Source organism: [Zimmermannella] bifida NBRC 103089, assembly GCF_001570925.1.
Lineage (GTDB): Bacteria > Actinomycetota > Actinomycetes > Actinomycetales > Microbacteriaceae > Gulosibacter > Gulosibacter bifidus.
In genome coordinates this window covers 1-57671 of the sequence record NZ_BCSP01000001.1, presented here as the reverse complement: position 1 = coordinate 57671, position 57671 = coordinate 1, and the positions used below count along the sequence as shown (strand labels likewise).

Here is a 57671-nt window from a genome sequence, read left to right as displayed (position 1 = left end):
CCCCGTAGGCGGGAGCCTGGCCAGGTGCGCCATAGGCGGGAGCCTGAGCTGGTGCACCGTAATTGCCGGCCTGGTTGTAGTTGCCTTGGCCGTATGGCTGCTGACCGTACGCTGGCTGTCCGAAGCCGCCCTGCTGTGCGTACTGGCCACCCATTCCAGGACGTGCCGAACCGGCCGCCGAAGATCCGCCAGGCTGCATGCCGTTAGGAAGGCCCATCCACTGGGCGCTGCCGAGACCGATAATGCCGCACCATACCGGTGCCAAGAAGAAGTACAGGATGCCCCATGCAGATTCCTTACCGAATCCTTCGCTGATGCGCGCTGCAGCCATGGCCATCAGCACCAAGACCGCAATACCACCGACGAACGGCACGAATGTAAGCAATGCGAGCGCACCAGCGAAACCACCGGCCTCGAGGAATGTCCACGAGTTGTAAATCGGCACCCATGCCTTCCAAGGTTCGATGTTCATCTTCTCAAAGACCTTGCCGAGCAGGTACGCGACAACCGCGTACATGATCAGACCGAAAACCACTGCGAAGAGAACGATGCCGGCAGACAGGCCGAGGAACAGTCCTACGCCGTCGTCATAGGTGGGGCCGAAATTCATGAGTGCTTGCTCCAAGATTGTTAGCTTTCAACCACGGCAAAGAACAAACGCCATAGTTGCTTAGTTCCAGATTACGGTGATTCATCATTCGCGCCTATTGAACAACCGAATGTTCACCTAAGCGGAGCCGGAATATCCACCAACAGCATGATGTTGTAGCGATCGGAAAAGTATTGAACGTCAAGCGCCGGCGACAAGCAGCGCCTGCCCGGCGGCATCAATCTCCACGGCAAACGAATCGGCCACCAGGTTAAACACATCGGTGAGTGTCTGTGGCTCGGGATGCGCGGCCAGACGTTCCGCTAGCAGACGCACAAACCGGCCTTTGGCCGCCTTGTTGAAGTGATTCAGCGATCGCAGGGTGCCATCGGGCAAGCGTTCACAGACATTCATCCATACCGCCTGCTCACGCGCCGGGAGTGGCCCGAGGCCGACATAGCCTTTGGATCGCAGATCAATGATCGGGCCGTCATGGGATGCCAATGCTTCGGAGATTGGGCTCTGCCAGCGTCGTTTAAGCGCGGTCCCGCCAACGTTCGAGTTATATGAGCAGCGATAGGCGGGGATGCAGTCCCCCGCGTAGACGAGTCCGTAGGCTGCTGAGTGAATGGCCACGTGAGTTTCCATCCACCAGCGTTGATCGTCGCTGAGCGACTGAACATCAATGGCGTCGAAGAGTACGCCGGTGTAGCGCTCAATGGCTGGCCGAAGCGGAGCATTGGCGAGGTTTCGATTTCGCGCGAGCTCCGTTGCGGCTTGTTTCGCGCTAATCTTGAGCGCCTTTGCGGCTGCTTCGGGATCGCTGTTCGTTGCCTGATGGATGAGGTCGGTTACGACCCCGTGCCGGACGGGCTCGAGTTCCGGCCAAGACAATGTGCTGGAAATACGGCTGTTGCCGCCATCCGTTTTGGTTTCGGACGGCGGCAACAGTACTAAGAGTCGCGAGGTCACGCTTCGATAGTGGCCTCACCGGCGACGACAGTCACGAGATCCTCGGACACTGACAGGAATCCGTCAGATGCGTCAGCCGTGATGACTTCACCATCGGCAGTCGTTACCCGAACTTCACCGTGTGCGAGCGAAGCGAGCATAGGCGTGTGACCCGGACGGATACCAATGGAACCTTCCGAAGTCTTTGCCACTACCTGCTTCGCCTGCCCGCTCCACACTGCGGCATCTGCCGAGGCGACGGTGACGTTGAGCAATTGGGTGTTGCTGCCAGCAGCCATGAGCTATGCCATGTCCTTCTGGATCTTTGCCCACTTCTCTTCAACGTCGTTGATGCCACCAACGTTGAAGAATGCCTGCTCGGCTACGTGGTCGAATTCACCCTTAACGATCGCGTCGAACGACTCGATGGTTTCCTTGATCGGAACCGTCGAACCTTCAACACCGGTGAACTGCTTACCGGTGTAGGTGTTCTGCGAAAGGAACTGCTGGATACGACGTGCACGCGAAACGGTGATCTTGTCTTCTTCCGAAAGCTCGTCAACACCGAGGATCGCGATGATCTCCTGGAGCTCCTTGTTCTTCTGAAGGATCTGCTTCACGCTCGTTGCCACGCGGTAGTGGTCTTCACCAACGTACTGCGGGTCAAGGATGCGGCTGGTCGAGGTCAGCGGGTCAACGGCCGGGTAGAGACCACGCGATGCGATCGAACGCGAGAGCTCAGTGGTGGCGTCGAGGTGCGCGAACGTCGTTGCCGGGGCCGGGTCGGTGTAGTCGTCAGCAGGAACGTAAATTGCCTGCAGCGAGGTAATCGAGTGGCCACGGGTCGAAGTAATGCGTTCCTGCAGCAGACCCATCTCGTCAGCCAGGTTTGGCTGGTAACCAACGGCCGAAGGCATACGACCGAGAAGGGTCGAAACCTCAGAACCTGCCTGGGTGAAACGGAAGATGTTGTCAATGAACAGCAGCACGTCCTGCTTCTGCACATCACGGAAGTACTCCGCCATGGTCAGACCAGTCAGGGCGATGCGCAGACGGGTTCCCGGTGGCTCGTCCATCTGGCCGAAGACAAGTGCGGTCTTGTCCAGAACACCGGCGTCGTTCATTTCCCAGATCAGGTCGTTACCTTCACGGGTACGCTCACCAACACCAGCGAATACCGATACACCACCGTGGTCCTGTGCCACACGGGTGATCATTTCCTGGATCAGAACGGTCTTACCAACACCGGCACCACCGAACAGACCAATCTTTCCACCCTGTACGTACGGGGTGAGGAGGTCGATGACCTTAATACCGGTCTCGAACATTTCGGTCTTCGACTCAAGCTGGTCGAATGCCGGTGGTTCGCGGTGGATTGGCCAGCGCTCGGTGATCTCGTAAGGCTCGTCGATCATCGAACCGTTGAGTACGTCACCGGTTACGTTGAAGACCTTGCCCTTGGTTACGTCACCAACTGGAACCGTAATCGGCTCACCGGTGTCCGTAACTTCCTGGCCACGGACGAGACCGTCAGTTGGCTTCATCGCGATTGCGCGAACCAGGTCGTCACCGAGGTGCTGTGCAACTTCAAGCGTCAGCTCGAAGCTCTGCTCACCCATGTTGACCTGAGTCTTGAGGGCGTTGTAGATGCCGGGCATGGCGTCGTGCGGGAACTCGATGTCAACTACCGGTCCCGTTACACGCGCGATGCGACCAACACCGGCCGGCTTGGCAGCCGACTGCTGTTCGAACGTCGCGTTCGTCGTCATTTGAGATGTCCTTCTCTTCGTGTTCAGCGCGGGTTAAGAAGCGAGCGCGTCCGCGCCGCTCACGATTTCACTAATCTGCTGGGTGATTTCAGCCTGACGCGCGTTGTTCGCCAGGCGGGTGTAGTCACGTGCCAGCTCTTGGGCATTGTCCGAAGCAGCCTTCATGGCGCGCTGACGAGCAGCGTGCTCACTTGCCGCAGAGTGGAGCATCGCGTTGTAGAGACGTGACTCGATGTAGACCGGCAGCAGTGCGTCAAGCACCGATGCTGCGTCTGGTTCGAAATCGTAAAGCGGGAAGAGTTCTCCCGGTTCCGTTTCGGTTACGCCCTCAACAACTTCAAGTGGCAGCAGGCGAACCGCGGTGGGTTCCTGCGACACCATGTTGTTGAAGTGGTTGTAAATGAAGTGGATCTCTTCGACGCCGCCATCCTCGTAGTCCTGCGCAAAGCGGCTAACGAGTTCTTCGCCCAGCTCCTTCGCGGTCTGGAACTTCGGCTGGTCGGTGTTTCCGGTCCATTCACGATCGAATTCACGGCTACGGAAGGTGAAGTATCCGACGGCCTTGCGACCGACGAGGTAGTACACGACTTCCTTGCCCTGCTCGTGCAGGAGCGTTGTCAGCTCTTCCGATTGCTTCAGCACACCGCTCGAGAAGCCACCGTTCAGACCGCGGTCACTGGTAAATACCACGACTGCAGCCCGGCGGACGTTCTCTGGTTCGGTGAGCAGCAGGTGATCGACATCAGCGTGGGTAGCTGCTGCCGATACTGCCTGCGTGATCGCCTTCGCATAGGGGCTCGAAGCCTCCATGCGACGGCGTGCCTTCGTAATCCGAGAGGTGGCAATCAGCTCCATGGCACTGGTCACCTTCTGCATCGTCTGGGCAGACTTAATCTTTGCCCGATACTCGCGAAGCTGTGCTCCCATGGTTCTCCTGTACCTCTAAATCGTTCTCTGGATCAGCGCTTAGCGCTTGCCGACAACGATTTGTTCTTGCTTGACGTCTGCAGCGTCGGCAGCGTCGAACTCTTCGTGGCCCGGTGCGTTCAGCGACTTGCCGTCGCCAGCCTTGAAGCCCTTGGTGAATTCGTCAATTGCCGAGTCCATTGCCGAGACGGTCTCGTCCTCGAGCTTGCCCGAGGTGCGCAGACGGTCAAGAACATCGGTGTTGCGCTTGAGGTAGTCCAGCAGTTCCTGCTCGAAACGGAGGACGTCCTCAACTGCAATCTTGTCGAGCTTGCCGTTGGTACCGGCCCAGATCGAAACGACCTGTTCTTCGGTTGCGTACGGCGAGTACTGCGGCTGGCGCAGCAGCTCGGTGAGGCGTGCACCACGGTCAAGCTGACGCTTGGTGACCTCGTCAAGGTCGGATGCGAACATCGAGAATGCAGCGAGCTCGCGGTACTGTGCCAGGTCGAGCTTGAGGGTACCCGAGACCTTCTTGATGTGCTTGCGCTGAGCAGCACCACCAACACGCGAAACCGAGATACCCACGTCTACTGCAGGACGCTGGTTTGCGTTGAAGAGGTCGGACTGGAGGAAGATCTGACCGTCCGTGATCGAGATCACGTTGGTCGGGATGTAGGCCGAAACGTCGTTTGCCTTGGTCTCGATAATCGGCAGACCGGTCATCGAGCCCGAGCCCATTGCCTCCGAAAGTTTGGCGCAACGCTCAAGCAGACGCGAGTGCAGGTAGAAGACGTCACCTGGGTAGGCTTCACGTCCCGGCGGGCGACGCAGGAGCAGCGAAACGGCACGGTAAGCCTCAGCCTGCTTCGACAGGTCATCGAAGATGATGAGGACGTGCTTGCCGTTGTACATCCAGTGCTGACCGATGGCCGAACCGGTGTACGGAGCGAGGTACTTGTAACCTGCTGGGTCCGATGCTGGAGCCGCAACGATGGTGGTGTATTCAAGGGCGCCGGCTTCTTCAAGCGCACCGCGAACGGCTGCGATGGTCGAGCCCTTCTGACCGATGGCTACGTAGATGCAGCGAACCTGCTTGCTTGGGTCACCGGTTTCCCAGTTTGCCTTCTGGTTGATGATCGCGTCGATGGCGATGGCCGTCTTACCAGTCTGGCGGTCACCAATGATCAGCTGACGCTGGCCACGGCCGACCGGAATCATGGCGTCAATCGACTTGATACCGGTTTCCATCGGCTCGAATACCGACTGACGGTCCATAACGCCAGGAGCCTGAAGCTCGAGGGCACGACGGCCTTCGATGCCTTCAATTTCGCCACGGCCGTCGATTGGCTTACCGAGTGGGTCGACAACGCGACCGAGGTAGCCTTCACCAACTGGAACCGAGAGCACCTCACCGGTGCGCTCAACCTTCATACCTTCAACGATTCCGGTGAAGGGGCCGAGGATGATGGCGCCGATCTGGTCTTCTTCAAGGTTCTGTGCGAGACCGAGCGTGCCGTCTTCGAAGCGGATGAGCTCGTTCGCCATGGTCGAGGGCAGGCCCTCGATGCGGGCAATACCGTCGGCAGCCGAAATAACGGTGCCGACCTCAGTGGCGTCGGTGCCCTGCGGGCGGTAGGACTTCGCAAAGTCGCTCAGCGCGTCGCGGACCTCAGCCGGATTAATCGTAAGTTCAGACATGTTCTTCCCTTGTCGTTGGGGACGTAGCCCCGAGTTCATGTGCGCTGCTAAGCGAGCTGCATGCGAAGGTTGTTGAGGCGTGCTGCGGCGGTGTCATCGATGACTTCGTCAGCGACTTCCACACGCATACCACCGATCACCGCGGGGTCGACGACCTGGCTGACCGTGATGTCACGGTCAAAACGAGTGGCGAGCGCCGCTCGTACTCGGTCAATCTGTTCCGCTGGCATTTCGCGAGCAACGGTGACAACCGCTACCTGACGATTTGCCTGATCTGCGACGATCTCGCGTGCCCAGATGACCTGACGGCGAATACGACGGCCGTCCGATACCTGAAGCAGCGAGCGCAAAATGTCGAGGGTCTCGTTGCGCAGTCGACCGGCGAACAGGCGCGATACCAGCGCCTGCTTTGCGTCGACGGTGCCAAGACGCGAACCAACGGAGAGTTCAAGCTCCGGGTTGCTCGAGATGGCCTCGAGGAAGGTTCCGAGCTCCTTACCGAGCTGTTCGAACTCACCAGTGCTCTGAGCAACGGCACGAATGGCCGACTCTTGCATTGCCGAGATGAATCGTTCGGTTGACTCCCACTTTTGTGCGCTTGCGGTAGTGAGGATGCGGAGCGCGGCGCTTCCCGCGCTCGCACCAAACACTCGCTCGATCAGCGCACGCTTGGAATCTTCACTCGCGCCACGATCTGACAGAGCCGAAGCAAGCTGCTTGTTCGCTGCAATAGCAGCGGTCATGGCAAACAGCTTGCTCGCCGACTCGACGTCACCCGACGTGAGGGAATCGATTTCACGCTTGATTGCGCTGAGCGCTTGCTTGGTTGCGTTGCGCATTAGCGGTTCGTCCCTGCCTTCTGGTCAAGCTCATTGAGGAAGCGGTCGATGTAGGCGTTCGAACGCTGATCGTCCGAGAGGTTCTCTCCGACAACGCCCGATGCCAGGTCGATTGCGATGCTTCCGACTTCCTGTCGGAGCGACACGATTGCCGACTGGCGATCAGCTTCAATCTGATCCTTAGCCGACTTGGTCATGCGATCGAGCTCGACCTGAGTCTCCTGCTTCTTCTCTGCCTTGATTGCGTCACCCTCAGCACGGGCCTTCTCACGAATCTCCGCAGCTTCGGTACGAGCGTCTGCGAGCAGCTTCTCGTACTCGTCCTTACGAGCGTCTGCTTCAGCCTGGACTGCAGCAGCCTTTTCAATGCCACCTTCAATCTTGGCGGCACGCTCTTCGAGAACCGAGTTCAGCTTGGGAAGCGCGAACTTCCAGAAGAACAGCAGGAGCACCACGAGCGCGACCAGCGACCATACGATGTCGTACACCGCAGGCACCAGAAGGCTGGGGTTCCAGCCAAAGGTGTTGCTGTCTTGACCCGCGGCCATCGCCGCGGGTGCAATGTTCATGATGCTCATTCGGGAAATGCCTTAGTTTGCTGGGAAGATGAACGGCGTTGCGATCGCGATGAACGCAATAACCTCGGTGAATGCGATGCCGAGGAACATGGTGGTCTGGAGACGACCGGCCATTTCAGGCTGACGAGCCATGGCTTCTACGGTCTTACCAGCAACAGTTCCTACACCAATAGCGGTGCCGATTGCAGCGAGGCCGTAACCTACGGTTGCGATGTTGCCCGTGATCTCGGCGAGCGTGGTGGTGTCCACAGGGGTTTCCTTCCGGTTGGGGTTTGAAGTCGGTTGACTTCAGGTGTTATTGCGGTCGAATTGGGTTTTCGAGATTCGTTCGTTTCGAGCTAGTGCTCTTCAACGACCGAAGACTGGATGTAGATGGTGCTGAGCAGGGCGAACACGTATGCCTGCAGAACAGCAACCAGCAGCTCAATGGCGGTCATGAACAGACCACCGGCGAAGGTCAGCACGCCGATAACGCTGAAGGCGTTGAAGAGGCCTACCAGGAACCACGTTGCAGAGAACGCGAGGACCAGCAGCAGGTGGCCAACCATCATGTTGAGGAAGAGTCGAAGTGCGAGCGAGATTGGGCGAACGATGAAGGTGTTCACGAACTCGATCGGCACGAGAAGGAAGTACAGCGGCCATGGAACACCAGCAGGTGCAACGGCTGCGCGAATGTACTTGAAGCCGCCAACTTCACGGAAGCCCGCGTAGATGAACGCGACGTAGGTTGCCAGGCCGAAGACCAGCGGCATTCCGATGAGACCGTTCGACGAAACGTTCAGACCCGGGGTGATACCCGCAAGGTTCATGAACAGTACACCGAAGAAGACGGTGCAGATGTACGGCAGGTACTTCTTACCGATGCGCTCACCGAGCTGCTCATAGACGATCTGGTCACGAACGAACGTGATGCCGAGCTCGACGAGCGACTGCAGCTTGCCCGGAACGATGCGTGGCTTACGAAGCGCCAGCCAGAAGATGAACATCAGCACGAGAACCGCGATGATGCGGATCATCATGAGACGGTTGATCTCAAACGGGGTTCCGTCGAACAACAACGCCGGTGGGAAGAACTCCTCATCCACGTTAGGTGCATGGAAACCGCCATCAGCAGAAGCGATTGCGATTCCGTTTACTGCGTTGAAAGCCGTGGCAAACAGAGGAGTCTCCTGTCTTGAGTCACATCGTGATTATTGCGATGCGAGGCATTAGCCGGTGTAGCGGATGCGGACATGCAGAATCGTGTTTCTGCACGCGACAACTCCACCACTGTACCAATAATTTGCAGCGTGATTTACCGTTTTGTGATCGAGTTTCGACTACTGGTCGTATTCCGCGGATTTTCCGGCTGACCCCGGCATTTCCACATCCGACACGTAACCGTGTCGCGAACGCAGCACAACAACGACGTCAATGGCCAGCTGGCCGATCATGGCCGCAACCATCGTGCCCCACAGCATCCATGGATGCGTGAAGTCGAGTTGCTTGACGAGGGCAAGGACCGCAAGAAACGCGATGAGCTTGAGGATCCAGGCACCAAGAATGACGGCCATGAACATGCCCGAGTCCATGCGTGCTGCAAAGATGATCGACAGCGCCGTGACACCTGCGAACATCAAGGCAACTGCCGCAGCGATGACTGCCGAAGCCACGCCTGGCCAGCCCGCTACGAACCAGCCAATAATGCTGCCAATAATGGCGAGCGCTACGACCAGAATGATCGAGTAACGCAGCACGGTGCGCATGATCGGAACGCTGCTGGGTTCTTGAGTTGACGTGGCCATAGTTCCCTTTGTTTGTGTCGGTACCATCACGGCGGTAGCTGCCTGCAGGTCATTCTGCAGCAGAAATTTTCGCTATTGAGCGTAATCGGTTTCCGTTGCGGGCTCGTCTTCGCCGTCATGACCTTCGGCTGAGGCATCAGGCTGTGCTGCCGTATCGGCCGCGCCCACGCCATTTTCGCTGTGCGACTCCCCTGCCTCACCCTTGACGGCAACAGCCGCGTCGGCGTCACCGCCAGCTTGGCGCATGGCCACGGATCGCGGAAGTGCCGCACGCACGCGGTCAGCCTCATCCGTGCCCAAACGGTCGAGCGGGTCGAAGCTGTCGTCATCGTCGCCGTAGGCCGAGAGCTGCGCCTGCTTTTCAAGACGCTTGCGTCGAGTCAGTGGCGCCACCGTGAACGCGGTGCAGACAACCATGCCGACAACCACCACGACAAGCGCAAGCCAGGTGGGCTGGGCGAGGAAAGCCAGCAGTGCGCCTCCCCCAATCACACTTGCCCAAGCATAGAAAATCAGCACGGCGCGACGCTGCGTGTGGCCCATGTCGAGCAGACGGTGGTGCAAGTGCTTCCGGTCTGCCGAGAATGGCGATTTGCCGGCGCTCAAGCGGCGCACCACGGCAAGTGTGAAATCAAGCAGCGGTACGACGAGCACGGCGAACGGCAACAGTAACGGCAAGAATGCGGGAGCAAGTGCATCCCGACCGACGAGCGACGGGTCGACCTCACCCGTAACCGCAATCGTCGACGTTGCCATCAACAGGCCAACGAGGAGCGCTCCGCCGTCGCCCATGAACATCTTCGACGGGTTCCAGTTCCATGGCAGGAATCCCAGACACATACCCACAACGAGTGCCGATAGCAGTGCCGCAAGCGTGAATCGACTCGATGACAGCGAGTCGGTCAGCAGGTAGCTATAGAGCAAGAAGACACCGTTCGCGATAATCGCGACTCCGGCAACCAGGCCGTCGAGGCCGTCAATGAAGTTCACGGCGTTCATTACCGCGACCACCGCCAGCACGGTTACCGCGACCGAAACCCACTGGGACGGCACCGTGATACCGCCGATCGGTAGCGTCGTAATCGCAACACCCGAGAGCGCCAGGATGAGTCCGCAGACCATTTGCGCGGCGAGCTTGATCGTCCAGTCGAGATCAACAAAGTCGTCAATAACGCCAACGATGACAATGAGTGTGGCCGCACCGGCGATACCCAGCACTCGCAACTGGTTGGCGTAAACCAACTCGAACCACGAAATCTGCGAGGCCAGCAACAGCACCGCCATGAAGGCGAGGTACATTGCCGTTCCGCCCAGGCGCGGCTTCGGCGTTTGGTGAACGTCACGCTCGCGAATTTCTGGGTGCCACTTGTGCTTCATCGCAAGGCGATACACCGCCCAGTTCGCAAAGAAGGAAATCAGCGCCGCAAGGATCGCGACGAGCGCATAGAACCGCACTTAGGCGCCGGCCTCTGTCGTCGACTGCGGTGTCGAGTCGGGTGCTGAATCAGCTGCCGAGAGTGCAGTTTCGTCGGGGGCGTCACCCTCAAGGGCCTCGCCCAAGATCGCGGCAATGGCGGCACGCGAAAGCGCACCCTGGCGAACGATGCGCGCCTTGCCGTTGTTACCTGCAGTGAGTGCCGTCGCATCCACGATGGTCGAGGCCTCTCCCCCAACTTCGCCGGCGTCGAGCACCAGCGCCACGCGGTCACCAAGCTGCGTTTGGGCTCCGGATGCGGTGTTCGGCGCGGGTTCACCGTGGCAGTTTGCGCTCGAGACAGCTAGTGGCCCGGTCTCACGAAGCAGCTCACGCGCAACGTCGTGGTCGGGTACCCGCAGCGCCACCGTGCCCTGCGTATCACCAAGATCCCACTGCAAGCTCGGCTGCGCGGGCAGAATGACCGTTAGCGCTCCCGGCGCGTGCTCGGCGAGGAGATCTCGAATGACCTGCGGGATTTCACTTGCGAGCGCATCAAAGGTGGCGACATCGGCGACGAGCACCGGTGGCGGAGATTGCCGGGTACGTCCCTTGGCTTCGAGCAACCGCGAAACCGCCGCGGCGCTAAACGCATTCGCGGCAACACCGTAGACCGTGTCGGTCGGGATGACGATAACTTCGTCACGGGCAAGCGCCGCACGCGCTTCGCGCATCCCTTTAAGGAGTTCCTGCGCGACACTGAGATCGTATTGGTCAGCCATATCGCAGTCAGTCTAACCCTGCCAGGCGACCGTCAGCCGCGGCCGGTCCGTGAGATCCGAAATCGTGGTAGCCCGTTTGAGTCCTGCGCCACTGAAGCATGCTCGAATCGCCTCACCCTGGTCTTCGGTGTGCTCCACCACGACGAATCCGTCCGAACGAAGCTGGGCAGCGGCAACTGCCGCAATTCGGCGAATCTCGTCGAGGCCATCTGCACCCGAGTACAGCGCCATCTCGGGGTCAAAACAACGGACTTCAGGGTCCTGTGGAATCGCAGTACTTGGCACATACGGCGGATTCGAACAGATCGCAGCGAGTGGCCCTTCCGGTACCTGCTGCACCCAGTCTCCGAACCGAGTGTCGACGTTCGGCGCCAGCTCGCGCACATTCCGACGCAACCAGGGCCAAGCCAGCGGCGAAGCTTCTAACGCCACAACCTCCACGTTCGGGCAAGCCCGCGCAATACCGATCGCGACCGTGCCGGAGCCGGCACCGATGTCGATGACGGTACCCGTTGCATCCGCCAACTCACCTGTCGCGAATGCCACAAGCAGTTCGGTTTCTGGGCGCGGCACGAATACCCCGGGACCGACCGCAAGCTCGAAATCCATGAACGGCGCAGTACCAGTGATGTGTTGCAGCGGTTCGCGTCGGGCACGTCGCGCTGTGGCAAGGCGGATGCGGCGGCAATCGTCCGCGGCAATGCTGCGGCCAAGCAGTTGGTCAAGTTGCAGATCACCAAGCGAACGGCCGCTCACGGCAGCGATGAGCAGTTCGGCTTCGCGCTCCGCATTCACGATGCCTGAGGGAGCCAAGACGCCAGCAACCTCACGGCAGAGGTCACGAAACATCGCTGGGTCGGAGTCGTGGTGCAACATCATGATGGCAATATCGTCCCACGCGAATCGTGATTGCTACGAATGGCACTGACTCGGCCGCACGCTGCAGCAGTACCACCTCGCCAGGAGCGCCCCGTGCGCACAAGTTACGTCGTGTGACGGATGCCAAGCGAATCCCCAACGAACACTGGTTGTATGAACAACTACTCAATGTGAAGGATTTCTCATGGCCAACTTGTACAGCGACATCACCGAAGTTATTGGCGGTACTCCCCTGGTGCGGTTGAACCGCATTAACGACAGCGATGCGAACGTCTATGCGAAGCTCGAATTCACCAACCCGACCTCGAGCGTCAAGGACCGCTTGGCGTGGGGCATCGTACGCGCGGCAGAGCGTAACGGCTCGCTACAGCCGGGCGGCACCATCATCGAAGCGACCTCTGGCAACACCGGTATTGGGCTTGCCGCTATCGGCGCGGCCCGCGGCTACAGGGTGATCATCGCGATGCCCGAAACCATGTCGCTTGAGCGCCGCATGATGATGAAGGTCTTTGGTGCCGAGCTCGTCCTGACTCCAGGGACCGCGGGCATGCGCGGTGCCGTCGAGAAGGCGCAGGAGATTCTCGAAGCGACTCCCGGCGCGATTCTCGCGAACCAGTTCACGGCGGCTGCCAATGTCGAGATTCACCGTGAAACCACGGCCGAGGAAATTTGGCGCGACACCGACGGCAGCGTTGATGTCGTGGTCGCCGGTGTCGGCACTGGTGGCACGATCTCGGGTGTCGGTCAGGTACTCAAGGAACGCAAGCCCGGCGTGCGCATCGTCGCAGTTGAGCCGATTGACTCGCCGCTGCTTTCGGAAGGCCACGCTGGCCCCCACAAGATTCAGGGCATTGGCGCGAACTTCATTCCCGAAACCCTCGACCGCGAAGTCATCGACCAGGTTATTCCGGCCGCATTCCCCGATGCGGTTTCGACGGCCCTTGAACTCGCTCGCAGCGAAGGCATCTTTGCGGGAATGTCGTCGGGTGCCAGTGTTTGGGCGGCGCTGCAGCTCGCGAAGCAGCCCGAAAATGCCGGCAAGAACATCGTTGTTGTCATCGCCGATACAGGCGAACGCTACCTCTCGAGCGCATTGGTCGACGACTTGCGCGACAATTAAGAACTGTGACCCAATTCCAGTTCCGTAACCGAGTCAACGCATTCTTCAAATCCGTACGCGAAGACATCGCGGCAGTGCAGCGTAACGACCCTGCCGCGACGTCCAAGCTCACGGTGCTGGTGAACTATTCCGGGCTGCATGCAATCTGGATGCACCGGGTTGCGAATCGACTCTGGCGCACGGGATGGGGACAGTTCCCCGCGCGGGTCCTATCGCAAATTGCGCGTGCACTCACGGGCGTCGAGATTCACCCCGGTGCCACGATCGGGCGTCGCTTCGTTATCGATCACGGGATGGGTGTCGTCATCGGCGAAACCGCGATCGTGGGCGATGACGTGATGATGTATCACGGTGTCACTCTCGGTGGGATCTCAACGAAGCGTGTGAAGCGTCACCCGACCATCGGCGACCGCGTCATGATCGGTGCTGGTGCGAAGCTCCTTGGCCCGATCGAGATTGGTTCGGATAGCAAGGTGGGTGCGAATGCCGTGGTGACGAAATCGGCTCCAGCAGGCGCCATCCTCGTCGGTATCCCGGCCCGAAACCGCGCGGAATCCGCATCCGATGAAACTGCATCCGCCGAATCTGCTTTGACTGAGACCGAACCAGCCGACTCGGCAACCGCCGGTGCCACGGGGACTGCTGACAGCACATCCGCCTAGCCTTCATGCCGTCTCTTGATCACGGCGGCTCGGAGGCCACAGCTGACCTGCCATCAGCCCCGTAATCGCTATGACAATCACCAAGCAGGGCGGCCCCGGAAATATCCCAGGGCCGCCCTGCTGTTGGTATGACGGTGCTACTTCTCGCCGAGCTGCGCCAGGCGCGCTTCTTCGTCGGCGACAATGGCCGATTCGATAACCGGGCCGAGGGCGCCACCGAGTACGTGGTCAAGGTTGTAGGCCTTGTACCCGGTGCGATGGTCGGCAATCCGGTTCTCGGGGAAGTTGTACGTGCGGATGCGCTCCGAACGGTCCATCGAGCGGATTTGCGACGAACGCACATCGGCTTCAGCTGCGGCACGCTCTTCCTGCTGACGCGCGAGCAGGCGAGCCTGCAGCACGCGCATAGCGGCCGCGCGGTTCTGAATCTGCGATTTCTCGTTCTGCATCGACACCACGATGCCGGTCGGCACGTGCGTGATGCGAACTGCCGAGTCGGTCGTGTTCACCGACTGGCCACCGGGACCCGACGAGCGATACACGTCGATCTTCAAATCGTTCTGGTCGATCTGCACTTCCTCAGGCTCGTCAACTTCTGGGAAGACGAGCACACCGGTGGTCGAGGTGTGGATACGGCCCTGCGATTCGGTGGCGGGCACACGCTGTACGCGGTGAACGCCACCCTCGTACTTGAGGGATGCCCAAACACCTTCGGCGGGGTCGTTCGCGTTCGACTTGATAGCAACCTGCACGTCCTTGTAACCACCAAGGTCGCTGGTGGTGGCGTCGAGCATCTCGACCTTCCAACCACGCGATTCGGCGTAGTGGCTGTACATGCGCAGCAGGTCGGCCGCGAAAAGTGCCGATTCCTCGCCACCTTCACCACCCTTGATCTCCATAATCACGTCGCGACCATCATCCGGGTCGCGCGGGATGAGCAGACGACGCAGCTTTTCGGTCTGCTCGGCAACGCGGCTGCGCGTCTCGTCGGCTTCGTCGGCAAACATGTCATCTTCTTTGGCCAGCTCTTCAGCGGCCTCGAGGTCGCTTTCCAGCTGTTCGAGACGGTCATCCGCCGCAATGATCTGCGAGAGCTCGGCGTAGCGGCGATTGACCTTCTTTGCGCGCGCCGGGTTGGCGTGCAGCTCAGGATCAGCGAGCTGCTCCTGCAGGTCAGCGTGCTCCGCACGGAGCGAGTTCAGTGAGTCGGAGAATTCTGCGCGACTGCTCATCGAGTCGCCTCCGTCGAAATGCCACGGACCTTCACCGAAGCGACGAATGCATCGTTGCTATCGGTCGAGTCCAAACGTTCCAGCACGGCCTGCAGCGAGAGCTGTGCGTTCTCACCGAGCTCGCGGCGAACCATCCACGTGGCAGCAAGTTCTGCTTCGCTGAGCAGTTCTTCTTCGTGCAGCGTCGACGACTGCTGGATGTCGATTGCCGGGAAGATGCGCTTATCGGCGATCTTGCGCGAAAGTCGCAGTTCCATATTCGCGGTGCCCGCGAACTCTTCGAGGATGACTTCGTCGGTACGCGAACCGGTCTCAACCATCGCGGTTGCGAGGATCGTCAGCGAACCGCCGTTCTCGACATTGCGAGCAGCACCAAAGAAACGCTTCGGCGGGTACAACGCGGATGCATCCACACCACCATCGATGATGCGACCGGTCGTCGGTGCGCTCACGTTGTAGGCGCGGCCGAGCTGCGTGATCGAGTCGAGCAGCACGACAACGTCAAGGCCGAGCTCCACGAGACGCTTGGCGCGCTCAATGGCGAGTTCGGCAATCGTGGTGTGGTTTTCGGCAGGCATGTCGAACGTGGCCGAAATGACCTCGCCGTGGATCGTGCGCTCAAGGCGGGTGACCTCTTCGGGACGCTCGTCCACGAGTACCAGCATGAGGTGCGTGTCCGGGTTGTTCTCGGTGATCGCGCCGGCAATCCGCTCGAGCAGGATCGACTTACCTGACTTTGGCGGTGCAATGATCAGACCGCGGGTGCCCTTACCAATCGGGGCAAAGAGGTCGATCATGCGCTGCGCGGCGTGACCGCCAGCGGTTTCGAGGGTGATGCGCTCGTTCGGGTACAGCGCAGTGAGCTTGTCGAACTCGGCACGTTCGCGGGTAGGCTCTGGCGCTTCACCGTTGACCGTGTCGATGCGCACGAGTGCGTTGTACTTCTGGCGGCCCGACTGGTATTCCCCCTCGCGCGGCTGGCGAATGGCACCAACGATGGCGTCACCCTTGCGCAGGTTGTACTTCTTGACCTGTCCGAGCGAGACGTACACGTCGTTTGGTCCGGCAAGGTAGCCGCTGGTGCGAACGAACGCGTAGTTGTCGAGGACGTCGAGGATACCCGCGATCGGCAGCAGTACGTCGTCCGGTGCGATCTCTGGATCTACATCATCGCGGCGCTTGCGGTCACGGTCGCGACGGCGATCGTTCGCCGCCTTCGACTGGTCGCTCTGCGACTTCTGGCCGTTGTTGCTGTCGTCGTTCGACTTGTTACGGTTACGGTTGCGGTTGCGCTTGCGCCCGCTACCCGACTCGTTCTGCTGGCCGGCGTCGTTGTTGTCGTCGTCCGAAGACTCGTCGTCACGCGCTGGCGGCAGCACGATGTCGTCAAGCGTCTTTGGCGTTGATTCGTTCGACGAACCAGCCTGCTTGTTCTGTTCCGCGTGAGCAGCGTCGTCGCCCTTGTTGGCAGCGGAGTTCTTCGAACGGCTGTTGCCACCGCGACGTCCGCGAGTTTCGGTACCGGATGCATCCGACTCAGTAGCCGTACGCGTTTCGTCAGCGTTGCTGGTCTCGCTAGCAGGTGCATCAGCAGTCTCAGTTACATCTGCCGAACGTTTGCGGCTGTTGCGACGTCCCGACGACTGGCGCGGCGCCGCCGACTCGGTGGTGTCAGCGGTTGCTGCCTGGGCTGCGCCCTCGGTTGCCCCACCATCAGCAGCCGGTGCATCCTTTGGCGATTCCTTCGCTGCGTCAGCGCCGGCCTTGTCTCCGCGTGCCGCAGCAACAGCTTCGACGAGCTGCGACTTGCGCATGCGGGCAGCACCCTTAACGCCAAGCTGGCTGGCGAGTGCCTGCAGATCAGCGACGCGCATCTGTGCGAGTGGGCGATCAGTCGTCGCCTGGTTACCACCGGTTTCGGTGAGTTCTGCCTTCGCGTCAACCGCGTCCGAGGCAGGGTTCTGGTTCGAATCAGTCATTCGATTAGGTCCTCAAATTATGTGGAATACGAACACGCAAGATGCGTTTCGCAGAAGACGAACTGCTTCAACCACGTTGAAACACAGTTCGGAGTAAATCGTTGCTCGGCGCCAGCGTGACCGCTACGCCCGCGGAGATTCCACGGTTTCAGCAACGGTTTCAACTGTAGCACCCTGAACATCAACGGCAGTCATGAGTGCTTGCCAAGTTGCGTTTTGGGTCTTTGCCAGCTCGGCCGCACGCAGGCGCGCGCCAGGGTCCTGGCAGAGCACGAGCACGCTAGGGCCCGCGCCCGACACCACAGCTGCAAACCCAGCGTCACGAAGCACTCGCACGAGTTCGGCGGTTTGCGGCATTGCCGATGCTCGGTACGTCTGGTGCAGACGGTCTTCGGTGGCATCGAACAGTACATCTGGGCTTTGCGTCAGGGCAGCAATGAGCAGCGCCGATCGCGACAGGTTAAAGATCGCGTCAGCGTGCGGAACCTGTTCTGGCTGCAGCGAACGAGCAACTTCGGTCGACATGCGTTCTTCGGGTACGAGCACGAGCACGGACACGCCGCGGTCGACCATGAGCTGCTTCGATCGCGGCTGGTTCTCGGCGTCCATCCACGCAATCGTGAGTCCACCAAACAGGCAGGGTGCCACGTTGTCGGGGTGGCCTTCGAGGTCGGTTGCCAGTGCGAGCAATTCGTCGCTCGTCACGGTGCGTTCAGGCGCGACCAGGCCGGCTGCGGCAACAACGCCCGCCACGATAGCGGCACCGGACGATCCCATGCCGCGACCGTGCGGAATGATGTTGTCCGCGTGCATGCGAATTCCCGGCATGGCGTAGCCGAGCTGCTCGAGGCTGTACTTCAACGCACGAATTACGAGGTGCTCTTCGGTCTGCGGTACCGAATCGGCACCCACACCGGTGATGTCGAACTCGAGCTTGCCAGCTTCGAGCGTTTCGAACTCCAGCTCATCGTGAATCGCCAGCGCGATACCGAGCGTGTCAAAACCTGGACCGAGGTTTGCGCTCGTGGCCGGAACGCGCACGCGGACACGCTTACCAACAGGAAGTTGCTTCATTAGTTGGATCCTTCTACGCGCAGCACACCCTGAACTTCGTGGATGGCGCTGCTGGATTCGAGTGCGGCAACCAGCGCTTGCAATGCGCCTTCGGTTGCTCGGTGGGTCACGATGACCAGCGATGCGCGGTCACCGTCGTTGGTCTGTTCGAGCGTCGCTATCGATACCGCATGCTCGGCAAACGTGGTGGCAATCTTCGCCAGGGCGCCCGGCTCATCGGTCACTGCCAGCGCAATCTGGAAACGGGTGTCAACTTCGCTAATCGGGCGGTGCGGCAGGTTTGCGTCCATCGACTCACCAAGGCCAGGGCCACCCAGCACGTGTCGGCGAGCTGCCGTCACAAGGTCGCCGAGCACCGCGGATGCGGTCTCAACACCACCGGCACCCGCACCATAGAACATCAGCGACCCGGCCGCTGCCGACTCAACAAACACGGCGTTGTTACCGCCGTGCACACTCGCCAGTGGGTGCGACTCCGGCACGAGCGCCGGGTAGACGCGAGCCGAAACTGATTCGGTACCGGATGCCTCCACGGCACGTTCGCAGATCGCGAGCAGTTTGACGACGAAACCGGCCCGCTTGGCGTCGTTGATCTGGTCGATGCTGACGCCGGTAATGCCCTCGCAGTACACGTCTTCGAGCTTCACATTGGTGTGGAACGCAATCGACGCGAGAATCGCCGCCTTGTGCTGCGCATCGAAACCTTCGATATCTGCCGTCGGGTCGGCTTCGGCATAGCCGAGTTCGGTCGCAATCCGCAGCGACTCCTCGAAGCTGTCACCCTTGGTGTGCATGCGGTCGAGGATGTAGTTCGTGGTGCCGTTCACAATGCCGAGCACCCGCTCGATGCGGTCGCCCGCAAGGTTCTCGCGAAGTGGGCGCAGAATTGGAATCGCACCGGCCACAGCGGCCTCGTAGTGCAGCTGGGCACCGACGCGCTCGGCCAGGGCAAACAGCTCTGGGCCGTGGTTTGCCAGCAGTGCCTTGTTGGCGGTAACGACATCGGCACCCGATTCCAGTGCCTGCGTGATCAGGGTTCGAGCCGGCTCAATGCCGCCCATGAGTTCGATCACGAAGTCGGCCTGCAGAATCAGCGTCTCGGCGTCGTCGGTGAACAGTTCTGCGGGCAGGTCGGTGTCGCGCTTGCGCTTCGGGTCGCGCACAGCGATACCCACAAGCTCCAGGCGTGCGCCGGCACGCTGGGCGAACGTGTCGGCTTGTTCAAGCAGCAGGCGGGCAACTTGGCTTCCGACAGAGCCGGCGCCAAGCAGCGCTACTCGTACGATCCGGGGCTCATTCATGAGTCTCGTCCTTCCGATGGGGTCCATGCTGCGTCGTACGACAACAGATCTTCGATTTCAACGCGGCGCACAAGCAACCGTGATGTGCCGTCGGATACGGCAACCATCGCGGGGCGCGGCGTGTAGTTATAGTTGCTCGACATCGAGAAGCAGTACGCGCCGGTCACCGGCACCGCCACGATGTCGCCTGGGGCAACGTCTTGGGGCAAGTAGTCGTGGTGAATCACGACATCGCCAGATTCGCAGTGGCTGCCAACCACCCGCACGAGCTGAGCCGGTGCATCCGGTGCCCGATTGGCCATGCGAACCGTGTACTCGGCGCCATAAATTGCCGGCCGCAGATTGTCGCCCATACCGCCATCGACCGAGACATAGCAGCGCGGGGCAACTTCGCCCGATGCGGCCGTGACCTGCACCGTTTTGGTGGTGCCAACGCGGTACAGCGTCGTACCCGAAGGCGCAATGACTGAGCGACCCGGTTCAAAGACGAACCGCGGCAGGTCGCTGTTCGTCTCGGCGCATACGCGTGCGACTTCGTTTGCAATACCGCGGGCCAACTCGGCCAACGAGGGTGCTTCGTCGCTGGGCACATAGGCAACGCCGAAGCCACCACCGAGATTGACTTCGGGCACCGGACCGTGAGCGAGCAGCTCGGCGCGGAACTCCATGAGCTTGGCGGCGGCGGCACCGAATCCGGCGGGTTCGAAAATGCCAGATCCGATGTGCGAGTGCAGCCCGGTGAACTCGAGCGATGACGCCCGGCGGATCGCGGCGATTGCTTCACGCGCCGCATCAAAGGTCAGGCCGAACTTCTGGTCTTCGTGGCTCGTCGCCAAGAAATCATGGGTCGATGCGTGAATACCGCTGTTGATACGAACGAGTACCGGCTGCACCTTGCCAAGTTCGGTGGCGATCGCTTCGAGTCGCGCCACTTCTTGCAGCGAGTCAATAATGATCGTGCCCACGCCAACTTCAACGGCGCGGCGCAGCGTTGCGTCGGTCTTGTTGTTGCCGTGCATGCCGATGGATGCGGGTGTTACGCCGGCGGCGAGGCCCACTTCGAGTTCGCCAAGGCTCGCGACGTCCAGCCCGAGCCCAGCCCCGACCATCCACTTCGCGACCTCGACGGTAAGCAGCGCCTTCGAGGCATAGTGCAACTCGATTTCCGCACCGATGTCGGCGAACGCCTGGTGAAATACCGAATGAATCTCGGATGCGCGTGCTCGCGCATCCGTTTCATCAATCACGTAGCAGGGCGACCCATATTGCTCGATGAGCTCGGTGGCGGTGACCCCACCGATGGTGAGCTCGCCACTGTCGTTGCGGGTGCTCGTTCGCGACCACACCGACGCGTCGAGCACGTTGAGGTCTGGCGAAGGAACCTGCAACCACTCAGGAGCCAATGGACTGGCGGTGGATCCGCGCACAACTGACTGATCGGACTGCTCGTTTGGAAGAGTGTGCATCCTGGTCATCCTAGCGTTCGAGACGAGTGAACTTGCGGGCAACAGCCCGCGGTGGTGTTAGCAGCGGCCCATTTCGGAAAATGCGGTCCCGTCAAAGGCGACCGGCCCCCGACTGCGGAAGTCAATCGCAAGCTCACCGTCTTGGGTCACCACCGAGGTCACTTCGAGTTCTTTCGGGAGGTATTCCGCGAGGCAGAACTGGAACGTGAACCGGCTCGCATCCAGGTCGAGTTGCTTGGCAGCACTACCGGAACCGATCTCGACCGACTCCCCCACAATCTGCATTTCGCCGTTGCCGCGCGATTGCATTGACGCCGTAATGTCGAGGTCAAGTGTTTTGCCGAACGCGTCAAACTGTGTCGAATAGCTCACGCCGCGGTCCGAAACATTGACGTCATTGATGTCGAGTCCGGATTGTTCCGCCACCTGCGCAAGCAAATGGTTGAGTTCGGTCTCGCTAATATTCAGTGTGCCGTGAACGGCATCTGCCCCGCTCGAATCTCGGAACTGCACCCCATCGGCGTGGAGCTTGATGTGCCCGCTGACACCGTTTACCGAGAGCGATTCGGTTTCGATGTCGAGTCCCGACAGCTTGCCACCCAAAATCTCACAGGCCACACACAACCCGGTCGGTGCCGCATGTACTTGCGCGTCGACGACTTCGGGCAGGGATTTCTCGACCTGATCTTTCGCAATATTGCTCACCGCGATTCGCGCGATGATCTCGACACTGGCGAGCAGCACCAGCACAACGACGGCAGCGACAATCCAAACGGTCGAGGTGCGTCGCGAGTTCCTGGTCATCGGCGTGAGTCACCTGTTTCGTATCGGTACGGATGCGGTCTGGCGTGGTTTGACCGGCATGTGCGCGGTTACCGTCGCCATCGTCTCAGACAGGTTTGCGGGGTGGGCACTTGAACTGGGGTTGGAATCCCGTGCCGGCGAGTTCCCCAGCGGAGATCTGGCACGGCTGCGAGCGGAGGCCTCGTACGCCAGCTAGTCGAACGCGCACGAGACCCGCCGGGTCGTTGATTACATCCGTTCCGGCGCGTGGACGCCGAGCATTTCCAAACCGCTGCGCAGAACCTGTGATGCTGCCGCGTTCAGCATGAGACGGCTCGAATGTACTGCCTCGGGCTGAGCGTCTCCCTGAGGAATGACGCGCGTACGGTCGTACCAGCGGTTGTAGCTTGCGGCGAGGTCTTCGAGGTAGCGGGCCACACGGTGCGGGCTGCGTTCGCTCGCGGCCAGCTCAACGATGCGTGGAAATTCGCGCAACTGACCGAGCAGGTCGTTTTCCGATTCGTGATCGAGCGTTGCCGGGTCGAAGTCCGCGGTGGTGATTCCCGCAGCTTCAGCGTTTCGTGCAACGGCGCAGGTTCGTGCGTGGGCGTACTGCACGTAGTAGACCGGGTTGTCGTTCGAACGGCTCACGAGCAGGTCGAGGTCGATGTCGATGGTCGAGTTCGTCGAGCTGCGTACGAGTGCGTAACGAGCCGCATCCACGCCGACTGCGTCAACCAGGTCATCGAGCGTGACGATATTGCCGGCACGCTTCGACATACGGACCGGTTCGCCGTCCTTGACGAGGTTAACCATCTGGCCAATGAGGATCTGCATGTTTTCGCCGGGTACGTCGCCGAAGGCTTCGGCCATCGCCATCATGCGGCCGACGTAGCCGTGGTGGTCGGCGCCGAGCATGTAGATGCATTCGGTGAAGCCGCGGTCGCGCTTGTTCAGGTAGTAACCGATGTCACCTGCGAAATAGGTTGGCTCACCGTTCGAGCGGATAATGACGCGATCTTTGTCGTCGCCAAATTCGGTCGAACGCAGCCAGAGCGCGCCATCTTCTTCAAAGGTGCGGCCAAGCTCGCCCAGTCGAGCCACCGCCTTGGTGACCGAGCCGTCTTCGTGAACGGAGTCTTCGTGAAAGAACACGTCGAACGGCACACGGAACTCTTCGAGCTTGTGCTTAATCTCGCCGAACATGCGGTCAACGCCGTGCTTGCGGAAGCATTCCTGCTGGGCAGCACGATCGGTCGCCGCGGCAAGGTCGTCGGCATGTTCGGCCGCGACGGCGGCAGCGATCTCGTGAATGTACGCGCCACCATAGCCGTCTTCTGGTGCGGGCTCCCCCAGGTGCGCTGCCAGCAGCGACTTCGCGAAGCGGTCAATCTGGGCACCGTGATCGTTGAAGTAGTACTCACGGGTCACATCCGCACCCGCCGCGATCAAAACGCGGGCGAGCGAGTCACCAACGGCTGCCCAGCGAGCACCACCAAGGTGGATGGGGCCGGTTGGGTTTGCCGAGACAAACTCAAGGTTGATGTTGTGTCCGGCCAGCAGCTCGGTGGTGCCGAACACGCCGTTAGCCTCGACGATCGTGCGCGCGAGCTCACCCGCAGCAGCTTCGTCGAGCGTAATGTTGATAAAGCCAGGACCTGCGACGTCGACCTTCTTTACCGTGGGCTCAGCTTCGAGCAGTTCGGCGATCTCCTGCGCGAGTTCGCGCGGGTTGGTACCCACGCGCTTAGCGAATCGCATCGCGACGTTCGAAGCCCAGTCACCGTGGTCGCGGTTTCGTGGGCGTTCCAGCTTGAGGTCATCGTCGCTTGGAATGAGGTCGTGTCCGTCGCGACGGTCGAGAGCAGTGCGCGTTGCCGCGGCCAGTGCAAGAGTGAGGTCGTTGTCAGTCATCAGGTCTCTATCGTATGCGAGTTCAACCGGCCGCGAGTACTGGTACGCTTAAGCGTTGTTTGCCTCCGTAGCTCAGTGGATAGAGCGCCGGTTTCCGGTACCGTAGGTCGCAGGTTCGACTCCTGTCGGGGGCACGAAATTTCGCCGGTCGGCGAATGCAGTTTGGTCGGCGAATATGGTGGGGATGCGCTCAGCTAGCGCGTCCCCACCTTGCGTTTCGAGACACTGTTTACTTGACGACCTGAAAACGCGAAGTGGCCGAGGCATCAACCGGTTGTATCCGGATGCACTCGGCCACGTTCGTGGTGTTCTGTTGCGTTACTGCTGGTGGTCGCGTTCGTGTGCCTGGAAGACGTCAGATAGACGATCGAGAAAGGTGTCTACGTCTTCTTGGTCGTAGCCCTCGCGGAACTTCGTAGGGGTGAACCGGGCTGAATCAACTTTTTGAGCTGTCAGCAGGGGTTCGGTCGGGATGTTGCCCTGTTCATACTTGCGCAGCGTGTCGACTGCGCGGTCGATGAACGTATCGACTTCTTGTTGGTCGTACCCAACGTTGTATTTCGTTGCACGGAACTGTTCGTTCAGCACGTCATCGCTTCGCATACAGATCCTCCAATCCTGTACTTCGAGATGTTGGATCAATAGTGGAACGGCTGGCTCGCAGCACGAATGCTGGTGGCCAACTTGGAATGGCGCTTGATGTTCCATATGCGATGTTACGCACTTGCCCGAGAAATGTCGCCTATCCGGCCACAGTCAACCGGTTTGTCACCGGCTGTTTACCCGCAGGCCGCCGTGTCGAGAATTCTTGCTGCGGTCGCCGCAGGAATTCCCGAGCAACGGTTTTTGCTCGATCACGTCGCCCTTCGAGCTGGCACACATCATTCGCGGTGATGGCTGCTGTTCCATCGCGAGGACGAATCCGACGCGACGGGGCGCGCAGTACAGCTTTGCCGCATCCAAATGACCTAGTTTCGTCAGTAAGGCGCACTTTGATTGCGCGTTGAAAGGGGTAGGGATGCGTTCATCATCACGGCTGCGACGCCACGAGTCGACACTTCAGCGAGCGACGCGCACGCTGCGGATTGGCACCGGTGCGTTCGCCTTCGCCGCGGCGATTGCCACCGGTCCGCTGCTTGCTGCGCCAGCCATGGCCGAGGAACCGCTCGAGCTTGATGGTGTCGTCACCGATACGACGAACACGCTCGGCGGTCGCGACTACGAGACCGTTCAATCCGCATCCGCCGACCTGAACAACAAGACCGGTGTGACGCTCTACCTCGTGGTCGTCGACACCTTTGAGAACCCGAACGATGGCTTCGAGTGGGCCAATGCCACGGTCGCCAAGAGCCAGCTTGGCCCGAAGGACGTCGTGCTGTACATCGGCAAGGATGTTCAGAACTACGGACTGAGCGCCGACAAATCACTGGATTTATCCTCCGAAGACTTGCGCAACATTGAGAACGGCGCCATGTCGGACATCTCGAGCGGACGCTACGCCGAGGCTGCAGAACAGGTCGCGACCGATCTCGACCGCGCCCTTCGCGCCGAAGAGCTTCGCGCCGAAGAAGCAGGCACCATGACCACGATCCTGGGCGTTGGTGCTGCCGGTACCGCAGCCGTTGGCGGCACCATGTACTACGCCGGCAAGCGTCGAAAGAAAAAGAAGCACGAGGCCGAAGTGGCCCGTCGCGCCGAAGCCTTTGCCAAGCGAAGCGAAACCGCTGGCGTCGAGCTTGTGCGCATGGACAACCTCATTCGCTCAGCCGACGAAGAGCTGCAATTTGCCCAGGCACAGTTCGGCGCTCAAGCGACTGCCGAGTACGCCAAGGCAGTATCGACGGCCAAGTCCTCAGCTCAAGAAGCGTTCGCGCTGCAGGCCAAACTGTTTGACCACATCCCCGATACCGAAGAAGAGCAGGATGCCTGGCTCGACAAGATCGAGTCGCTTACGCAATCCACGGGCAAGGCGCTCAGCGAGCAGCAAGACCGGTTCGCCAAGCTGCGCGCTCGACAGGAGCAGGTACCGCAGCTCGTAGCAGCGCTTGAGGCTGCCGAGCCTGCAGCGACAACGCGGCTTGCGGGAATCGTCGAATGGGTCGCCACCCTGCCCGGCAAACTCGAAGACGCCGCAATCGCACCGATTCGCGCCGATGCCGAGCAGGCTGGCCGACTCCTCGCCTTGGCGCGCGTCGAGACGGATAACGCCAAGAACGGCTGGGCTGCCAATGACCACGGTGCGGCCGTTATTGACGTTGCCGATGCCGAAGGTGCCCTCGCGCAGGCCGACTCGCTCATGGACGCCCTCGAAGCTGCAGAACAGCGCATCCTCGACGCCCCGGCAGTGATTTCCAGCCAGGCGAAGGATGCAGAACAGCTGCTACTGCAGATCAAGCAGTTGCACCGTGCGGCGCCGGCAGTGATCGACGTGAACGAACAAGAGATCGTCGCCCGGGCCCGCACCCAGCTCGATGAAATCGCCGCGCTTAACGGCAGTTTCCGCGACCCGTTGCACACCACTTCGGTCGTTACCACGCTGCGCGACAACTTGCAGAACATCTTCACCGAGTCGCTCGGCGAGAAAGAACAGATCGAGCAGGCGCAGCGTGTGCTCACCGAAACGATGTCGGATGCGCGGGCAGAGATCGCTGTCGCCGAGCGCAAGATCAATACGCATCGCGGTGAGCTCAGCGCGGCACCGCGCGCCCGACTCGCCCAGGCGATCGATCAACTCAGCCGAGCCGAGGCGCTGACCACGGAAGATCCGGTCCAGGCACTACAGCATGCCAAGGATGCGAAGCGTCAGGCGCTGACGGCGGCCAAGGATGCGGATGATGAGATGTCCCGCTATTCGCAGAACCCGACGTGGGTAGCAGCGAATTTCGGTACCGGTAACCAGCGTTACTGGCCAGACTATGGCAATCACCGACGTGGCTACCGAAGTGGTGGCGGCGATGACCTCGCTGGCGCAATCATCGGCGGCATTATCGGTGGCCTGCTCAGCGGCGGTGGCTCGTCGCACCGCTCGTCTTCGGGCGGCTCTGGTGGCGGTGGCTTCGGCGGCAGCAGCAGCGGAGGCGGCGGATGGTCGTCCGGCGGCGGCTTCCGCTAGCAGCCGCACCGCAGCGATAACCGCCGCTTGCGCGCCCGGTTTCGGTACCGCATCCCCAACACTCAGTTCACTATTCAGATCATCCGATTACCGTCGAAATTGGCGATTCTCGGATCCCACCACCCCTCAACAAAGGAGAACCCGATGGCACAGAAGCAGTCCATCTTTGGCCGCATCACCCAGCTGGTCCGCGCAAACATCAACGCACTCATCGACCAGGCTGAAGACCCACAGCTGATGATCGACCAGCTCATCCGTGACTACTCGGCGAACATCAACGAAGCCGAAGCCGCAGTCGCACAGACAATCGGCAACCTGCGCATGATGGAAGACGACGCACGCCAGGACGAGCAGGACGCACGCGAGTGGGGCCAGAAGGCCGTTGCTGCTTCGGCAAAGGCTGAAGAGTTCCGCGCTGCCGGCGACGTCGCCTCGGCAGACAAGTTCGACAACCTCGCCAAGATCGCCATCGGCCGTCAACTGGACGAAGAGCACAACGTCAGCGCTGCTCGCCCGCAGATCGAGGCGCAGAACAAGGTTGTTGAGCAGCTCACCAACGGCCTCAACGGCATGCGTGGCAAGCTCGACGAGCTCATCCGCAAGCGCGACGAGCTCGCTGCTCGCGCCAAGACTGCCGAAGCTCAGTCGCGCGTTCACGATGCGCTCAAGTCGATCGACGTACTCGACCCAACCAGCGACCTCGGTCGCTTCGAAGAAAAGGTTCGTCGCGAGGAGGCCCGTGTTCGTGGCCAGCAGGAACTACAGGCATCGAGCCTCGACCGCCAGTTTGAGCAGCTCGAAGACGTAGGCAAGATGACCGAAGTTGAGGCACGCCTGGCTGCGCTCAAGGCCGGCAACAACCCTTCGGCAATCACCCAGTAACTCGATTGCGAATGCCAAGGCTGCTGCGCCGCGTCCTGCTTGACTCTCCCGTCTCGCGGGCCGGTTGCACCTTTGCTACGACAGTGGCGCTCTGCTACGGAGCGCCACTGTCGATCGGCAAGATTCACCGGGTCGACGGTATGTGGGTACTGCGAGGGCTGCCGAAATGGGCGTTCTCACGCGGCGGTACCTGCGTCGGCCGGGTGTACCTCACCTCGAACAATGTGAGCGGAGCCGTCCTGCGCCACGAATTGGTGCATGTGCGCCAATGGGAGCGCTACGGCATGCTCTTCCCGCTGCTCTACACGCTCGCGGGTAGGGATGCGCACACAAACCGTTTCGAAATCGAAGCCGGTCTCGAAGATGGCGGCTACGTCCGCCGCATGACCAAGCCTGGCTCGAAGTCGGGCGCGACTCCCCCGGCGGCAACTGATGGCGCCGGGCAGCCACAGCAGGCTGCGCCGCAGCTTTCCCGGCCGCGCACCCCGCTACGGCCACCGCACTGGGGCTAACTAGCCCGCGTTGTGCATCCGCCAATCTTCATGCGCCAATCTTCATATGCGCCAGGATGCACGTGCGGTCCCGCTACGACGCGTCGCCCAGGTGCCAACCCGGTGCAGTTCGCTGCACCCAGTCGAAGTGCTGCTCAAGCTCGTTGGCGAATTGCAGGAGGGTGAGCTCATCGCCGGGCCGGCCAATGCCCTGCACACCCATCGGTAGCGCACCACCACCAACGGGCATCGTGATTGCGGGCAGGCCCGCGGCGTTCACATAGCTCGTATAGGGCGTGTACTGGCACTGCTGCACGAAATTGTGTTCGCCATCGGTCTGGTCGTACCAGCCCAGTTCGCGCGGCGTCATTGCCAGGGTCGGCGTCAACACCAGGTCAAACGGTGCGTACTCGGCGATGATGTGGCGTTCAAACGCCGCCAAGTGGTTCAAGCCGCGCGCATGTTCGGCCACTGGCAGTTCTCGGCCCGATCGAACGAGCCATGCCGTTAGTGGTTCGACGTGCTCGAGGTGGTCTTCGGTGAGCGGCAGTGACGCCGCGCTACCCCGCCAAACGGCGCGAAACGCATCCACGTAGCCCGGGAACGCTGTCGGCGTGAAAGCCTCGACATGATGCCCCAACGCGGTCGCTGCCGATACTGCCCGTTCGAGCACCGCAAGTGCCTCAGGATCGCAGGCACATTCATAGGCTTCGGCCCACGGCGTCCAGGTGTTAACCGCGATTCGCAGGCGACGGGGTGGTGCACCGTTTGCTTGCAGCACGCCAAGATAGCTTGCGGGGGTTTCGGTTCGGGATGCGGGACGGCTCGCGTAACGGTAGGCGACATTCCCGTTGCCGTCGCGGGCAATCATGGCGTCCAACAAGAGTGCGGCGTCCGCCACCGTGCGCGCGAGCGGGCCGGCAACGACCAGGCCACCCGCGAATTCGTAGCCGCTGCCATCGGGCACTCGACCACGCGAAGGTTTGAGCCCTACGAGTCCGCACGCCGCGGCCGGAATGCGCACCGAACCGCCGCCATCGCTACCAGGCGCAACCGGCAGCATTCCCGCCGCAACTGCCACGGCGGCACCGCCGCTTGAGCCGCCCGGCCCGTAACAGAACTGCTCGCGCGGGTCGCTATTGCCAGTGCGCCGATCAGTCCAAGGGTTTCGTGCGACTCCACCTGCAAGCAGGTTCTCGGTGTAGCTCGGAAAGCCAAACTCCGGGGCATTGGTCTTACCCAGCGAGTTCGCGCCGTTGTCGTCGAGCGCGACGACAAGTCCCTCAGAAACGTCCGGCACGAATCCGGCCATGGCGCGGGAACCGTAGCTGGTGGGCACGCCCGCTCGGTTCACCAGGTCTTTGTCACCGATCGGCAAACCGGCCAGAACAGTAGTGTCGATGCCCGCGTCGTCACCGGCATCCGATGAGCGGGCCGCCTCACGGTCCATCGAGGTGGCCCGCTCAAGTGCCCGATCGCCATCGACCGTGACGAATGCTCGCAACACCGGGTTTGCCCGCTCGATGCGGTCGAGGTAGTGCTGGGTGAGCTCGGTTCGACTCACGTCCCGATTGCGCAGTTTCGAAACAAGATCTGTAGCGGTGCATTCGTGCAGTTCGACCATAGTGCCAATGCTAGGCCGACCGCCAGACAGCACGGTGACAAGTCACATCGCGACTACGGTGCGTCGACGCGCCAATCTATCGGGTCGCCACCCTGCTGCTGCAACAGGGCATTCGCGCGCGAGAACGGTGCCGAGCCAAAGAACCCACGACTTGCCGACAGCGGCGACGGATGCGCGGATTCGATAGCGGGCACATCACCGAGAAACTTGCGTGTTGATCGTGCATCGTTGCCCCAGAGAATCGCGACAAGCGGGCCACCGCGAGCCGCTAAAGCCCGTAGCGCGCATTCGGTCACCGCTTCCCATCCCTGCCTGCGGTGGGATGCGGGAGCACCGGGCCGAACGGTCAGCACGCGGTTAAGCAGCAACACGCCTTGGCTGCTCCAGCGGCTCAAATCGCCATGGGCAGCTGGTGGAATGCCCAGGTCATCCTGAAGCTCGCGGTAGATATTCGTGAGCGAGCGCGGCAGCGGACGCACCGTCCGTTCGACAGCAAACGACAGACCGATCGGGTGACCGGCGGTTGGGTACGGGTCCTGCCCCACGATGACGACCCGCACATCGGCAAGCGGCTGTGAAAATGCACGCAGGATGCGGTCGGCTGCCGGCAGGTAGGTGTGTCCGGCGGCAATTTCCGCGCGCAGGAAGTCCCCGGCACGGTGAAGTTCGGCATCCGCCGGGGCTAATGCCGCCGCCCAGTCCGCGGCGATTACGCCCCGCTCGGCGAGCGCGGCGAAGCCTTCAGCACGATCGGTCTGGCCCAGCAACGGATTCACTCGGCGCCGCGGGTGCCAACGGTCACGATGCCATTCGCATCCGCCGCGATTTCCCACATGCTGCCGGTACCACCGACCAGACGAATAGCGCCCGACTCAATTACCAAACTCATGCCCGCATCCAGCGCAATAACACGGTCGAGCAAGCCTGCCTCACATGCGGCAATACCGATGCCCAGGCGGCCAAGTTGCGCAGCACCGGGCAGCACCGTGATGTCGATGAGTCCGAGTCCAGTTGCCAATTGGACTTCCGACGCCACATCGGTTGAGAGGCGCGGCGCCACGGCCACGCCACCGATCTCGAACCCGTCAATAATCGCGAGTTCGGCAGCGATCGCCGCACCCGCGCCGATCCCCCAGAACGAGGTGCCGCGGTGCACCATGCCGCGAAGATCCGCGAGCACTGGTTCGAGTGCAGCCAGCGACGCGGCAGCGTCGCCGTCGGTCACCACCAGCGCGTCCAGTGGCAGCAGCTGCTCGGTGGCAACAACGCCGTCGAGTTCGATGAGTTCACAATTTCCGTCACCGAACGCCGCACGAAGCTCTGCAATCACGAGCGCCGATTCGACACCGCGAGCCAGGATCCCAATCCGCGGCAGGCGATCATCACCAGCCAGAACTTGCCCCAGGTCACGAAGCAGTCGGGATGCGATGGGTTTTGCGGATTCGGTATCGATACCACCAGAGAGCACTACGGTCATGTCGCCAATTTTCGCACGCGCATCCCGTCGGCACCCGAACGTTGGCGCAATATCCGCACCGGTCAAGTCGAAATATGACACCGCGAATTGTTCAAGCTCGGATGGTTCGGCATGATCGGAGCAAGACCACCCGCCGGTGGCGACGACGCGAAACCGTTCACGCCGACGTCACCACCAATCAGGAGGATGCGCATGACTCGCTCAACCGAACCTCAGCACTTCGAAACCCGCCAGATCCACGCCGGTGCGGCTACTGATCCGACGAACTCGGTTGCAACGCCGATTTACCAGACCACGGCATACACCTTTAACGATGCTGACCACGCCGCAAACCTCTTTGCGCTCACCGAGTCGGGCAACATCTACACGCGCATCATGAACCCCACGACCGACGTGTTCGAGCAGCGCATCGCTGATCTCGAAGGCGGCGTTGGCGCACTCGCGGTTGCCAGTGGCCAGTCGGCTGAACTCCTAGCGATCCTGAACCTCGCCGGCGCCGGTGACCACATCGTGGCTTCGTCGGCAATCTATGGCGGCACCTACAACCTGCTGCGCTACACGCTTGCGCGCACCGGTATCGAAACCACGTTCATCCGCGACCAGAACGACCCCGAAGAGTGGCGCAACGCGATTCGCCCAAACACCAAGGCGCTCTACGCCGAAACCATCGGTAACCCGTCGATCAGCGTGCTTGACATCTCCACGGTGGCCGACATCGCTCACACCGCCGGTGTGCCGCTGATCGTCGACAACACGGTGGCAACGCCGTACCTGGTGCGTCCGTTCGAGCACGGTGCAGACATCATCGTGCACTCCGCCACGAAGTACCTCGGCGGCCACGGCGCGGTCATCGCCGGCGCCATTGTTGACGGTGGCACCTTCGAATGGAGCAAGTACCCCGAGCGTTTCCCCGGTTTCACCGAGCCAGACCCCAGCTACAACAACATCCAGTACACGGATGCGGTCGGCGACAAGTTGGCGTTCATCATCAAGGCACGCGTGCAGTTGCTTCGCGACCTCGGCACCGCACTGGCACCAGCTTCGTCGTGGCAACTGCTACAGGGCATCGAGACGTTGAGCCTGCGCATGGACCGACACGTACAGAACACGCAGACCATTGCCGAGTGGCTCGAATCCCACCCGGATGTGGTGAGTGTGAACTACCCGGGCCTCGAGTCGAGCCCGTACCACGAACACGCTCGCAAGTACGCGCCGCTTGGTGCCAGCGGTCTGCTGAGCTTCGAGCTTCGCGGTGGGCGCGATGTTGGCCGCAGCTTCGTCGAGAGCGTCGGCCTGTTCAAGCACGTCGTGAACATTGGTGACGTGCGCTCGATCGCGACGCACCCCGCATCCACGACTCACGCCCAGCTGTCGCCAGAGCAGCAGCTGGATGCGGGTGTGACGCCCGGTCTGGTTCGTCTGTCGGTGGGTCTCGAGCACGTTGATGACCTCATCGCTGACATTGAGCAGGCGATCGCTACGGCAGTCACGCACGCGGAGTAACCGCAGCAGGTAGCTGCTCCCCTGCCGCCGTTGCCCGGCCCGGCTTAGCGCCTGGCAAGGCAACCCATCCAAACCACCCGCATCCGTAACCGGAAACCCGCATCCCGCAATCCGCAACCCGCATCCCGCAATCCGCGCCCGCAACCCGCGCGCAACCCGCATCCCGCAATCCGCGCCCGCAACCCGGATCCGCACAAGTCGGCCGCAACGGCACCCATCAGCTGCTGTTGCGGCCGACTTTGCACAGTACGCGGAGCGTTAACTGGGCAAAATCGGCCCGAAATCATTGTTGAGGATGCGCGCAAGCTGACTCGCGGACATGCGCAGGTAGTGCGCCCGACCAACCGCAGACATTTTCCCGACACCCCGACTAAACTCTTGGCAATGCACTGGTCTGATGATGATTTCCGAGTCAACGCCCGCGTACCGCAAGCGGGCGCGGCACATCCCCTGCGCGAAACACTCAGCCCACCCGCATCCGGTGCCTGGCGCGAAGGCGACCCGGTAGCCAATCGCCAGTTTGTCGACCTCGGCATCTTCGAATTCGAACACGGCGGTCAGGTACCGCTGCGCATGGCGTACGAGCACTGGGGTACGCTCAACGACGACGCGAGCAACGCCATTCTGGTGTTCCACGCGCTCACCGGCGACGCCCACGTCATCGGCTCCACCGGGCCCGGCCAGGCAACTGCCGGTTGGTGGCAGGGCATGATCGGCCCGGGCAAGCCCCTCGATACCGACAAGTACTACGTCATTTGTGCCAATACGCTCGGCAGCTGCCAGGGGACCACCGGACCTTCATCGATCGGCCCCGATGGCAGCGAATGGGGCGCCGGATTCCCAAAGACGACCATTCGTGACCAAGCGCGTGCGACCAGCATCCTGGCAACGGCGCTCGGCATCGACCGGTTCGCTGCGGTCATCGGTGGCTCACTCGGCGGGATGCAGGCACTCGAGTTCGCGTGCATGTTCCCCGAGCAATTGCAGCGCCTGATGATTCTGGCCGCACCACCGGCGATCGACGCCGCGAATATTGCGATCAATACGCTGCAAGCCGATGCGATTCGACTTGATCCGGCCTGGCGGGCCGGTAACTACTACGACGCCGGTGCCGGTGGCGGCCCGAGCCGTGGTCTTGCCCTCGCTCGCCGCATGGCAATGCTGACGTATCGCGGCAGCGCCGAACTTGACGACCGGTTTGGCCGCTCCTGGCAGTCGGCCATGTCGCCCACGCGCGACGGTGGTCGCTACTCGGTGCAGTCGTACTTGGATTTCCACGGCAACCGATTCACTCGTCGGTTTGATGCGAATAGCTACATCACCCTGGTTGGGGCAATGAATAGCCACGACGTTGGCCGTAACCGCGGTGGCGTCGAAGCAGCCCTGGCAACGATGACCGTGCCGACGCTGGTGCTCGGGGTCACTACCGACAGCTATTTCACGATCGCCACCCAGCACCGCATCGCCGCTGCGCTGCCGAACTCGCTTACGGGTTCCCGGTCCTTCGAGCTCGACTCCCCGTTCGGTCACGACGGTTTCTTGATCGAACTTCCGCGGGTCGGCGAGCAGATTCAGCGACTGCTCAATACCGCCGTCTAATACGGTCACGGATGCGCCGCGTCGCTCGTCGGGCATCCGTTCGGCCACTGCTTAGCAGCGCGTTACGGCAAGCACCTGCCCCTGCGCGAGCTACGCCTCTTGCTTACTTGCCAAGGTGCTCGAAGCGGTGTGCGTTCTCGACGTGAGCAGCATCCGAACACTGAGCACCAGCATCCATACCAGCAGGGCGTTTCGGGCGAACAACAACACCGCGCCGAACAGCTCGGCATGGACGACCCAGCCGTAGGCCCACGGGTAGATCCACTGCGTCAGTCCGGCCACGATGAGCCCGAGTCGGGCAATGCGTGCAAATTCGCGACCGTTCCACACCAGTCCGAGCACGATGATCGCCGCCAACCAGGCAATGAACTGGGGTGAGCCGACCTTGTTCGCGATGATGAAGCTCAGCACGATGCTCAGTGATAGTGCGGGCAGCATGCGAGCCATAGTGGCTCCGCGGTGGATGCGGATAGCGGTGACGAGAATGAGACCGATCAGCAAGACAAACATCATTGGGGTGAGCAGCGCGCCAACCGCGTCGACCCCCGGACCCAGAATTTCTTGCGTCAGAATCTCAGTTGAATAGCGAACTTCGTACCCGCCAATGCCGAGGGAATGCCCCAGCAAGAAGACACTCGAGGCCACAGATTCCAACTGCAGGCCGCGTTCATTCTGACCGGTCACGAAGCTCAGGGCGTTTTGTACGCCGGGGACGCCAGCGACAGCGGCCACCGGAAGCAGCACCAACAGGCATGCCACGATGCCGCCCGCGATGACGCGCAGGCGAGCCTTTGTCGTGGTAAACACGGCTGCCACCAGCGCTGCTGGCCAGACCTTCATCCACGCACCGATGGTCAGCCAGAAGCTGCTGGTGGCGACGCTGCGCCGCAACCGCAACAGCGCCACCATGGCGATCGGTACGGTAATGGCGTCGATTCGGCCCAGCGCGATCGGGCCCAAGAGCCAGAGGAAGACCGTCCACCACCAGGCCGCGCGGCGATACAGCTCGGTAAACCGACCGCGACGGGTAATGAGCCACCAAAGAGCCAGCGCGTTCAGCGCAAACACTTCGACCATCCAGCCGATGACAAAGAACTCGCTTCCGCCGAGCAGATGCGCCACCCACATGGGTAGCAGTGCAGCGACGGGGTACACGAACGGCTGCGTAATGCCCGGGGCGTTGCCAGCGAGCGCGTCGTCCAACCAGCCGCGATACACGACGGTGACGTCGGCATAGGGCATGTGGTTGTGAAGCGCCGAAAGCGCACCAAACGCAATATGTGCTCCGATGAACAGTCCCCAAAGCATCCGCAATTCGAATTGCGGGGTCCAACGTTCGGGGCGTTGCCCGGTGCGGAGCAGGGTGAGCAGTTGGTTCATTGCGTGCAGCACTTCATCGGTCGGGTTGGTTTCAGTCAGGTTGGTTTCAGTCAGGTTGGTTTCGGGCAGGGCGGATGCGGATCAGCTGCGGCAAGTCCCGGTGGATTCGAACACTTCGCTCACGGTTCATCGCCGCGCTGCGATAGCTTGCACAGGCGCATATGCCGTTCGTAGTGCCATTCCCCGTTACTTCCCCGCGGTCCGTTACTTCCCCGGGGTCCGTTACTTCCCCGCGGTAAGGGAAGCTCGCAGCGGCACAAACCGCCGCCGCCTAACGGGAAGCAATAGCCGGAAGGCCATCACCAGCAGCGTTAGCAGCAGGAGGTTGCGCACGCCGAGTACCAGCGCACCGGCGTCGTGAGCCGACATGACGAATTGGTACATGAATGGATAGATCAATTGCGTCAGCGCCGCGACTACCCAGCCCACGATAGCGGGGAGTCGGTAGCGACGGCCATCCCAGATCATTCCCAACACGATCGGGGCAGCGAGCCATCCGTAGAACTGCGGCGACCCAACTTTGTTTGCCGCGATGAATGTTGCCACGAGTCCCAGCGTGAGCGCTGGCAGTACGCGGGCGAATTGGCCACCGTTGCGAAGGCTCCAGACTGCCATCGCCACAAACCCGAGCATCAGGATGAACATGAGCGGGGTCAGGACGCCTGCGACGGCCGCGGTACCTGGACCCGTGATCTCCACCGTGATGATCTCGCTATTGAAGAAGATCTGATAGCCCGGAACATCGATCGATCCGAGCCACACGAACCAGCCCGCCGCAACCGATTCGACCTGAAGACCGCGACCGGTCTGCCCCGAAACAAACGAGGTGAGGTTACTGAACGCATCCGTGCCACCGACCAGCAGCGCCGTGACGATGACGAGGGCGGTCACAACGGCGCCGGCCAAGATAGCGCGCAGGCGATGTCGGTGCGCGGTTACCAGCGCGACAAACGCGGCGGCCGGCCAGACTTTGATCCACGCACCGATGGTGAGCAAGGCACCAGAGGTCGCGACCTTTCGGCGGGCAAACAGGAGTGCGGCAATCACGATCGGGATAGTGATCGCATCGATTCGGCCGAGGGCTGCTGGACCCAGGAGCGCCACAGCGATCACCCACCACCAGGCCGCCCGCAACCGCAATCGAGCGTTGAACGCGTTGGCATCGTGGGCTGCCAGCAAGTAGAGCGGCAAGCAATTGGCCAGAAAGACCACGACAATCCAGCCGACGGCGTACAGGTGTTCCCCACCGATGACGCTCGCCAGCCACATGGGCACGATCGCCAGCACCGGATAGACCAGCGGTGCGTGGATGCCCGGGATCTCTCCGCTGGCGGCTGCGTCGTCCAGCCAGCCTCGATACACGGTTGTCACGTCGTTGAATGGAATGGACTCGTGCCAGCTCGCGAACCAAAGCATGTAGGCGTGAACGCCTGCCATGGCGAGGAATATCGCCAGCGTTTCGAGCCCGCTGATGCCCTGCGGACGCCGCTTCGTCGAACGCTCCGCAGCGTCGACACCGGCTGCGCCATCGGCCGCAGGCTTCATCGATCTGTCGAAGCGTTCGTTCATCGTGCTCATGGTGTTGGAGTGTGCTATCGGGCTACTTCGCCAGTACGGCGGCAACCACACCGGGCAAGGCTTGTGCAACATCAGATGCGAGCACCGGGCCGCCGAGCGGCCCGTGGTCAAGCATCGTTGACGGTGCGTGGACGTTGTTTGGCGCGACCGCTACGCCGGCATTGTGCTGCGACGCAAGCCAACCGGCCCGAGCATGCAACCACGCGGCTGCGGCAGTTGTACGCGACAGCTGCGTCGCATCCATGTCGATGCCGTGCCCGATCTGGGACGCAATGAGCGTGCCGAGCACACCCGCAAGTACGTCGCCGGTGCCGGCCGTTGCCAGCCACGAGTTCGGTGTGCGCACGGTCGCGCGGTACTCACCCTGGGCGATATACGTGTGGCGACCCTTCAAGAGCACCGTGCAGCCGAGCAGTTCGGATGCTGCCTGTGCAGCTCCACCGCGGCTACTAGCGATGTCGTCTTCGGACCAGTTCGCCAGGCCAAGCCGTTTGAGGAGTACCGAAAGCTCGCGTGCGTGCGGGGTAATCACCAGACCCGGCATACCGGGTTCGATGAGGCAGAGGGCGCCAGCATCCACAACCGCCGGAATACCCGCGTCGACACTGTCTTGCAGCAGCATGCTGCGTTCGTCTTCGCGCGCATCCGGGATTCCGGATCCGATCACCAAGCAGTGATACGTGCCCGAACCGTGGACAACTTCGGGGCGCACCGCCAGCACGCCCTGTGCGACAGCATTTGGCCCGAGGTACCGAACCATGCCTGCGCCGGTGCGGCACGCCGCCTGAGCAGTCAGCACGGCCGCGCCGGGATACGTGTGCGATCCGGTGGCAAGCAGCACCACCCCACGGCGGTACTTGTTGTCGGTCTCAACCGGTGCCTGCACAACAGCGCGCACTTGCGAGGCGTGAACGGTTGACCAGAGGTCTGCATGCGATTGCTCGAGGATCATCGCGCCCTAATCTACCTGCGGGCAGTGGCGTCCCGCACCTCCCCTACGAGAACTTCAATAATGTCCTCCAGAAAGAGCACTCCGGTCGTCGCACCGTTCTTGGCGACAACGCGGGCCAGGTGCTTACCGGTGCGACGCATCGTGGCGAGCGCATCCTCGAGTTCTGTGCCCTCGTACAGCGACGTTAGTGGCCGCACCGCATCGCTCGAGAGCGGCGCTTCGAATCGCTCCGCCGGAATCGCCAGCAGGTCCTTGAGGTGCACGTACCCGACGGGGGTCCCGGCATCGTCCGCGATGATGTACCGCGAGAATCCGAATTCGGCGACGGCACGTTGAATGTCGTGGGCGCTAGTGGACGCGGGCAGCAGCTGCACTTGATCAGCAGGAACGGCGACTTCGCCCACGCGCTTATTCGTGAACTCGAAGGTATTGGCGAGGGTTCCGGCCTCGTCGGCGAGGATGCCCTCGCGTGTGGATTGCTCCACGATGCCGGCGACTTCGTCAAACGTAAACGCACTATTCGCTTCGGACTTTGGTGTCACGCCAAACACCCGCAGGATGCCATTGGCGATGCCGTTCAGGGCCCAGATCACCGGGGTAAACAGTCGCGAAATCAGCACGAGCGGTGGCGCCAAGATCAGTACCGCGCGATCCGGAATCGAGAAGGCGAGGTTCTTTGGCACCATCTCGCCAAGCACAACGTGCAGGTAAGTGACGAGCGTCAGCGTAATGATGAAGCTCGTCACGCCAACGGTTTCGGCAGACAACCCGGTGAGGTTGAACGGGATCTCAAGCAGGTGGTGAATCGCCGGCTCTGACACGTTCAAGATCAGCAACGAACAGATCGTGATGCCGAGCTGGCAGGTCGCGAGCATGAGCGAGGCGTTTTCCATGGCGTACAGCGATGTCTGCGCCGCTTTGGAGCCGCGCTCGGCCCGGGGCTCGATCTGTGACCGACGAGCCGAGATCACGGCGAACTCCGCCGCCACAAAAAATGCGTTTCCAGCAAGCAGAACGACGAGCCAGATGATTCCCATGATGTCGTTCATCGGTCGGCTCCGTCGTCGTTGAGTTCGCGTCGGCTCAGTTCCTCGCGGCTGACGTAGTCGCTACCGGGTACGAACTGGATGCGGTCGATGCGTCGGCCTTCAAGCCGCTCGACGCGCAGCACGCCCTCGGGAATGGTGACGGTGTCGCCAACTTGTGCGAGTCGGCCGAGTGCGAAGAGCACGAACCCGCCGAGCGTTTCGTACGGACCGTCCTCATCCAGACAAATATTCAATCGCTCGCGAAGTTCATCGGGCCGCAGGAGCCCGTCGATGCTGATGCGGTCACGCATCCGAATGACTTCGACTGGAGCGCGATCGTGTTCGTCGACGAGGTCGCCGACGATCTCTTCAACGATGTCCTCAAGCGTCACGATGCCCGCAGTGCCACCGTATTCATCGAGCACAACCGCCATCTGGTATCCCTCGCCGCGCACCTGCCCGAGCAGCGCATCCAACCCTATCGTTTCTGGCACGAACGACACGTCTTCTTTAATCGCACCAACCGGTACCGCACCACGCCGCTCACGAGGTACAGCAACGGCGTACTTGACGTGTGCAATCCCGATGATGTCGTCAATGTCTTCGTCGACGACCGGAAAGCGCGAGAAACCGGTGCGGTGCGCGAGCCCAATACATTCTTCGACGGATGCGTCGGCCGCGATCACCTGTACCCGCGGTCGCGGGGTCATCACGTCTTCGGCCGAAAGCTCGCTGAAGCGCAGCGTTCGGTTAAGCAGCACCGCACGATCGGTGTCCAGCAAGCCGACCATCGCACTGCGACGAACCAAGCTCGCAAGTTCTTCGGCCGTGCGGGCGCCGGAGATTTCTTCTTTCGGCTCGACGCCGAACGTGCGAATCAGCGCATTCGCGGAGCCATTCAACGCATTCACCGCCGGGCGAAATACGGCCGTAAACACATTCTGAAACGGCACGACCGGTTTACCCGTGACGCGCGGCAGTGACAGTGCCAGGTTCTTTGGCACGAGCTCACCAACGAGCATCGATAGCACCGTCGCAATCGTCATGGCGATAACCGTGCCGGTCGCTTTCACCCAGTCTTCGGGCAGCCCCATGGACGTAAACGCCCCACCGAGCAGGTTGCTCAACGCTGGTTCCATGGTGAAACCGGTGAGCAGCGTGGTCAGGGTAATACCGAGCTGTGCGCTCGACAGGTGGGTTGAGGTGTGCCGGAGCGCGCTAATGATTGGAGCCAGGCCACGCTCACCTGCCGCTTGGCGCTTTTCCAGATCGTTTCGATCGAGGTTGACCAGTGCGAATTCTGCGGCGACGAACAGTCCCGTGCCGAAGCACAATAGGACGCCGACGCCGAACAATATCCAATCCATAGTTGTCTCAGATCCTAGCGGAACTGGGGTTCCGGCTAACCGTGATTGCGGTGGGTGGACGCTTCGGTTACGCGCCTGGCGTACCTTTACGAGGATTCACGCCATTTCAAGGCAAGAAGACAAACGACGGCTAGGCTTGTCCGTCGAGAAAGTAACGACATGCGGTGTATGCGCATGACGTGACTGGCAATGAAGCAAGGTCTCGAACAGTAGGCGGCGGAAGGCGGCGATTGGCGCGTGGCGACCAACAACCTCGAGGGGACTCCTAGGCAGGGAGTAACCGACTTTGGTGCAAATGACTGGCTCGTAGAGGAGATGTTCGCGAAGTTCCGCGAGGATCGCACGAGCGTCGACAAGGCCTGGTGGCCGACCCTCGAACGCTACGCGGCGTCGCTTGATCGCACGCCAAAGCCCAGCGACACTGCAGGCGCGTCGCAGCCAAGTGCATCCGCCGCGAACACGACTCAGCCCGCCGGAGCCCAGGGCAACGCCGCCCACGGCACCGAGACGTCGACGTCGAAGCCCGCGCGCACGACCGCCCGCCCGGCACGCGAACGCCCCATCCCAGCTGAGGCCCCATCGAATCCGAAACCGGCCGAGCCAGAGCAAGAAGCGCGGGTAACGCCACTTGCGGGTATCTCCAAAGCGATCGCAAAGAACATGGATACCTCGCTCGAGATTCCAACCGCGACGAGCTATCGCGATGTGCCGGCAAAACTCCTGATCGATAACCGCATCGTGATCAACAACCACCTTCGTCGCACCCGCGGTGGCAAGGTGTCGTTTACGCACCTGGTCGGCTACGCCCTCGTGCAGGCACTGGCGAAGCAACCAGACCTCAACGTGTATTACGACGTCGTGGATGGCCGTGCCTCGCGAGTCTCCCCCGCGCACGTCAACCTCGGAATCGCGATTGATGCCGTGTCTGATGACGGAACCCGCAGCCTGATCGTGCCGAGCATCAAGCAAGCCGAGCGGATGAACTTCCGCGAGTTCCACGCCGCGTTCGAATCGCTAATTGACAAGGCCCGCGACGGCAAGCTCACTGCTGCTGACCACGCCGGTACCACGATCACCATCACCAACCCGGGTGTCATCGGCACGGTGCACTCGGCACCGCGCCTGCTTCGCGGTCAGGGCTCGATCATTGGCGTCGGTGCCCTCGACTACCCCGCCGCGTTCCAGGGCATGGCTCAAGAGAACATCGACACGATGGCGATTTCGAAGCGCCTCATGCTGTCGTCCACCTACGACCACCGCGTCATCCAGGGTGCCGCGTCGGGCGAGTTCCTCGCGAGTGTGGCCGAACTGCTGATGGGCGGCGAGAACTTCTACGAACGCATCTTCTCGTCGCTGCGCATCCCCTACCGCCCGATTATCTGGTCGAAGGACCACTTCGTCGACCCTGCCGACGCAATTAACAAGACCGCGCGCGTGCAGAGCGTCATCAACATGTACCGCGTGCGCGGTCACCTGATGGCGGACACCGATCCGCTCGAGTACGTTCAGCGCACGCACCCCGACCTCGAGATCGAGTCGCACGGCCTCACATTCTGGGACCTCGAGCGACTGTTTGTGACCGAGAACTTCAGTTCGAAGCGCCTAATGAAACTGCGCGATGTGCTCGGTATTCTGCGCGACACGTACTGCCGCACGATCGGCATCGAGTACATGTTCATTCCCGAACCCGAACTGCGCACGTGGTTCCAGCGGGAACTCGAACACCCGTATACGCCACCGACGCACGACCAGCAGCTGCGCATCCTGAAGAAGCTGAACCAGGCAGAAGCGTTCGAAACGTTCCTGCAGACGAAGTACGTCGGCCAAAAGCGCTTCTCACTTGAGGGCTCTGAGTCGCTGATCCCACTGCTCGATCAGATCGCGCAAGATGCGATTGACGCGGATATTCGTGAGCTCGCCATCGGTATGGCACACCGCGGTCGGCTGAATGTGCTCACCAATATCGCGGGTAAGACGTACCGCCAGGTGTTCCGCGAGTTCGAGGGCGCCCAGGCAGGCAAGGTTGTTGGCTCGGGTGACGTGAAGTACCACCTCGGTATTGAAGGCACCTACACCGGCATGGATGGCCGGGAACTGCCCATCTACTTGGCTGCGAACCCATCGCACCTCGAAGCCGTGAACGGTGTGCTTGAAGGCATCGTGCGCGGCAAGCAAGACCGTCTCGGCCCCGGCAACTTCGACGTGCTCCCCGTGCTCGTTCACGGTGACGCCGCGATGAGCGGTCAGGGTGTCGTCTACGAGACCATGCAGATGTCGCAATTGCGCGGCTACCGCACCGGCGGCACGATCCACGTCGTCATCAATAACCAGGTTGGTTTCACCACCACGCCGCAGGATGCCCGCTCCTCGATGTACGCGACCGACGTCGCGAAGGCGATTCAGGCTCCGGTATTCCACGTGAACGGTGACGACCCTGAGGCAGTCGCGCACGTCGCGTCGCTCGCATTGAAGTTCCGCCAGAAGTTCAACCGCGATGTCGTTATCGACCTCATCTCGTACCGCCGCCGCGGTCACAATGAGGGCGATGACCCATCGATGACGCAGCCCATCATGTACGACCTCATCGAGGCCAAGCGCTCGGTGCGAAAGATCTACGCCGACAACCTCATGGGTCGTGGCGACATCACGACCGAAGAGTTCGAAGCCCACCAGGTGGAGTTCCGTGCCGAGCTCGAGCGTGCGTTCGCCGAAACACACGATTCGCACACGGCACCGATTTCGGCCAAGGAACTGTCAACGGTCGGTGCGAACGAAGAGCTGCACACGTCGGAGCCCGCATCCACCGGTGTCGACCAGTCCGTGCTTGACACGATCGGTCAGGCGCACCAGAACATGCCCGAGGGCTTTACGGTGCACCCGAAGCTCAAGCGTGTGCTGGATGCGCGTGCCCGCATGTCGGCGGAAGGTAACGTCGACTGGGCCTACGCTGAGCTGCTGGCCTTGGGGTCGCTGCTACTCGAGGGAACACCCGTTCGCATGTCGGGTCAAGACTCGCGCCGTGGCACGTTCACGCAGCGTCACGCGCTCTTCCACGATCGCAAGACCGACCAAAACTGGTTGCCGCTCCAAAACCTGTCGGAGAACCAGGCTCAGTTCTCGATCTACGACTCGCTGCTCTCGGAGTTCGCGGTGCTCGGTTTTGAATACGGCTACTCGGTAGAACGTCCTGACGCGCTCGTGCTCTGGGAAGCTCAGTTCGGTGACTTCGTCAACGGCGCGCAGACGATTGTGGATGAATTCATTGCTGCCGGTGAGCAAAAGTGGGCGCAACACTCGAGCGTAGTGCTGTTGTTGCCACACGGTTACGAGGGGCAGGGTCCCGACCACTCGTCGGCACGTATCGAGCGGTTCCTCACGCTCGCGGCCCAGCACAACATGACCGTGGCACAGCCCTCAACCCCGGCTAGCTATTTCCACTTGCTGCGTCGTCAGGCCTATGCTCGCCCACGCAAACCACTGATTGTGTTCACACCGAAGTCGATGCTGCGACTTCGCCAGGCCACCAGCAGCCTGGATGTGTTTACGAACGGTGTCTTCGACCCGGTACTCGACGATGCCAACGTCACCGACCCGGCAGCCATTCGTCGCGTCGTGATCCACTCCGGCAAGCTCCACTACGAGCTGCGTCAGCGCCTCGAGAAGGATCCGGCGCCGGTGGCGCTCGTGCGCCTCGAGCAGTACTACCCGCTGCCGAAGGAAGCCCTGATCAACACCATCAACCGGTACCCGAATGCCGATGTCGTTTGGGCGCAGGAAGAACCTGCCAACCAGGGTGCGTGGCCGTTCCTGTACACCAACCTGGCACCGGCACTCGACCGCGAGCTGATTCCGGTAACCCGACCCCGCGCATCCGCCCCGTCAGTGGGCACCATGCGAATGCACAAGGAGCAGCAGGATGAGCTCATTCGCGAGGCGCTCGGCCTCGACTAGGGCCGCAGCAACCCGTTAACAAACCGGGCGCACCCACGTCTTGGGTGCGCCCGGTTTGTTGCGTTCGCAGCGCCCGTGCTGCGAGGTCCGCGCTGCTCGGCTCACGCCTGTTGCCGGTTAGCTCCTGTCGTCGGCTAGTCTTTGTTGCCGGGAGCGGCGTTGCCGCAATGCGCGCGCAAGAACGATGCGACCTTGTCGCGCAGGTCTGCCGGTGCCGGTTCGTCGGCGCAGCAGCGCTTGACGGTCTGCGTGATCACCAGCTCCATCCGTGCCTCCTCATCGCAATCGGGGCAATCTTGCAGATGGGTGTTGATCTCGGAGCGATCCTTGTCACACAGTTCGCGGCGAAGGAAATCCGCCAGCTGTTCGCGGGCCTGTTCGCAGCCACAGTCATGACTCGTCATTTGGCAGTTCCCTTCGTTGTTTTCGCGGTGGTGACAACATCATTCGTCGTGCCAATGCCGTATTCCCGCGCGTACTCACGCAATTGTTCTCGCAGGATGCCCCGGCCTCGGTGCAGTCGCGACATCACGGTGCCAGTCGGTGTGCCCATGATTTCCGCAATCTCGCGGTAGCTGAATCCCTGCACATCGGCGAGCAAGACCGCCTGTCGATAGTCATCTGGCAGCGCCGCCAGCGCGTCCTTAACTACATCCGCCGGCAGGTTCTCAACGGCTTCGAGTTCTGCTGAACGCGAGTGGTTCTGAGCGGTGTACGACTCGGCGCCGCCGACCTGCCAATCCTCGAGTTCTTCGAGCGGGTTTTCGTATGGCCGCCGCTGCTGTTTGCGGTACTCGGTGATGTAGAGGTTCGTTTGGATGCGGTACAGCCACGCCCGCAGGTTGGTGCCCTGTTTGAACGAAGCGAACGCCGTCAGCGCTTTGGCGTAGGTTTCTTGCACCAAGTCCTCGGCGTCACTCCGATTGCGCGTCAATCGCATGGCATGGCCGTAAAGCTCGTCCAAGAACGGCATGGCCTGCTGCGCGAATGCGAGATTGAGCGCCGTTCGGTCTGCCACCGACTGCTCCAGTTCCGGCGCAGGCTGTGCTGGCCCAGATTGTGTGTGCACGGCCTGGGCATCAGCGTCGGATGCGGGTCTCGCGTCCGGTGCGGTCGTTGCCGTCATGAAGCTCCAGGTTCTTGGTTTGGGGTATTGCCGAATGGGTATTTAATGCGGCTCGATCTGTTCAGTCTACGAACTCGGCCTGCGACACCGGCCTGCAGAGTCGTTTGCCGCTGGGATTCGGGCGTGCTTCCCTACTCCCCAGCATCAAGGCCGACTACTGTTACAACTGATGCAGATCTTCAATTATTCCGGCGACGATTTTGACCTGTACGGCCAGTTCGGTGGCGACACGGACACCGCGACCGGCCCGTGGAGCGCACCGCAGACGGGCGGCCCCATTGACGCGACCGTGCGCATCCCCGGCTCAAAGTCGCTGACCAACCGCGAGCTCATCCTGGCAGCGCTCGCTGCAGAGCCAACGGTGTTGCGCGGTGCGCTGCTCGCCCGCGACACCCGATTGATGATCAGCGCCCTCGAAAAGCTGGGCGTCGACATTGAGGTCAACCACGATCGCCATGGCACTCCCACCATCACCGTGACTCCCCCAGACGAATTCTCGGGTGCCGTAGATATTGACTGCGGTCTGGCCGGCACCGTCATGCGGTTTGTGCCGACGGTCGCAGCCCTCGCGCTCGGCCCGGTGACGTTCGACGGCGACGAGGGCGCGCGCCTGCGCCCAATGGGCGGCACCCTGCAGGCGCTGCGTGCATTGGGCGTGCAGGTTCGCGACGACGGTCGCGGCCGCCTGCCATTCTCGATTTTCGGCACCGGCAGCATTACCGGCGGCGACATCGAGATCGATGCGAGCGCATCCAGTCAGTTTGTCTCGGGCCTGCTGCTCTCGGCACCTCGCTTCGACGAGGGGCTCACGCTGCGTCACACCGGCGCAGGGCTGCCGTCGCTCCCCCATATCGAGATGACGCTGGCAACGTTGCGCGCACGAGGTGTTGACGCCCGCACCATTGACGAACGCACCTGGCGGGTCGAGCCCGGCCCGATTCGCGGTGGCGATATTGTCATCGAGCCCGACCTCTCAAACGCGGCACCGTTCTTGATCGCGGCGGTGGTCTGCGGCGGAACCGTACGCATCCCCGATTGGCCGACGACGACCACGCAGGTCGGCGACCACCTGCGCGAGCTGCTCGCACCGTTCGGAGCCGAGTGCACGCTCGACGATCGTGCCCTCACCTGCACGGTGGCAAACGGCATCGCCCAAGGCGCCGAGATTTCTGGAGCCGACCTCAACCTCGAGCACGCGGGCGAACTCGCACCCAATCTCGCGGCCCTGCTCGCGCTGTGCCACGGTCCGTCGACGCTCACGGGTATCGCCCACCTGCGCGGCCACGAAACCGACCGCCTCGCCGCACTCGCCGCCGAGCTGAGCCGTGTTGGCTGCCAAGTCACCGAGCTCGAAGACGGCCTGCACATCGTTCCGAGTGCACGCAACGCCGCGCTCTGGCAGTGCTATGCCGATCACCGCATGGCAACATCCGGGGCAATTATGGGGCTCGTGACCGACGGCATCACCGTCGACGACATCGAGTGCACCTCAAAGACGCTGCCCGATTTTGCCGAGATGTGGTGCTCCATGCTCGGTGTGGATGCGGCAGCATCGGCGGATACGTCCGTGCGCGACGAGTTCATCCACTTTGATGTGCCGCAGCGTTCGACGCCATCAACCGATACCTCGACCAGCACAGATCGCCCCGGAGACGCCCGGTGAACTGGCGCCTAACCGATGCCTACGACGAGTACGGCGACTTCAGCGAAGACGACGTACGCATTCGTCCTCCCCGCAAAGGTTCGAAGCCGCGCACCAAGCAGCGTCCCACCCATGATGACGCCGTAACCGGGTTCGTTGTGACCGTTGACCGCGGCCGCTACACCTGCGTGCTTGAACACGATGAAGATGTCTACGTCACAGCCGCCACCGCCCGCGAATTGGGACGCGGTGCCGTCGTTGTCGGCGACCGTGTCGCGCTCGTTGGCGACGTTTCGGGTGAACCGGGGTCGCTCGCCCGCATTGTTCGGGTCGCCGAGCGCGAAACACTGCTGCGACGAAGCGCCGACGACACCGACCAGGTCGAGCGCATCATCGTCGCCAACGCCGACCAGCTCTGCGTGGTCGTCGCCGCCATCAACCCAGAGCCACGCCCGCGGCTGATCGACCGCTACTTGATCGCTGCCTACGATGCCGGCATCGAACCGATCCTGGTCATCACGAAAACCGACCTGCATCCTGCCGACGAGCTGCGCGCGCTGGTCGAGCCGCTCGGTGTGCCGGTGTTCACTTCGGCGATCAATGAGGAGCCCAGCGACGAACTGCTTGATGCCCTCGCTGGCCACACCACCGTCATGGTCGGCCACTCGGGTGTGGGCAAGTCGACACTCGTGAACGCGCTCGTGCCCGATGCCGACCGTGCCACCGGGCACGTGAACGCGGTGACCGGTCGCGGCCGGCACACCTCGAGCTCGTCGCTCGCATTGCCGCTGCCCGAGGGCGGTTGGATCATCGATACGCCGGGTGTCCGCTCGTTTGGGCTTGGCCACGTTGACGCCAACGCCATCACCGATGCGTTCCCCGCAATCGCCAACGTGGTCGACGAATGTCCGCGCGGCTGTACGCACCGTGCCTCCAGCCCCGATTGCGAGCTCGACGCCGCAATTGCAGCAGGCGACTTGGATGCGCTGTCGACGATGCGCGTGCATTCCATTCGCCGGTTGCTCGATTCGCTGGCACCCGAGCCGGTCGCGGATGCGGGTGACTCACCCTCGCCGTAATCGCACATGGCGCACACGGTCACGATCGCGACCGCCTCGCTACCTGACCGCTGCGCGAACGAGGCTGCGCATCCACCGAACATTCGGCGCGGTTGCCCGCAATCGCGCGGATCTCGGGCCATACTCATGACATGGCTCTCGAACTGCTGCACCCCATCACCGCCGACCTCCGTCTCGCGCGTCAACTCGCCGATATCGCGGATGCGGTTTCGATGGAATATTTCAACTCGCGTGACCTTGGTGTCTACGTCAAGGAAGACCGCACGCACGTCACCGACGGCGACCGCGCAGTTGAGGAGGCCATTCGCGCGAAGCTTGCCGAGGAACGCCCGAGCGACTCGGTGTACGGCGAGGAGTTCGGTACTGAGGGCTCGTCGCGTCGACAGTGGATCATTGACCCGATCGACGGCACCGCGAACTTCATGCGCGGTGTGCCAATTTGGGCAACGCTGATTTCGCTCGTCATCGATGGCCGCCCCGAGGTGGGTGTGGTCTCGGCTCCCGCGCTGAACCGTCGCTGGTGGGGCGCGACCGGACTCGGCGCCTACCTTGACGACGACCTTGCCGATTCGGACACCGCTACGGATCGCCGCATCGAGGTGTCGGCGGTATCGCGCCTCATGGACTCGCAGTTCAGCTACGGTTCGCTGCAGTACTGGCTGCAAAACGACAACCTCGCACCAATCGTGGAGTGCTGCGAAACCGTTTGGCGGTCGCGCGCCATTGGCGATTTCTGGCCGTACATGCTCGTCGCCGAAGGGTCGTTCGACATCGCCTGCGAACTCGACCTCGAGCCGTACGACATGGCCGCGCTCGTACCCATCGTGCAAGAGGCCGGCGGTACGTTCACGTCAATCGATGGCAAGGAGGGCCCGTGGCACGGTTCCGCACTCGCCACGAACGGGCTCATGCACGACGAAGTCCTCGAAATTTTCCGTCGCCACGCACGCAGCTAGGCCTGCGGGGAAGCCGCGGCTGACTCATTCCCCTTCGAACCGACGACGTCGATGTAGGCAACGAGCGTCGCGAGCAGCGCCGCGGCGATCAGGATGCACATAGCAGCGACGTAGCCCTGTCGTGCGCTCGCCTCGGTGCGGTCAACGTAGGCCGCAAAGAACGTTGATGCGGCCAGGGCGATACCCAAGGCGTTGCCGACCCGCTGGCCTACCTGCATCATCGATCCGGCAACGCCCGCCTGCGTAACTGGCACGTCCTTCACAGCACGCATCTGGTTGGCGGGCATCAGCAACCCGGGCCCCACACCAACGAACGTCAGCACGATACCCATGAGCCACGGGGTGAGTTCGGGTGACGCGAACTGGCCCACGAGCATGAGTCCGGCTAGGCCAAGTGTGAAGATGGCGATACCGATGAGCACCATCACCTTCGCGTGCGCGAAAGTGTACTTACCGGCTGTTGCCGAGACGGCTGCCGATACCAGGGCGTACGGCACGGTAATCAGCCCGACAATTACCGGCTCGTGACCGAGTCCCATCTGCACGTACTGCGTCATGATGAAGAACGTCGGCGGCATGATCACAAAGAACAATGAGCCGATGATGACGCCCCAGCGATACGAGGGCAGTTTGAACAGCTCGAGGTTGACGGCCGGACTCTTACCCTGGCGCGCGTAGCGGCGTTCCCAGAGTACGAATGCCACGGCCGGAATCACCGCGGCCACCGCTAGCCACCAGCGCGCGGGGTCATCGGCGCTCGTGCCAGTGGTGAGTACCAGCGGTGTCATCACCAGCAGCACTGCGGTTGCGAGCAGCGCGACACCGAATAGGTCAAGGTTGAGTTTGCGGGCGTGCGGTTGCTGTGCGGGAAGGAACCAGAACGCGAACGCGACGATGGCCACGCCGAGGGGCAGGTTCATCCCGTAGATTGCGCGCCAGCCGAGCTCTTCGCCGAGTGCGCCAATCAGCATGCCGCCAATCGTTGGTCCGAATGCGGTGCCGAGACCGATTGAGGCACCGAAAATACCGAATGCCTTGCCTCGTTCCTTGCCCTGGAACATCTGTTGGATAAACCCGATGACCTGCGGCATGAGGGTACCGGCGGCAACACCCTGCACGAGTCGCCCGATCACGAGCAGCTCTGCAGATGGCGCGAGCGTGCATCCCAAACTTGCCAGCGTGAACAGGATCGCGCCGATCAGAAACATCGACTTTCGTCGCCAGATGTCACCGAGTCGACCGGCGGGTACGAGCACGATACCGAACGCGAGCACATAGCCCGCGACGATCAGCTGTGCCTGCGAGCTCGAGGCGCCGAGCGAATGCTCGATCGGCGCGATCGCCACGTTGATTTTCACCATGTCGAGCACGGTGGCAATGGCTGCCGCGATGCAGACCGCGAACGCGGGCCAGCGGCGGGCAGATTCAGGTTGCGTCGACGAAATCACTGAGGCAGTCTACGCCCGGTTGCGCTAGCTCGTTGTGGATGCGTTCAGTCGCGCCGTGCGCCTAGTGGTTGTTTGCGAGGTACTCGAGTGCGAACTCGTAGCCGAGCGTGCCGGCACCCGCGATGACCGCGGCGGCTTGCGGGCTGATGAACGAGTGATGACGGAACGACTCGCGTCGGTAGACGTTCGAGATGTGCACTTCGACGACGGGAAGCTCTGCGTATTCGAGCGCGTCGTGAATCGCGACCGAGGTGTGTGTGTAGGCGCCTGCGTTGATGATAATGGCGCGGTTGCGCTCGCGAGCCTGCTGGATACGCTCGACGAGTTCACCCTCGTGGTTTGACTGCACGAACTCCACCTCAAGACCGAGCGCAGCGGCGCGCTTGCGGCAGGATGCTTCGACGTCGGCAAGCGTCTGCGTGCCGTACACCTCGGGGTTGCGGGTGCCGAGCGTATTCAAGTTCGGGCCGTTGAGGATGAGCACTGGTGTCGTCGCAGTCATGGTGCGATTCTATGCGGTGCAGGTTCCGGGGCAGCTATCCCCCGCCTGCCGCACGTGCAAACGAAGCCGCCCGCATCGACGGGTGGCCGATGCGGGCGGATGAATGCGGCAGCGCGTTACTTTGCTGCAGTTTCGTAGGCGTGACCTTGCTCGAGGTCGAGGTGGGTTGTTGCCTTGTTGCGCATCACCACGAGCGTGGTGATGAGGGTGATTGCGATGGCAATCATGACGTATGCCGCGAAAGCGCCCATCGCGTCATTCGTCTTCGCCCAGTCCTGAATCATTGGCGAGGTACCGCCGAAGATCGAGTTAGCGAGGCCGTAGCCGAGGCCCACACCGAGCGCACGAATGTGTGCCGGGAAGAGTTCTGCCTTGAAGATGGCGTTAATCGAGGTGTAGGCGGTCAGGACCACGTACGACACGCAGAGGATTAGGAACGAGACCCAGATGTTCGACTGAGCCGGCATCCAGAACACGAATGGGATGACCATGAGCAGGCCGGTGAAACCGAAGAACAGGAAGACTGGCTTGCGACCAATCTTGTCAGAAAGCAGACCACCAAGCGGCTGAAGGCACATCAGGAAGATCAGGCTGAGCAACACGACAGTGTTAGCGAGCTGCGGGTCTTGTTCGGCAAAGGTCTTCTTGATGGTGTTTGGACCGGTCACTGAGAACGTGTAGAACGCGACGGTGCCACCGAGCGTAAAGAGGAAGCAGACCAGCAGCGGCTTCCACTGGTTGGTAAACAACTCACGCAGCGTACCGCTCTGGGTGATGACGCCGGTCTTGACGCCGTCGAGGTAATCCTTCGAGAGCGACTCGTCCATCGTGGTTCGCAGCCAGAACACGACCACCGCAGCTACGGCGCCGATCGCGAACGGTACGCGCCAGCCCCAGGCCGTGAGCTGTTCGGCCGACATAAACGACTGCATAATGAACAGCGTCAGCTGTGCGAGCACGTGGCCACCGACAAGCGTGACGTACTGGAAACTCGAGAAGAAGCCGCGTCGGTTCGCGGTTGCTGCCTCGGACATATAGGTCGCGGAGGCCGCATATTCACCACCGGTTGCAAATCCCTGGATGAGGCGCAGCGCCATGAGCATGACGAGTGCCCAAACACCAATGTCCTCGCGGGTTGGCAGCAGCGCGATGCAACCCGATGCCACCGCCATGATTGTGACCGCGACCGTGAGCGATGCCTTGCGCCCGTGGCGGTCAGCGAAGCGACCAAAGAACCAGGCACCGACGGGGCGGGCGACAAACGTTACCGCGAAGACCGCCCAGGCCATCACATCCGATGACTCACTTGCGGTGTCGAAGAAGTGCGGCTTGAAGAAGGAGAGAAATACGGAATAGGTGTAGACGTCGTACCACTCGACGAGGTTGCCGAGCGACCCCTTGAGGGTATTGCCGACCGCCTGACGTGTGGTCTAGGGTGTCGCGAGTTGAGTCATCGTTGACCTTTGCTATGTGGGTTATGCGCAGTGGCATAACGAACGAGTTTAGGGACAGGGATTGCTTCGCGGCATCCGTACACAGCGGCACTTGTGGCAGACGGCACAGATATGACCTGCAACATTGAACACTGAACTAAACCGATTTGCCAACCACCAACCAGCGAATATGCGCAATGAATCTCCATACGTTGTAGCGGCAAGTCCCCGGTGCACGCTCCCCGTTCAACGCCGAAGATGGTTCACGTGACTTGGTGCGGGCAGGTACATTTGAGCGGCAGGTTTTGGTATCGGAAGGGGTGCAATGGCACACAGCGAACGATTTGCAAGGTTGCGCCTCTTGCTCGGCGATGCGGGGTTGGATGCGCTGCAAGACGCCACGGTCATGGTGCTCGGTCTCGGTGGGGTCGGGTCGGCCTGCGCGCAAGCCCTTGCTCGCGGCGGCGTCGGAAATCTCATCGTGCTTGATCGCGACGTTGTAGAGGCCAGCAATATCAACCGTCAGGCCATCGCCTTCGAATCAACGATTGGCAGGGTTAAAGCGGACCTCATGCGCGAGATGATCGCCGACATTAACCCAGATTGCACCGTTCATGCCGAGCAGGTATTCCTCACCCAGGCGAATATCCCGGCAAGCTTGGATGCGTATCCACGTCCCGACTATGTCATCGACTGCATTGATACGGTGACGCAGAAACTGGCCGTCGTGAAGTGGGCGGCAGAGCGCCAAATTCCGCTCTTGGCCTCGATGGGCGCGGCCAACAAGTTGGATCCCTGCAAATTGGAATTCGCCGATATTTTCGAGACCCGAAACTGCATGCTCTCGAAAGTAATTCGCAAAGAATGTCGTGTGCGTGGCATCCGCCGCCTCGAAGTACTGTATTCCACCGAGTTGCCAATGAAGGTCGATGGTGACGGCACCTGGAGTAAGGCCGGCACGCTCGGGTCGATGAGCTACATGCCGCCGGTTATGGGGCAAATGCTTGCCGGTCTCGCTATTCGACGGTTGGCTGGACTCGCGCCGATGGCGCGACCACCGAAGCTGCTGCAGCCGATGAAGGCTGGCGACTTTCAATGGCCAGAGCACGGTGATTCCGGCACCGAAGCGGCCCTGCAGGAAGCCTAATCGTGCCGCATCTGCTCGATACCCACTATCACCTCGACTTCTTGTCGGGTGCGGCTGACTACCGGGCTTTTCTAAAGGCAGCCGTTGCAGCCGGTATCGAAGTGGTCGCGCAAACGCTGACCCCGTCGGCGTTCGTTCGGCTGCGCAACGAACTACAGTCGGTCACCGAAACAGGAGCGTCACTCCCCCGCTGCGCGCTTGGTTTCCATCCCTGGTTTATTGAAAACGACGCACACGCCGATGCCGAATTGCAGGTGTTCGCGGGAGCGGTGCGCCAGACCCGTTTCATCGGCGAAATTGGTCTCGACTTCGCTCCCGCACGTCTGTCTGCCACGCCCGCAGCCCTGCAACAGCGAGTGCTGCGCGAGGTGCTGACAGCCGTGGGCGACGCATCCGCACAAGCGAACGAGCGCGCGCCTTATGTGCTGTCGATTCACGCGGTACGTGCCGCATCCGATGTGCTCGATCTGCTGGATGCGGCCGGTACGTGGGATCAGCACGTCGCGCCGGTGTTTCACTGGTTTTCAGGCACGAGTGACGAACTCACGCGGCTGATTCGTTCCGGAGGGTTTATCTCGGTGAACCCGCGAATGCTCGCGAGCAAACGTGGCCGTGCCTATGTCGCCCAGGTGCCGGCAGACCGGTTGCTGCTCGAAAGCGATCTGCCCGACGCGCCGATCGCCGCCGATACCAGCGATGCGAGCCAGGATGCGGTGGTGCGCGAAATTTCGCACCTCCGCGAATCGTTGCACCAGACCCGCACGACGTTGCAAGGCCTTTGCGGGCCGGATGTGCTCGATCAGATCAACGCCACATCAACCAAACTGTTCGATATGCCCAGCTAACGTGCGCCGCGGACCGGTATGTGCGCGGCCCTTTGGGTCACGTTAATGACCTAATGTGAGCGGAAAATTGCGCACGCTGGAGGTATTGCTGTGTCAGCCAAATCTGGGGCATCGACGCCAAATCGGGAATTCGGTCTTCCCGCGAATCTCATTGTGGTTGTGCTTGTCGTACTCACCGGGATTGCCGGCTTCAGATTGATTTCAGAGACCAGCCTCATGCAACGGCTTGTGTTCGAGTCAGTGTCACGCGATGGCGGGCACAGGTTAGTCGTGCACGACCGCGGTACCGCCGGACTGTTTGGCCCAGCCACCATTCGCATCCGCGTCTATGAAGTGAATCAAGACAGCTCATGGCTTTCGAGCGACCGCGAACTTCATCAATTCGAAACCCGTGTTGCAAATGATGGGGCTGCAATTGGCGAAGAAAACTTCTTCGTGTCTTGGCAGCCGAACGCTGTTTCGCTCACGCTGACTGGTGATGAGCAGACGCCCCTCACTTGTGCGTTTTATTTCGATGGCACTCGGGAATGCGAGCGGCACTTCCCTGCCCCGCCGCAGGAAACGCCCACGCCATCGGACACGACGACATCACCCCAGGCCTCCGATATCACTGAGCCCAGCGAATCAACCGGGCTTGCCGAGACCGCATCCCCTCGCGACCCCAGCCCGCCCGAGATTCCGGTTGCCGAAGACCGACAGATGCCACCAAACCTCCGCGAAAACCCCGAAGTGGGTTGGCAGGTACCGGCGATGGAAGCGATCGTGGCCGATGCCGAGCTGCTCGGCATCGAGGTCGGTGCACCGGTGTTTGATATGAACGCTCGCGCTGATCTATTCGTGCGGGTGAATGAGGGAACCAGCGCCGATGGCGTGCCGTTCCAAGACCGGCTGTTCCATAAGAAGACAACGCAACAGGACGGCCAAGAGCTGTATCTCATTCGCGTGTACACCGGCGAGCAGGGAAATACGATATTTGACGAGCCCCTGGGCGAATTTCGCTACGACCCCGCAACTGGCGAAACCAGTCGCATAGATTAATGCGACATGCATACGATTCCGCGACGATAGTCGTCGATTGGCGCGCATTCATCTCAAGCAATCGGATGCAGTAATGCAATACCGACACTTCGTCTCCGATGCGGATGCGGGGTCGTAGGCCGGTGCGAACATCAAGGTGTCGACAAGTCGCGGCGACACACACCCATCGGCGGTTAGATACTGCCGACATCGCGCGCGCTTCAACTTAAAGTAAGGGATATCTTCCACACCCACCACTGACGGGAGCTTTCATGCCAATGACCACCGAACTGCAGCGCAAGCAAGCAGCGAAGAAGTTTGCGCAAAAGTGGGCCGGTCGCGGCTATGAGAAGGGCGACACCGCCTCATTTTGGCTAGAGCTACTGCGCGACGTCATTGGCATGGAAGATGTCACCACCAACGTTCGGTTTGAGAGCTCGACCACCGACCGCGGCTATATCGACGTAACGATTCGCGATGCCAAGACGGTTGTCGAGCAAAAATCACTCGGGGTCGATCTCGACAAGCCCGAACCTCGTCAGGGCACGATGGTGACACCGTTTGAGCAGGCGAAGCGCTATGCCGACAGCCTTCGGAATTCGGAACGCCCAGACACGATCATCGTTTGTGACTTCAAGTACTTCCGTATTCACGACCTCGATACCGAGCAGCCAGCCAAGTCGTACGAACAGTTCACGCTCGACGAGTTGCCCGAACAGTTGCACTTGCTTGATTTCCTGGTTGACCCGCAATTGGCCCGACGCCGCCGTGAAACCAAGGTGTCGTTGGATGCGGGCGCATTGATTGGCAAGCTCTACGACCTCGTGCGCAAGCAGTACCTCGACCCAGATTCACCCGAGTCGCAACACTCGCTAAACGTGCTTTGTGTCCGACTCGTGTTTCTGCTGTTTGCGGAAGATGCGGGGCTCTTCCGCAAGGATGCATTCTATCGGTATCTGAAACCAATCCCCGGAGATCGCGCTCGAGGGGCACTCAAAGAACTCTTTGCCTACCTGAAAACGCCGAACGACGAACGTGATCCGTATGCATCGGATGCGCTGAAGGAATTCCCATATGTGAACGGTGGATTGTTTGAGGCAGATGTCGAAATTCCCTCGCTCAATCAGGAGATCGTCGATTTCTTGCTCGATGGAGTCTCCGAGGGCACCGATTGGTCGCAAATTTCGCCCACGGTCTTTGGCGGTGTCTTCGAATCGACACTGAACCCCGAAACTCGACGCTCGGGTGGGATGCATTACACCTCACCCGAGAATATTCACCGGGTCATTGGACCACTGTTCCTCGATGGGCTTAAGGCAGAACTCGAGAGCATCCTCAGCGATAACAGTCTTGGACAGCGTGCGCGTCGGAATCGTCTCAACGCGTTTCACGACAAGATTGCTGGACTCACGTTCTTCGAAACTTTCATGCCACGACGGATACAAACGCGCGCGAACTACGATTTAGCCGCCTGACTGGTTCACTCCCCAACCCATGAGTAATTTGAGAGAATGTCATTCAACCGACGACTTAGGGGCAAGTAATGACTCGCGAAAACAGACAACTCGATGCAAAGGAAATAAGCGTCGGCAGGCTACTTAACGATGGAGACTACGAGTTTGTCATCCCTGAATACCAACGCCCTTATGCCTGGGGCGTCGAAGAAACCCTGCAGCTCCTTTCCGACTTGCTGGGGGCGTTGGAGCGTGACACCGATGATCCCTAATTCCTTGGATCCGTCGTCTTGGTCAAAGACCCTAACAACCCCCACGCTGAGGTCATCGACGGGTAGCAACGACTGACTACCCT

49 protein-coding genes, 1 tRNA gene and 4 pseudogenes (1 of these 54 running past the window's edge) are annotated in these 57671 nt (G+C 61.3%); 17 read left to right on the top strand and 37 right to left on the bottom strand.

Going from position 1 to position 57671, the window contains the following annotated elements; translation table 11 throughout:
- The 14 genes from ZBI01S_RS00265 to prmC form a co-directional block, all read right to left on the bottom strand.
- Positions 1–610 carry the 5' portion of a DUF5684 domain-containing protein gene (locus ZBI01S_RS00265; RefSeq protein ID WP_159421319.1) on the bottom strand. 125 nt of this gene lie to the left of the window's left edge, so the window shows 610 of its 735 coding nt (coding positions 1–610); the start codon lies at positions 608–610; the stop codon falls past the left edge of the window.
- Between the two features lie 180 nt (positions 611–790).
- Positions 791–1561, bottom strand: coding sequence for a YaaA family protein (locus tag ZBI01S_RS00260; protein WP_083524357.1), 771 nt, complete (start codon positions 1559–1561; stop codon positions 791–793).
- The gene (locus tag ZBI01S_RS00255) at positions 1558–1839 is read right to left on the bottom strand and encodes a F0F1 ATP synthase subunit epsilon (RefSeq protein ID WP_066054685.1); all 282 of its coding nucleotides are present in this window, start codon (positions 1837–1839) and stop codon (positions 1558–1560) included. The genes ZBI01S_RS00260 and ZBI01S_RS00255 overlap by 4 nt, the downstream gene beginning before the upstream one ends.
- Positions 1840–1842: 3 nt before the next feature.
- Positions 1843–3309 (bottom strand): F0F1 ATP synthase subunit beta, encoded by a 1467-nt coding sequence (gene atpD, locus ZBI01S_RS00250; RefSeq protein ID WP_066054683.1) that lies wholly within the window; start codon positions 3307–3309, stop codon positions 1843–1845.
- A 33-nt stretch (positions 3310–3342) separates the two neighbouring features.
- Positions 3343–4236, bottom strand: a complete 894-nt coding sequence (locus tag ZBI01S_RS00245; protein WP_066054681.1) for a F0F1 ATP synthase subunit gamma — start codon at positions 4234–4236, stop codon at positions 3343–3345.
- Positions 4237–4275: 39 nt separating this feature from the next.
- On the bottom strand, positions 4276–5916 hold the full coding sequence (gene atpA, locus ZBI01S_RS00240) for a F0F1 ATP synthase subunit alpha (protein ID WP_066054678.1): 1641 nt from the start codon (positions 5914–5916) through the stop codon (positions 4276–4278).
- A 47-nt stretch (positions 5917–5963) separates the two neighbouring features.
- Positions 5964–6755, bottom strand: a complete 792-nt coding sequence (locus tag ZBI01S_RS00235; protein ID WP_066054675.1) for a F0F1 ATP synthase subunit delta — start codon at positions 6753–6755, stop codon at positions 5964–5966.
- Complete coding sequence (locus tag ZBI01S_RS00230) at positions 6755–7333, bottom strand: F0F1 ATP synthase subunit B (RefSeq protein ID WP_174519829.1); 579 nt, start codon at positions 7331–7333, stop codon at positions 6755–6757. The genes ZBI01S_RS00235 and ZBI01S_RS00230 overlap by 1 nt, the downstream gene beginning before the upstream one ends.
- 12 nt (positions 7334–7345) lie before the next feature.
- Positions 7346–7582, bottom strand: coding sequence for an ATP synthase F0 subunit C (gene atpE, locus ZBI01S_RS00225; RefSeq protein ID WP_066054672.1), 237 nt, complete (start codon positions 7580–7582; stop codon positions 7346–7348).
- Positions 7583–7671: 89 nt separating this feature from the next.
- Positions 7672–8418 (bottom strand): F0F1 ATP synthase subunit A, encoded by a 747-nt coding sequence (gene atpB, locus ZBI01S_RS00220; protein ID WP_245610485.1) that lies wholly within the window; start codon positions 8416–8418, stop codon positions 7672–7674.
- A gap of 234 nt (positions 8419–8652) precedes the next feature.
- Complete coding sequence (locus ZBI01S_RS00215) at positions 8653–9117, bottom strand: Cg1360 family ATP-synthase-associated protein (protein ID WP_066054665.1); 465 nt, start codon at positions 9115–9117, stop codon at positions 8653–8655.
- A 72-nt stretch (positions 9118–9189) separates the two neighbouring features.
- The gene (locus ZBI01S_RS00210; RefSeq protein ID WP_083524355.1) at positions 9190–10572 is read right to left on the bottom strand and encodes a glycosyltransferase family 4 protein; all 1383 of its coding nucleotides are present in this window, start codon (positions 10570–10572) and stop codon (positions 9190–9192) included.
- Positions 10573–11313 carry an L-threonylcarbamoyladenylate synthase gene (locus ZBI01S_RS00205; RefSeq protein ID WP_066054662.1) on the bottom strand — a complete coding sequence of 247 codons (741 nt, stop codon included), beginning with the start codon at positions 11311–11313 and terminating at the stop codon, positions 10573–10575.
- Between the two features lie 12 nt (positions 11314–11325).
- Entirely contained in the window at positions 11326–12192 is an 867-nt protein-coding gene (gene prmC, locus ZBI01S_RS00200; protein ID WP_066054659.1) for a peptide chain release factor N(5)-glutamine methyltransferase, read from the bottom strand.
- A gap of 184 nt (positions 12193–12376) precedes the next feature.
- Here prmC and cysK point away from each other — a divergent pair, with 184 nt between their 5' ends.
- Entirely contained in the window at positions 12377–13312 is a 936-nt protein-coding gene (gene cysK, locus ZBI01S_RS00195) for a cysteine synthase A (RefSeq protein ID WP_066054656.1), read from the top strand.
- A 5-nt stretch (positions 13313–13317) separates the two neighbouring features.
- Complete coding sequence (gene cysE, locus ZBI01S_RS00190) at positions 13318–13974, top strand: serine O-acetyltransferase (protein ID WP_245610484.1); 657 nt, start codon at positions 13318–13320, stop codon at positions 13972–13974.
- Positions 13975–14111: 137 nt separating this feature from the next.
- Here cysE and prfA read toward each other — a convergent pair whose 3' ends face one another.
- From prfA to ZBI01S_RS00160, 6 genes are all read right to left on the bottom strand, one after another.
- Positions 14112–15206, bottom strand: a complete 1095-nt coding sequence (gene prfA, locus ZBI01S_RS00185) for a peptide chain release factor 1 (RefSeq protein WP_066054653.1) — start codon at positions 15204–15206, stop codon at positions 14112–14114.
- Positions 15203–17185, bottom strand: coding sequence for a transcription termination factor Rho (gene rho, locus ZBI01S_RS00180; protein ID WP_066054651.1), 1983 nt, complete (start codon positions 17183–17185; stop codon positions 15203–15205). The genes prfA and rho overlap by 4 nt, the downstream gene beginning before the upstream one ends.
- Positions 17186–17308: 123 nt before the next feature.
- Complete coding sequence (gene thrB, locus ZBI01S_RS00175) at positions 17309–18259, bottom strand: homoserine kinase (protein ID WP_066054649.1); 951 nt, start codon at positions 18257–18259, stop codon at positions 17309–17311.
- Positions 18259–19560, bottom strand: a complete 1302-nt coding sequence (locus tag ZBI01S_RS00170) for a homoserine dehydrogenase (RefSeq protein ID WP_066054646.1) — start codon at positions 19558–19560, stop codon at positions 18259–18261. Before ZBI01S_RS00170 ends, thrB begins: the two co-directional genes overlap by 1 nt.
- Entirely contained in the window at positions 19557–21026 is a 1470-nt protein-coding gene (gene lysA, locus ZBI01S_RS00165; protein WP_066054642.1) for a diaminopimelate decarboxylase, read from the bottom strand. The genes ZBI01S_RS00170 and lysA overlap by 4 nt, the downstream gene beginning before the upstream one ends.
- A 57-nt stretch (positions 21027–21083) precedes the next feature.
- On the bottom strand, positions 21084–21830 hold the full coding sequence (locus ZBI01S_RS00160) for an LmeA family phospholipid-binding protein (protein ID WP_066054638.1): 747 nt from the start codon (positions 21828–21830) through the stop codon (positions 21084–21086).
- 4 nt (positions 21831–21834) lie between these two features.
- On the opposite strand from ZBI01S_RS00160, the gene ZBI01S_RS09775 reads away from it, so the two are divergent.
- Positions 21835–22026: a hypothetical protein gene (locus ZBI01S_RS09775; RefSeq protein WP_159421318.1), complete on the top strand. Its 192-nt coding sequence runs from the start codon at positions 21835–21837 to the stop codon at positions 22024–22026.
- Positions 22027–22058: 32 nt separating this feature from the next.
- Here the strand turns inward: ZBI01S_RS09775 and argS are convergent, their stop codons facing one another.
- A complete protein-coding gene (gene argS / locus ZBI01S_RS00155) occupies positions 22059–23723 on the bottom strand; it encodes an arginine--tRNA ligase (protein ID WP_066054634.1) in 1665 nt (554 codons plus the stop codon).
- Between the two features lie 61 nt (positions 23724–23784).
- Here argS and ZBI01S_RS00150 point away from each other — a divergent pair.
- Positions 23785–23857 (top strand) — tRNA-Arg (locus tag ZBI01S_RS00150).
- A gap of 226 nt (positions 23858–24083) precedes the next feature.
- Here the strand turns inward: ZBI01S_RS00150 and ZBI01S_RS10055 are convergent.
- A pseudogene (locus ZBI01S_RS10055) lies at positions 24084–24182 on the bottom strand (DivIVA domain-containing protein); the annotation flags it as partial.
- A 48-nt stretch (positions 24183–24230) separates the two neighbouring features.
- Positions 24231–24326 (bottom strand): annotated as a pseudogene (locus ZBI01S_RS10135) (DivIVA domain-containing protein); the annotation flags it as partial.
- 415 nt (positions 24327–24741) lie between these two features.
- On the opposite strand from ZBI01S_RS10135, the gene ZBI01S_RS00135 reads away from it, so the two are divergent.
- The 3 genes and pseudogenes from ZBI01S_RS00135 to ZBI01S_RS00125 all read left to right on the top strand — a co-directional run.
- Positions 24742–26835, top strand: coding sequence for a TPM domain-containing protein (locus ZBI01S_RS00135; protein ID WP_066054626.1), 2094 nt, complete (start codon positions 24742–24744; stop codon positions 26833–26835).
- A 144-nt stretch (positions 26836–26979) separates the two neighbouring features.
- On the top strand, positions 26980–27717 hold the full coding sequence (locus ZBI01S_RS00130) for a PspA/IM30 family protein (protein ID WP_066054623.1): 738 nt from the start codon (positions 26980–26982) through the stop codon (positions 27715–27717).
- Positions 27718–27728: 11 nt separating this feature from the next.
- Positions 27729–28091, top strand: a pseudogene (locus ZBI01S_RS00125) (Fe-S oxidoreductase); the annotation flags it as partial.
- A 211-nt stretch (positions 28092–28302) separates the two neighbouring features.
- Here the strand turns inward: ZBI01S_RS00125 and ZBI01S_RS00120 are convergent.
- The 3 genes from ZBI01S_RS00120 to ZBI01S_RS00110 are packed head-to-tail and all read right to left on the bottom strand — an operon-like array spanning position 28303 to position 31309.
- Entirely contained in the window at positions 28303–29832 is a 1530-nt protein-coding gene (locus ZBI01S_RS00120; RefSeq protein WP_066054620.1) for an amidase, read from the bottom strand.
- Between the two features lie 53 nt (positions 29833–29885).
- Positions 29886–30599 (bottom strand): uracil-DNA glycosylase, encoded by a 714-nt coding sequence (locus tag ZBI01S_RS00115; protein WP_245610502.1) that lies wholly within the window; start codon positions 30597–30599, stop codon positions 29886–29888.
- A gap of 5 nt (positions 30600–30604) precedes the next feature.
- Positions 30605–31309, bottom strand: a complete 705-nt coding sequence (locus ZBI01S_RS00110; protein ID WP_066054618.1) for a hypothetical protein — start codon at positions 31307–31309, stop codon at positions 30605–30607.
- 192 nt (positions 31310–31501) lie between these two features.
- Here ZBI01S_RS00110 and ZBI01S_RS00105 point away from each other — a divergent pair, with 192 nt between their 5' ends.
- Positions 31502–32812 (top strand): bifunctional o-acetylhomoserine/o-acetylserine sulfhydrylase, encoded by a 1311-nt coding sequence (locus tag ZBI01S_RS00105; protein WP_066055550.1) that lies wholly within the window; start codon positions 31502–31504, stop codon positions 32810–32812.
- A gap of 384 nt (positions 32813–33196) precedes the next feature.
- The gene (gene metX, locus ZBI01S_RS00100; protein ID WP_066054615.1) at positions 33197–34411 is read left to right on the top strand and encodes a homoserine O-acetyltransferase MetX; all 1215 of its coding nucleotides are present in this window, start codon (positions 33197–33199) and stop codon (positions 34409–34411) included.
- Between the two features lie 90 nt (positions 34412–34501).
- Here the strand turns inward: metX and ZBI01S_RS00095 are convergent, their stop codons facing one another.
- The 5 genes from ZBI01S_RS00095 to ZBI01S_RS00075 form a co-directional block, all read right to left on the bottom strand.
- A complete protein-coding gene (locus ZBI01S_RS00095) occupies positions 34502–35791 on the bottom strand; it encodes a glycosyltransferase family protein (protein ID WP_159421316.1) in 1290 nt (429 codons plus the stop codon).
- A gap of 222 nt (positions 35792–36013) precedes the next feature.
- The gene (locus ZBI01S_RS00090; protein WP_159421315.1) at positions 36014–37360 is read right to left on the bottom strand and encodes a glycosyltransferase 87 family protein; all 1347 of its coding nucleotides are present in this window, start codon (positions 37358–37360) and stop codon (positions 36014–36016) included.
- 31 nt (positions 37361–37391) lie between these two features.
- Positions 37392–38321 (bottom strand): ADP-dependent NAD(P)H-hydrate dehydratase, encoded by a 930-nt coding sequence (locus ZBI01S_RS00085; RefSeq protein WP_066054607.1) that lies wholly within the window; start codon positions 38319–38321, stop codon positions 37392–37394.
- A gap of 11 nt (positions 38322–38332) precedes the next feature.
- A complete protein-coding gene (locus tag ZBI01S_RS00080) occupies positions 38333–39370 on the bottom strand; it encodes a hemolysin family protein (RefSeq protein WP_066054604.1) in 1038 nt (345 codons plus the stop codon).
- Entirely contained in the window at positions 39367–40716 is a 1350-nt protein-coding gene (locus ZBI01S_RS00075; RefSeq protein WP_066054602.1) for a hemolysin family protein, read from the bottom strand. Before ZBI01S_RS00075 ends, ZBI01S_RS00080 begins: the two co-directional genes overlap by 4 nt.
- Before the next feature lie 237 nt (positions 40717–40953).
- Here ZBI01S_RS00075 and ZBI01S_RS00070 point away from each other — a divergent pair, with 237 nt between their 5' ends.
- A complete protein-coding gene (locus ZBI01S_RS00070) occupies positions 40954–44667 on the top strand; it encodes a multifunctional oxoglutarate decarboxylase/oxoglutarate dehydrogenase thiamine pyrophosphate-binding subunit/dihydrolipoyllysine-residue succinyltransferase subunit (protein WP_281173196.1) in 3714 nt (1237 codons plus the stop codon).
- 134 nt (positions 44668–44801) lie between these two features.
- On the opposite strand, the gene ZBI01S_RS00065 is transcribed toward ZBI01S_RS00070, so the two are convergent.
- Together ZBI01S_RS00065 and ZBI01S_RS00060 are read right to left on the bottom strand one after the other, a co-directional pair.
- A complete protein-coding gene (locus ZBI01S_RS00065) occupies positions 44802–45071 on the bottom strand; it encodes a zf-HC2 domain-containing protein (protein WP_066054595.1) in 270 nt (89 codons plus the stop codon).
- Positions 45068–45793, bottom strand: a complete 726-nt coding sequence (locus ZBI01S_RS00060) for a sigma-70 family RNA polymerase sigma factor (RefSeq protein WP_083524352.1) — start codon at positions 45791–45793, stop codon at positions 45068–45070. Before ZBI01S_RS00060 ends, ZBI01S_RS00065 begins: the two co-directional genes overlap by 4 nt.
- A 169-nt stretch (positions 45794–45962) precedes the next feature.
- Here ZBI01S_RS00060 and aroA point away from each other — a divergent pair, with 169 nt between their 5' ends.
- From aroA to ZBI01S_RS00045, 3 genes are all read left to right on the top strand, one after another.
- Positions 45963–47456 carry a 3-phosphoshikimate 1-carboxyvinyltransferase gene (gene aroA / locus ZBI01S_RS00055; RefSeq protein ID WP_083524351.1) on the top strand — a complete coding sequence of 498 codons (1494 nt, stop codon included), beginning with the start codon at positions 45963–45965 and terminating at the stop codon, positions 47454–47456.
- Positions 47453–48514 carry a ribosome small subunit-dependent GTPase A gene (gene rsgA, locus ZBI01S_RS00050; RefSeq protein WP_066054592.1) on the top strand — a complete coding sequence of 354 codons (1062 nt, stop codon included), beginning with the start codon at positions 47453–47455 and terminating at the stop codon, positions 48512–48514. The genes aroA and rsgA overlap by 4 nt, the downstream gene beginning before the upstream one ends.
- Before the next feature lie 131 nt (positions 48515–48645).
- A complete protein-coding gene (locus ZBI01S_RS00045) occupies positions 48646–49470 on the top strand; it encodes an inositol monophosphatase family protein (protein ID WP_066054589.1) in 825 nt (274 codons plus the stop codon).
- On the opposite strand, the gene ZBI01S_RS00040 is transcribed toward ZBI01S_RS00045, so the two are convergent.
- The 3 genes and pseudogenes from ZBI01S_RS00040 to ZBI01S_RS00030 form a co-directional block, all read right to left on the bottom strand.
- Positions 49467–50918, bottom strand: coding sequence for an MFS transporter (locus tag ZBI01S_RS00040; RefSeq protein WP_066054586.1), 1452 nt, complete (start codon positions 50916–50918; stop codon positions 49467–49469). The two genes, ZBI01S_RS00045 and ZBI01S_RS00040, sit on opposite strands and share 4 nt — an antisense overlap.
- Before the next feature lie 61 nt (positions 50919–50979).
- Positions 50980–51420: a type II 3-dehydroquinate dehydratase gene (gene aroQ, locus ZBI01S_RS00035; protein ID WP_066054583.1), complete on the bottom strand. Its 441-nt coding sequence runs from the start codon at positions 51418–51420 to the stop codon at positions 50980–50982.
- A 116-nt stretch (positions 51421–51536) separates the two neighbouring features.
- Positions 51537–52802: pseudogene (locus ZBI01S_RS00030) on the bottom strand (MFS transporter); the annotation flags it as partial.
- A gap of 376 nt (positions 52803–53178) precedes the next feature.
- Between ZBI01S_RS00030 and ZBI01S_RS00025 the strand changes: the two are divergent.
- From ZBI01S_RS00025 to ZBI01S_RS00010, 4 genes are all read left to right on the top strand, one after another.
- On the top strand, positions 53179–54000 hold the full coding sequence (locus ZBI01S_RS00025) for a tRNA threonylcarbamoyladenosine dehydratase (RefSeq protein ID WP_083524350.1): 822 nt from the start codon (positions 53179–53181) through the stop codon (positions 53998–54000).
- Between the two features lie 2 nt (positions 54001–54002).
- Positions 54003–54845 carry a TatD family hydrolase gene (locus ZBI01S_RS00020; RefSeq protein ID WP_066054579.1) on the top strand — a complete coding sequence of 281 codons (843 nt, stop codon included), beginning with the start codon at positions 54003–54005 and terminating at the stop codon, positions 54843–54845.
- 270 nt (positions 54846–55115) lie between these two features.
- On the top strand, positions 55116–55883 hold the full coding sequence (locus ZBI01S_RS00015) for a hypothetical protein (protein WP_159421314.1): 768 nt from the start codon (positions 55116–55118) through the stop codon (positions 55881–55883).
- Between the two features lie 251 nt (positions 55884–56134).
- Positions 56135–57337 carry a type IIL restriction-modification enzyme MmeI gene (locus ZBI01S_RS00010; protein WP_174519828.1) on the top strand — a complete coding sequence of 401 codons (1203 nt, stop codon included), beginning with the start codon at positions 56135–56137 and terminating at the stop codon, positions 57335–57337.
- Positions 57338–57456: 119 nt separating this feature from the next.
- Here ZBI01S_RS00010 and ZBI01S_RS09980 read toward each other — a convergent pair.
- Positions 57457–57671, bottom strand: a 215-nt coding sequence (locus ZBI01S_RS09980; protein WP_222822349.1) for a hypothetical protein, incomplete at its 5' end; no start/stop codon positions are given.

Coding starts and splice junctions, on each gene's coding strand:
- ZBI01S_RS00255 (WP_066054685.1), bottom strand. CDS start 1,839: ATGGCTGCTGGCAGCAACACCCAATTGCTCAACGTCACCGTCGCCTCG.
- atpD (WP_066054683.1), bottom strand. CDS start 3,309: ATGACGACGAACGCGACGTTCGAACAGCAGTCGGCTGCCAAGCCGGCC.
- ZBI01S_RS00245 (WP_066054681.1), bottom strand. CDS start 4,236: ATGGGAGCACAGCTTCGCGAGTATCGGGCAAAGATTAAGTCTGCCCAG.
- atpA (WP_066054678.1), bottom strand. CDS start 5,916: ATGTCTGAACTTACGATTAATCCGGCTGAGGTCCGCGACGCGCTGAGC.
- ZBI01S_RS00235 (WP_066054675.1), bottom strand. CDS start 6,755: ATGCGCAACGCAACCAAGCAAGCGCTCAGCGCAATCAAGCGTGAAATC.
- ZBI01S_RS00230 (WP_174519829.1), bottom strand. CDS start 7,333: ATGAGCATCATGAACATTGCACCCGCGGCGATGGCCGCGGGTCAAGAC.
- ZBI01S_RS00215 (WP_066054665.1), bottom strand. CDS start 9,117: ATGGCCACGTCAACTCAAGAACCCAGCAGCGTTCCGATCATGCGCACC.
- ZBI01S_RS00205 (WP_066054662.1), bottom strand. CDS start 11,313: ATGGCTGACCAATACGATCTCAGTGTCGCGCAGGAACTCCTTAAAGGG.
- prmC (WP_066054659.1), bottom strand. CDS start 12,192: ATGATGTTGCACCACGACTCCGACCCAGCGATGTTTCGTGACCTCTGC.
- cysK (WP_066054656.1), top strand. CDS start 12,377: ATGGCCAACTTGTACAGCGACATCACCGAAGTTATTGGCGGTACTCCC.
- prfA (WP_066054653.1), bottom strand. CDS start 15,206: ATGAGCAGTCGCGCAGAATTCTCCGACTCACTGAACTCGCTCCGTGCG.
- rho (WP_066054651.1), bottom strand. CDS start 17,185: ATGACTGATTCGAACCAGAACCCTGCCTCGGACGCGGTTGACGCGAAG.
- thrB (WP_066054649.1), bottom strand. CDS start 18,259: ATGAAGCAACTTCCTGTTGGTAAGCGTGTCCGCGTGCGCGTTCCGGCC.
- ZBI01S_RS00170 (WP_066054646.1), bottom strand. CDS start 19,560: ATGAATGAGCCCCGGATCGTACGAGTAGCGCTGCTTGGCGCCGGCTCT.
- lysA (WP_066054642.1), bottom strand. CDS start 21,026: ATGCACACTCTTCCAAACGAGCAGTCCGATCAGTCAGTTGTGCGCGGA.
- ZBI01S_RS00160 (WP_066054638.1), bottom strand. CDS start 21,830: ATGACCAGGAACTCGCGACGCACCTCGACCGTTTGGATTGTCGCTGCC.
- argS (WP_066054634.1), bottom strand. CDS start 23,723: ATGACTGACAACGACCTCACTCTTGCACTGGCCGCGGCAACGCGCACT.
- ZBI01S_RS00135 (WP_066054626.1), top strand. CDS start 24,742: ATGCGTTCATCATCACGGCTGCGACGCCACGAGTCGACACTTCAGCGA.
- ZBI01S_RS00130 (WP_066054623.1), top strand. CDS start 26,980: ATGGCACAGAAGCAGTCCATCTTTGGCCGCATCACCCAGCTGGTCCGC.
- ZBI01S_RS00120 (WP_066054620.1), bottom strand. CDS start 29,832: ATGGTCGAACTGCACGAATGCACCGCTACAGATCTTGTTTCGAAACTG.
- ZBI01S_RS00110 (WP_066054618.1), bottom strand. CDS start 31,309: ATGACCGTAGTGCTCTCTGGTGGTATCGATACCGAATCCGCAAAACCC.
- ZBI01S_RS00105 (WP_066055550.1), top strand. CDS start 31,502: ATGACTCGCTCAACCGAACCTCAGCACTTCGAAACCCGCCAGATCCAC.
- metX (WP_066054615.1), top strand. CDS start 33,197: ATGCACTGGTCTGATGATGATTTCCGAGTCAACGCCCGCGTACCGCAA.
- ZBI01S_RS00095 (WP_159421316.1), bottom strand. CDS start 35,791: ATGAACCAACTGCTCACCCTGCTCCGCACCGGGCAACGCCCCGAACGT.
- ZBI01S_RS00090 (WP_159421315.1), bottom strand. CDS start 37,360: ATGAACGAACGCTTCGACAGATCGATGAAGCCTGCGGCCGATGGCGCA.
- ZBI01S_RS00085 (WP_066054607.1), bottom strand. CDS start 38,321: ATGATCCTCGAGCAATCGCATGCAGACCTCTGGTCAACCGTTCACGCC.
- ZBI01S_RS00080 (WP_066054604.1), bottom strand. CDS start 39,370: ATGAACGACATCATGGGAATCATCTGGCTCGTCGTTCTGCTTGCTGGA.
- ZBI01S_RS00075 (WP_066054602.1), bottom strand. CDS start 40,716: ATGGATTGGATATTGTTCGGCGTCGGCGTCCTATTGTGCTTCGGCACG.
- ZBI01S_RS00065 (WP_066054595.1), bottom strand. CDS start 45,071: ATGACGAGTCATGACTGTGGCTGCGAACAGGCCCGCGAACAGCTGGCG.
- ZBI01S_RS00060 (WP_083524352.1), bottom strand. CDS start 45,793: ATGACGGCAACGACCGCACCGGACGCGAGACCCGCATCCGACGCTGAT.
- aroA (WP_083524351.1), top strand. CDS start 45,963: ATGCAGATCTTCAATTATTCCGGCGACGATTTTGACCTGTACGGCCAG.
- ZBI01S_RS00045 (WP_066054589.1), top strand. CDS start 48,646: ATGGCTCTCGAACTGCTGCACCCCATCACCGCCGACCTCCGTCTCGCG.
- aroQ (WP_066054583.1), bottom strand. CDS start 51,420: ATGACTGCGACGACACCAGTGCTCATCCTCAACGGCCCGAACTTGAAT.
- ZBI01S_RS00025 (WP_083524350.1), top strand. CDS start 53,179: ATGGCACACAGCGAACGATTTGCAAGGTTGCGCCTCTTGCTCGGCGAT.
- ZBI01S_RS00010 (WP_174519828.1), top strand. CDS start 56,135: ATGCCAATGACCACCGAACTGCAGCGCAAGCAAGCAGCGAAGAAGTTT.